Source organism: Kiloniella spongiae, from assembly GCF_001026905.1.
Classification (GTDB): Bacteria; Pseudomonadota; Alphaproteobacteria; order Kiloniellales; family Kiloniellaceae; genus Kiloniella; species Kiloniella spongiae.
The window spans coordinates 287532-344186 of sequence record NZ_LAQL01000006.1 but is presented as its reverse complement, the minus strand read 5'-3'; the positions used below and the strand labels follow the sequence as shown (position 1 = coordinate 344186).

The 56655-nt window shown below is 43.7% G+C and carries 64 protein-coding genes (2 of these 64 running past the window's edge); 29 read left to right on the top strand and 35 right to left on the bottom strand.

The annotated features are described in order from the left end of the window. The 3 genes from WH96_RS22765 to WH96_RS10595 all read left to right on the top strand — a co-directional run. Nucleotides 1-146 carry the 3' end of a GNAT family N-acetyltransferase gene (locus WH96_RS22765; RefSeq protein WP_407060098.1) on the top strand. 148 nt of this gene lie to the left of the window's left edge, so 146 of the gene's 294 nt are visible here — the last part of the coding sequence; its start codon lies beyond the left edge, outside the window; its stop codon occupies nucleotides 144-146. Between the two features lie 103 nt (nucleotides 147-249). Continuing rightward, the gene (locus WH96_RS10600) at nucleotides 250-708 is read left to right on the top strand and encodes a DUF523 domain-containing protein (RefSeq protein WP_047764273.1); all 459 of its coding nucleotides are present in this window, start codon (nucleotides 250-252) and stop codon (nucleotides 706-708) included. A gap of 101 nt (nucleotides 709-809) precedes the next feature. Continuing rightward, nucleotides 810-2333: a YifB family Mg chelatase-like AAA ATPase gene (locus WH96_RS10595; protein WP_047764106.1), complete on the top strand. Its 1524-nt coding sequence runs from the start codon at nucleotides 810-812 to the stop codon at nucleotides 2331-2333. 75 nt (nucleotides 2334-2408) lie between these two features. On the opposite strand, the gene WH96_RS10590 is transcribed toward WH96_RS10595, so the two are convergent. Beyond that, complete coding sequence (locus WH96_RS10590) at nucleotides 2409-2657, bottom strand: ParB N-terminal domain-containing protein (protein WP_047764105.1); 249 nt, start codon at nucleotides 2655-2657, stop codon at nucleotides 2409-2411. 328 nt (nucleotides 2658-2985) lie between these two features. Here WH96_RS10590 and WH96_RS21335 point away from each other — a divergent pair, with 328 nt between their 5' ends. Continuing rightward, nucleotides 2986-4527, top strand: coding sequence for a PAS domain-containing sensor histidine kinase (locus tag WH96_RS21335; RefSeq protein WP_053005835.1), 1542 nt, complete (start codon nucleotides 2986-2988; stop codon nucleotides 4525-4527). A gap of 85 nt (nucleotides 4528-4612) precedes the next feature. Here the strand turns inward: WH96_RS21335 and WH96_RS10580 are convergent, their stop codons facing one another. The 7 genes from WH96_RS10580 to hisB form a co-directional block, all read right to left on the bottom strand. After that, on the bottom strand, nucleotides 4613-4969 hold the full coding sequence (locus tag WH96_RS10580; protein WP_047764104.1) for an HIT domain-containing protein: 357 nt from the start codon (nucleotides 4967-4969) through the stop codon (nucleotides 4613-4615). 91 nt (nucleotides 4970-5060) lie between these two features. Next, complete coding sequence (locus WH96_RS10575; RefSeq protein ID WP_047764103.1) at nucleotides 5061-5399, bottom strand: phosphoribosyl-ATP diphosphatase; 339 nt, start codon at nucleotides 5397-5399, stop codon at nucleotides 5061-5063. Between the two features lie 20 nt (nucleotides 5400-5419). Continuing rightward, entirely contained in the window at nucleotides 5420-6181 is a 762-nt protein-coding gene (gene hisF, locus WH96_RS10570) for an imidazole glycerol phosphate synthase subunit HisF (RefSeq protein WP_047764102.1), read from the bottom strand. A 105-nt stretch (nucleotides 6182-6286) separates the two neighbouring features. Continuing rightward, a complete protein-coding gene (gene hisA, locus WH96_RS10565) occupies nucleotides 6287-7027 on the bottom strand; it encodes a 1-(5-phosphoribosyl)-5-[(5-phosphoribosylamino)methylideneamino]imidazole-4-carboxamide isomerase (RefSeq protein WP_047764101.1) in 741 nt (246 codons plus the stop codon). A 6-nt stretch (nucleotides 7028-7033) separates the two neighbouring features. Beyond that, the gene (locus tag WH96_RS10560; protein WP_245629475.1) at nucleotides 7034-7594 is read right to left on the bottom strand and encodes a GNAT family N-acetyltransferase; all 561 of its coding nucleotides are present in this window, start codon (nucleotides 7592-7594) and stop codon (nucleotides 7034-7036) included. Then, nucleotides 7591-8232 carry an imidazole glycerol phosphate synthase subunit HisH gene (hisH, locus tag WH96_RS10555; protein ID WP_047764100.1) on the bottom strand — a complete coding sequence of 214 codons (642 nt, stop codon included), beginning with the start codon at nucleotides 8230-8232 and terminating at the stop codon, nucleotides 7591-7593. Before hisH ends, WH96_RS10560 begins: the two co-directional genes overlap by 4 nt. A 53-nt stretch (nucleotides 8233-8285) precedes the next feature. Continuing rightward, nucleotides 8286-8873: an imidazoleglycerol-phosphate dehydratase HisB gene (gene hisB, locus WH96_RS10550; protein ID WP_047764099.1), complete on the bottom strand. Its 588-nt coding sequence runs from the start codon at nucleotides 8871-8873 to the stop codon at nucleotides 8286-8288. A gap of 405 nt (nucleotides 8874-9278) precedes the next feature. Here hisB and hslV point away from each other — a divergent pair, with 405 nt between their 5' ends. The 5 genes from hslV (at nucleotide 9279) to msrA (ending at nucleotide 12582) form a co-directional block, all read left to right on the top strand. Then, nucleotides 9279-9836 (top strand): ATP-dependent protease subunit HslV, encoded by a 558-nt coding sequence (gene hslV, locus WH96_RS10545; RefSeq protein WP_113772008.1) that lies wholly within the window; start codon nucleotides 9279-9281, stop codon nucleotides 9834-9836. Beyond that, nucleotides 9836-11170, top strand: a complete 1335-nt coding sequence (gene hslU, locus WH96_RS10540; RefSeq protein WP_047764098.1) for an ATP-dependent protease ATPase subunit HslU — start codon at nucleotides 9836-9838, stop codon at nucleotides 11168-11170. Before hslV ends, hslU begins: the two co-directional genes overlap by 1 nt. A gap of 23 nt (nucleotides 11171-11193) precedes the next feature. Beyond that, a complete protein-coding gene (locus tag WH96_RS21760; protein ID WP_082130424.1) occupies nucleotides 11194-11370 on the top strand; it encodes a DUF1737 domain-containing protein in 177 nt (58 codons plus the stop codon). Between the two features lie 258 nt (nucleotides 11371-11628). Beyond that, on the top strand, nucleotides 11629-12075 hold the full coding sequence (gene msrB / locus WH96_RS10535; protein ID WP_047764097.1) for a peptide-methionine (R)-S-oxide reductase MsrB: 447 nt from the start codon (nucleotides 11629-11631) through the stop codon (nucleotides 12073-12075). Next, the gene (msrA, locus tag WH96_RS10530) at nucleotides 12076-12582 is read left to right on the top strand and encodes a peptide-methionine (S)-S-oxide reductase MsrA (RefSeq protein WP_047764096.1); all 507 of its coding nucleotides are present in this window, start codon (nucleotides 12076-12078) and stop codon (nucleotides 12580-12582) included. It abuts the gene before it with no gap. 135 nt (nucleotides 12583-12717) lie between these two features. On the opposite strand, the gene WH96_RS10525 is transcribed toward msrA, so the two are convergent. From WH96_RS10525 to WH96_RS10510, 4 genes are all read right to left on the bottom strand, one after another. Beyond that, nucleotides 12718-13101 (bottom strand): helix-turn-helix domain-containing protein, encoded by a 384-nt coding sequence (locus WH96_RS10525; RefSeq protein ID WP_047764095.1) that lies wholly within the window; start codon nucleotides 13099-13101, stop codon nucleotides 12718-12720. A gap of 46 nt (nucleotides 13102-13147) precedes the next feature. Further along, complete coding sequence (locus tag WH96_RS21330) at nucleotides 13148-13750, bottom strand: Smr/MutS family protein (RefSeq protein WP_053005834.1); 603 nt, start codon at nucleotides 13748-13750, stop codon at nucleotides 13148-13150. Between the two features lie 185 nt (nucleotides 13751-13935). Next, nucleotides 13936-15180, bottom strand: coding sequence for a murein transglycosylase A (mltA, locus tag WH96_RS10515; protein ID WP_218045033.1), 1245 nt, complete (start codon nucleotides 15178-15180; stop codon nucleotides 13936-13938). Between the two features lie 67 nt (nucleotides 15181-15247). Next, nucleotides 15248-15982: a Tim44/TimA family putative adaptor protein gene (locus WH96_RS10510; RefSeq protein ID WP_204248171.1), complete on the bottom strand. Its 735-nt coding sequence runs from the start codon at nucleotides 15980-15982 to the stop codon at nucleotides 15248-15250. 126 nt (nucleotides 15983-16108) lie between these two features. On the opposite strand from WH96_RS10510, the gene WH96_RS10505 reads away from it, so the two are divergent. Continuing rightward, a complete protein-coding gene (locus WH96_RS10505; RefSeq protein ID WP_047764093.1) occupies nucleotides 16109-16627 on the top strand; it encodes an FxsA family protein in 519 nt (172 codons plus the stop codon). A 3-nt stretch (nucleotides 16628-16630) separates the two neighbouring features. On the opposite strand, the gene WH96_RS10500 is transcribed toward WH96_RS10505, so the two are convergent. Next, the gene (locus WH96_RS10500; protein WP_204248170.1) at nucleotides 16631-17005 is read right to left on the bottom strand and encodes a redoxin domain-containing protein; all 375 of its coding nucleotides are present in this window, start codon (nucleotides 17003-17005) and stop codon (nucleotides 16631-16633) included. Next, nucleotides 17002-17175, bottom strand: coding sequence for a redoxin domain-containing protein (locus tag WH96_RS22665; RefSeq protein ID WP_204248169.1), 174 nt, complete (start codon nucleotides 17173-17175; stop codon nucleotides 17002-17004). Before WH96_RS22665 ends, WH96_RS10500 begins: the two co-directional genes overlap by 4 nt. A gap of 168 nt (nucleotides 17176-17343) precedes the next feature. On the opposite strand from WH96_RS22665, the gene WH96_RS10495 reads away from it, so the two are divergent. Then, the gene (locus WH96_RS10495; RefSeq protein ID WP_047764092.1) at nucleotides 17344-17901 is read left to right on the top strand and encodes a histidine phosphatase family protein; all 558 of its coding nucleotides are present in this window, start codon (nucleotides 17344-17346) and stop codon (nucleotides 17899-17901) included. Nucleotides 17902-17909: 8 nt separating this feature from the next. On the opposite strand, the gene WH96_RS10490 is transcribed toward WH96_RS10495, so the two are convergent. Continuing rightward, nucleotides 17910-18824 carry a LysR family transcriptional regulator gene (locus tag WH96_RS10490; RefSeq protein ID WP_047764091.1) on the bottom strand — a complete coding sequence of 305 codons (915 nt, stop codon included), beginning with the start codon at nucleotides 18822-18824 and terminating at the stop codon, nucleotides 17910-17912. A 140-nt stretch (nucleotides 18825-18964) separates the two neighbouring features. Between WH96_RS10490 and WH96_RS10485 the strand changes: the two genes are divergently transcribed. Together WH96_RS10485 and secB are read left to right on the top strand one after the other, a co-directional pair. Then, nucleotides 18965-19618: a DUF2306 domain-containing protein gene (locus tag WH96_RS10485; protein WP_047764090.1), complete on the top strand. Its 654-nt coding sequence runs from the start codon at nucleotides 18965-18967 to the stop codon at nucleotides 19616-19618. 125 nt (nucleotides 19619-19743) lie between these two features. Continuing rightward, nucleotides 19744-20244 carry a protein-export chaperone SecB gene (gene secB / locus WH96_RS10480; protein ID WP_047764089.1) on the top strand — a complete coding sequence of 167 codons (501 nt, stop codon included), beginning with the start codon at nucleotides 19744-19746 and terminating at the stop codon, nucleotides 20242-20244. Nucleotides 20245-20337: 93 nt separating this feature from the next. Here secB and dnaQ read toward each other — a convergent pair whose 3' ends face one another. Genes dnaQ through WH96_RS10455 form a run of 5 tightly spaced genes read right to left on the bottom strand, consistent with a single transcriptional unit; the run spans nucleotide 20338 to nucleotide 24104 of the window. Then, complete coding sequence (dnaQ, locus tag WH96_RS10475) at nucleotides 20338-21036, bottom strand: DNA polymerase III subunit epsilon (protein ID WP_047764088.1); 699 nt, start codon at nucleotides 21034-21036, stop codon at nucleotides 20338-20340. Nucleotides 21037-21074: 38 nt separating this feature from the next. Further along, nucleotides 21075-21731 carry a dephospho-CoA kinase gene (gene coaE, locus WH96_RS10470; protein ID WP_047764087.1) on the bottom strand — a complete coding sequence of 219 codons (657 nt, stop codon included), beginning with the start codon at nucleotides 21729-21731 and terminating at the stop codon, nucleotides 21075-21077. Between the two features lie 56 nt (nucleotides 21732-21787). Then, nucleotides 21788-22660, bottom strand: a complete 873-nt coding sequence (locus tag WH96_RS10465; protein WP_047764086.1) for a shikimate dehydrogenase — start codon at nucleotides 22658-22660, stop codon at nucleotides 21788-21790. After that, complete coding sequence (locus WH96_RS10460; protein ID WP_047764085.1) at nucleotides 22661-23290, bottom strand: Maf family protein; 630 nt, start codon at nucleotides 23288-23290, stop codon at nucleotides 22661-22663. Continuing rightward, nucleotides 23283-24104: a pyruvate, water dikinase regulatory protein gene (locus tag WH96_RS10455; protein WP_047764084.1), complete on the bottom strand. Its 822-nt coding sequence runs from the start codon at nucleotides 24102-24104 to the stop codon at nucleotides 23283-23285. Before WH96_RS10455 ends, WH96_RS10460 begins: the two co-directional genes overlap by 8 nt. A gap of 685 nt (nucleotides 24105-24789) precedes the next feature. On the opposite strand from WH96_RS10455, the gene hemE reads away from it, so the two are divergent. From hemE to rho, 3 genes are all read left to right on the top strand, one after another. After that, nucleotides 24790-25821 carry a uroporphyrinogen decarboxylase gene (gene hemE, locus WH96_RS10450; RefSeq protein WP_047764083.1) on the top strand — a complete coding sequence of 344 codons (1032 nt, stop codon included), beginning with the start codon at nucleotides 24790-24792 and terminating at the stop codon, nucleotides 25819-25821. 24 nt (nucleotides 25822-25845) lie between these two features. After that, complete coding sequence (gene hemJ, locus WH96_RS10445) at nucleotides 25846-26289, top strand: protoporphyrinogen oxidase HemJ (protein WP_047764082.1); 444 nt, start codon at nucleotides 25846-25848, stop codon at nucleotides 26287-26289. A 240-nt stretch (nucleotides 26290-26529) separates the two neighbouring features. Further along, on the top strand, nucleotides 26530-27786 hold the full coding sequence (rho, locus tag WH96_RS10440; protein WP_047764081.1) for a transcription termination factor Rho: 1257 nt from the start codon (nucleotides 26530-26532) through the stop codon (nucleotides 27784-27786). 135 nt (nucleotides 27787-27921) lie between these two features. Here rho and WH96_RS10435 read toward each other — a convergent pair whose 3' ends face one another. Then, on the bottom strand, nucleotides 27922-28905 hold the full coding sequence (locus WH96_RS10435) for a quinone oxidoreductase family protein (protein WP_047764080.1): 984 nt from the start codon (nucleotides 28903-28905) through the stop codon (nucleotides 27922-27924). A 57-nt stretch (nucleotides 28906-28962) separates the two neighbouring features. Next, entirely contained in the window at nucleotides 28963-29457 is a 495-nt protein-coding gene (locus WH96_RS10430) for a methylated-DNA--[protein]-cysteine S-methyltransferase (RefSeq protein ID WP_047764079.1), read from the bottom strand. Between the two features lie 153 nt (nucleotides 29458-29610). Here WH96_RS10430 and WH96_RS10425 point away from each other — a divergent pair, with 153 nt between their 5' ends. The 8 genes from WH96_RS10425 (at nucleotide 29611) to WH96_RS10390 (ending at nucleotide 37017) form a co-directional block, all read left to right on the top strand. After that, nucleotides 29611-30357, top strand: a complete 747-nt coding sequence (locus WH96_RS10425) for a phosphatase PAP2 family protein (RefSeq protein ID WP_047764078.1) — start codon at nucleotides 29611-29613, stop codon at nucleotides 30355-30357. Between the two features lie 118 nt (nucleotides 30358-30475). Then, nucleotides 30476-30727: a DUF6489 family protein gene (locus WH96_RS10420; protein ID WP_047764077.1), complete on the top strand. Its 252-nt coding sequence runs from the start codon at nucleotides 30476-30478 to the stop codon at nucleotides 30725-30727. A 180-nt stretch (nucleotides 30728-30907) separates the two neighbouring features. After that, on the top strand, nucleotides 30908-32263 hold the full coding sequence (gene mnmE / locus WH96_RS10415; protein WP_047764076.1) for a tRNA uridine-5-carboxymethylaminomethyl(34) synthesis GTPase MnmE: 1356 nt from the start codon (nucleotides 30908-30910) through the stop codon (nucleotides 32261-32263). Nucleotides 32264-32431: 168 nt separating this feature from the next. Beyond that, nucleotides 32432-32620 carry a hypothetical protein gene (locus WH96_RS10410; protein WP_046505643.1) on the top strand — a complete coding sequence of 63 codons (189 nt, stop codon included), beginning with the start codon at nucleotides 32432-32434 and terminating at the stop codon, nucleotides 32618-32620. A 59-nt stretch (nucleotides 32621-32679) separates the two neighbouring features. Then, complete coding sequence (mnmG, locus tag WH96_RS10405; RefSeq protein ID WP_047764075.1) at nucleotides 32680-34548, top strand: tRNA uridine-5-carboxymethylaminomethyl(34) synthesis enzyme MnmG; 1869 nt, start codon at nucleotides 32680-32682, stop codon at nucleotides 34546-34548. Beyond that, entirely contained in the window at nucleotides 34538-35170 is a 633-nt protein-coding gene (rsmG, locus tag WH96_RS10400; protein WP_047764074.1) for a 16S rRNA (guanine(527)-N(7))-methyltransferase RsmG, read from the top strand. The genes mnmG and rsmG overlap by 11 nt, the downstream gene beginning before the upstream one ends. Before the next feature lie 16 nt (nucleotides 35171-35186). Beyond that, on the top strand, nucleotides 35187-36023 hold the full coding sequence (locus WH96_RS10395) for a ParA family protein (RefSeq protein ID WP_245629474.1): 837 nt from the start codon (nucleotides 35187-35189) through the stop codon (nucleotides 36021-36023). A 61-nt stretch (nucleotides 36024-36084) separates the two neighbouring features. Next, the gene (locus WH96_RS10390; protein ID WP_156176775.1) at nucleotides 36085-37017 is read left to right on the top strand and encodes a ParB/RepB/Spo0J family partition protein; all 933 of its coding nucleotides are present in this window, start codon (nucleotides 36085-36087) and stop codon (nucleotides 37015-37017) included. A gap of 19 nt (nucleotides 37018-37036) precedes the next feature. Here the strand turns inward: WH96_RS10390 and holA are convergent, their stop codons facing one another. From holA to WH96_RS10365, 5 genes are all read right to left on the bottom strand, one after another. Continuing rightward, entirely contained in the window at nucleotides 37037-38071 is a 1035-nt protein-coding gene (holA, locus tag WH96_RS10385) for a DNA polymerase III subunit delta (protein WP_047764267.1), read from the bottom strand. 39 nt (nucleotides 38072-38110) lie between these two features. Further along, nucleotides 38111-38632, bottom strand: a complete 522-nt coding sequence (gene lptE, locus WH96_RS10380) for an LPS assembly lipoprotein LptE (protein WP_047764072.1) — start codon at nucleotides 38630-38632, stop codon at nucleotides 38111-38113. A 22-nt stretch (nucleotides 38633-38654) separates the two neighbouring features. Beyond that, on the bottom strand, nucleotides 38655-41216 hold the full coding sequence (gene leuS / locus WH96_RS10375; protein ID WP_047764071.1) for a leucine--tRNA ligase: 2562 nt from the start codon (nucleotides 41214-41216) through the stop codon (nucleotides 38655-38657). A gap of 146 nt (nucleotides 41217-41362) precedes the next feature. Next, nucleotides 41363-41899, bottom strand: a complete 537-nt coding sequence (locus tag WH96_RS10370) for a DUF3576 domain-containing protein (RefSeq protein ID WP_047764070.1) — start codon at nucleotides 41897-41899, stop codon at nucleotides 41363-41365. 123 nt (nucleotides 41900-42022) lie between these two features. Further along, nucleotides 42023-43087, bottom strand: a complete 1065-nt coding sequence (locus tag WH96_RS10365) for a porin (RefSeq protein WP_047764069.1) — start codon at nucleotides 43085-43087, stop codon at nucleotides 42023-42025. A gap of 479 nt (nucleotides 43088-43566) precedes the next feature. Between WH96_RS10365 and WH96_RS10360 the strand changes: the two genes are divergently transcribed. Both WH96_RS10360 and WH96_RS10355 read left to right on the top strand, forming a co-directional pair. Continuing rightward, a complete protein-coding gene (locus WH96_RS10360; RefSeq protein WP_162200142.1) occupies nucleotides 43567-44331 on the top strand; it encodes a sulfotransferase domain-containing protein in 765 nt (254 codons plus the stop codon). An 11-nt stretch (nucleotides 44332-44342) separates the two neighbouring features. After that, nucleotides 44343-45011: a YggS family pyridoxal phosphate-dependent enzyme gene (locus tag WH96_RS10355; protein WP_047764067.1), complete on the top strand. Its 669-nt coding sequence runs from the start codon at nucleotides 44343-44345 to the stop codon at nucleotides 45009-45011. A 24-nt stretch (nucleotides 45012-45035) separates the two neighbouring features. On the opposite strand, the gene WH96_RS10350 is transcribed toward WH96_RS10355, so the two are convergent. The 4 genes from WH96_RS10350 to ribA all read right to left on the bottom strand — a co-directional run bounded on the left by WH96_RS10350 (nucleotide 45036) and on the right by ribA (nucleotide 48668). Continuing rightward, a complete protein-coding gene (locus WH96_RS10350; protein WP_047764066.1) occupies nucleotides 45036-45599 on the bottom strand; it encodes a hypothetical protein in 564 nt (187 codons plus the stop codon). 8 nt (nucleotides 45600-45607) lie between these two features. Next, entirely contained in the window at nucleotides 45608-46138 is a 531-nt protein-coding gene (locus WH96_RS10345) for a L,D-transpeptidase family protein (RefSeq protein ID WP_047764065.1), read from the bottom strand. A 72-nt stretch (nucleotides 46139-46210) separates the two neighbouring features. Then, complete coding sequence (locus tag WH96_RS21325; RefSeq protein WP_053005830.1) at nucleotides 46211-47293, bottom strand: hypothetical protein; 1083 nt, start codon at nucleotides 47291-47293, stop codon at nucleotides 46211-46213. 241 nt (nucleotides 47294-47534) lie between these two features. Continuing rightward, on the bottom strand, nucleotides 47535-48668 hold the full coding sequence (gene ribA, locus WH96_RS10335) for a GTP cyclohydrolase II RibA (protein ID WP_047764064.1): 1134 nt from the start codon (nucleotides 48666-48668) through the stop codon (nucleotides 47535-47537). Nucleotides 48669-49309: 641 nt separating this feature from the next. Here ribA and WH96_RS10330 point away from each other — a divergent pair. The 3 genes from WH96_RS10330 (at nucleotide 49310) to WH96_RS10320 (ending at nucleotide 52371) form a co-directional block, all read left to right on the top strand. Next, nucleotides 49310-50005: a response regulator transcription factor gene (locus WH96_RS10330; RefSeq protein ID WP_047764063.1), complete on the top strand. Its 696-nt coding sequence runs from the start codon at nucleotides 49310-49312 to the stop codon at nucleotides 50003-50005. Nucleotides 50006-50070: 65 nt separating this feature from the next. Next, nucleotides 50071-50910, top strand: coding sequence for an MBL fold metallo-hydrolase (locus WH96_RS10325; protein WP_047764062.1), 840 nt, complete (start codon nucleotides 50071-50073; stop codon nucleotides 50908-50910). Nucleotides 50911-51048: 138 nt separating this feature from the next. Then, the gene (locus WH96_RS10320; RefSeq protein ID WP_047764061.1) at nucleotides 51049-52371 is read left to right on the top strand and encodes an adenylate/guanylate cyclase domain-containing protein; all 1323 of its coding nucleotides are present in this window, start codon (nucleotides 51049-51051) and stop codon (nucleotides 52369-52371) included. 39 nt (nucleotides 52372-52410) lie between these two features. On the opposite strand, the gene WH96_RS10315 is transcribed toward WH96_RS10320, so the two are convergent. The 4 genes in view from WH96_RS10315 to WH96_RS10300 are tightly spaced (at most 57 nt apart) and all read right to left on the bottom strand, a layout consistent with a single transcriptional unit that may run on beyond the window. Beyond that, nucleotides 52411-53598, bottom strand: a complete 1188-nt coding sequence (locus WH96_RS10315; protein ID WP_047764060.1) for an ABC transporter permease — start codon at nucleotides 53596-53598, stop codon at nucleotides 52411-52413. Beyond that, nucleotides 53595-54593 (bottom strand): ABC transporter permease, encoded by a 999-nt coding sequence (locus tag WH96_RS10310; protein ID WP_047764059.1) that lies wholly within the window; start codon nucleotides 54591-54593, stop codon nucleotides 53595-53597. The genes WH96_RS10315 and WH96_RS10310 overlap by 4 nt, the downstream gene beginning before the upstream one ends. Further along, nucleotides 54593-56509: an ABC transporter ATP-binding protein gene (locus WH96_RS10305; protein ID WP_047764058.1), complete on the bottom strand. Its 1917-nt coding sequence runs from the start codon at nucleotides 56507-56509 to the stop codon at nucleotides 54593-54595. The genes WH96_RS10310 and WH96_RS10305 overlap by 1 nt, the downstream gene beginning before the upstream one ends. Nucleotides 56510-56566: 57 nt before the next feature. Beyond that, a protein-coding gene (locus WH96_RS10300) for a hypothetical protein (RefSeq protein WP_047764057.1) crosses the window boundary here: on the bottom strand, nucleotides 56567-56655 show its 3' end. 463 nt of this gene lie beyond the right edge of the window; the window shows 89 of its 552 coding nt (coding positions 464-552); the start codon falls outside the window, past its right edge; the stop codon is at nucleotides 56567-56569.

Sequence of the window (56655 nt, the reverse complement as noted above, 5' to 3'; positions counted from 1 at the left end):
TTAAATATGCTTGCAAACAATCAAAAATACTTGGGGCGAGACGCGTTGTTTTGGAAGTTGAACAAGCCAATCCTCGTGCAAAAGCTCTGTACGAACGATTGGGGTTCCAGCTTCATCCCCGTCATTTAATGTCCAAGTTTCTTTGAACAGCGAAAATCAACATAACAACGTATGAACAATAACCCCAATATAAAAACCAGTATTAAAACAGATCTTGAGATGTCTAACGCAAAAACATCGAATATTAAAATGCCTGATTCCAAAATCCTTGTAAGCGCCTGTTTAATGGGAAAACCTGTGCGATATGATGGTCGATATGCATCACAAGGTACTGAAAAACTACATCTCTTACAAAAGCAGGGACGTATGGTTTTACTTTGCCCTGAAGTAGCTGGTGGGTTGCCAACACCCAGATCGCCAGCTGAACGAATATCCGACCGCATACAAGACCAGACAGGCAAAGATTTCACCGATGCCTTTATCCGCGGTGCGGAAAAAGCACTCACTATGTGCCAGGATCACAATATAAAAATCGCCATCCTCAAAGAGGGCAGCCCCTCCTGCGGTAGTGACTTTATTTACGATGGTTCCTTTACCGGAACAAAAATCAACGGGTCAGGTATTGTCACAGATTTACTGCGTGCGAACGGTGTTTCTGTTTTCAGCGAACACAGCATCAAATATGCTCTTGATCTCGCAAACAGATAGATCAGCGTAATAAATTACACGTAGAATATAAATTTCTTCTTTTACGTGCATCAAAGAGTGTTACACTAAGTTCTCTTTTTGTTCCACCGTGGTAAAGATAGATGACTGCACAGATCAATACCGTTTCTTTTCAAGGTATAGAAGTTCGGGACATCGAAGTTCAGGTCCAGTTATCAAGCGGCTTACCCGCCTTTAACATTGTTGGTTTACCAGATAAAGCAGTCGCCGAAAGCCGTGAAAGAGTACGCGCTGCCTTAACGGCAATCGGGCTGGCTCTTCCCCCCAAGAGGATCACAGTAAACCTGGCCCCCGCCGATTTACAGAAAGAAGGCAGTCATTACGACCTTCCCATAGCCCTTGGTATTCTTGCTGCGATGGAAATTGTGCCAACCAGTGAGTTAATAACCTACCTCGTTCTTGGTGAGTTGGCGCTAGATGGAACCATCCGGGCTGTAAACGGCATTCTACCTGCTGCCTTGCAGGCGCTGGCAAATGATAAAGGTATTATTTGCCCTGAAAGTCAGGGTGCAGAAGCTGCATGGGTTAAGGGATTGGAAATCATAGCACCTTCGAACCTTTTAGCGCTTATAAATCATATTAATGGGCGTCAAATACTCTGCCCTCCGAAAACAGCTCTACCTCAACCGACGAACGACCGCCGCCATCTTCCGGATTTAAGGGATGTAAAGGGGCAAGAAACCGCTAAACGTGTGCTTGAAATCGCTGCGGCTGGTGGACACCACTTGCTTTTCAATGGTCCACCAGGGTCTGGAAAATCAATGCTTGCATCTCGATTACCTTCAATTTTACCCGAACTTCTACCCGAAGAAATTCTTGAAGTCAGCATGATTCATTCGCTTGCTGGCCTGCTGAAAAATGGCACCTTGGAAAGTTTACGCCCCTACAGAGACCCTCACCATTCTGCCTCAGCTCCCGCCATAGCTGGCGGAGGACCAAAAGCCAAACCCGGGGAAATATCATTGGCCCACAGGGGTGTTCTCTTTCTAGATGAGCTGCCCGAATTTAACCGTAATGTGCTCGAAACTTTACGCCAACCGTTAGAAACAGGCAAAATATCTATTGCCAGAGCAGAAGCTCATATTACTTATCCTGCGCGCGTTCAAATGGTTGCTGCGATGAACCCCTGTCGCTGTGGAGAAGTTGATCCTGTTACTCAGGTTTGTGCCAGAGGGCCAAGGTGTAGCACGCAATACCAAGCCCGCATTTCAGCGCCACTTTACGACCGTATTGATCTCTATCTAGATGTTCCGCCTGTCAGAGCATCCGATTTATCCCTACCGCCCCCTGAAGAAGGCAGTCACGACGTTGCCCTCAGAGTGCAAGCTGCACGTGATATCCAAACGCATAGGTATGCGGCCTATCCAAAGCAAAATCGTCCCCATTGCAATGCAGAGGCAGAAGGGGAAATTCTGGATAAAGTTGCTTCTCTAGGTCCTAAGGAGAAAGAGTTGATGCAACGCGCATCAGAAAAATTCAAGCTCTCTGCCCGGGCTTATCATCGCATCCTCAAAGTTTCACGTACCATCGCCGATCTGGACAAACAAGATACAATCCAGACAAAACATATCGCCGAAGCCCTGCGCTATAGAAAGCCTAAAAAATAGAACGCGTTAATAACAAGATCCAGTTTATAAAAACTTTTAGAAACATCGGCCTGAGATACTACACTAAACTAAAGTCTATCTTTGTTTGGCATGTAATATATGCCCTTTGATCGTCGTTTCACCTAAAGCCTTACGAGCTTCAAGCCTATGTATTCCTCGCAACAACACGTAACGGTCTTTTCCCTGACGAACACTTATGGGGTTCTGTTCTGTCTCTTCCATGATCTTGTCTGCGGTAATTTTTAACTTTTCAGGGTCAAACTCTTTCCGGCGGCCTGCTGGTACATAAATCTCGTCTATGTTTAGCGTATGAACCTTCAGCACTTTTTTCCTCCCAACCCAATCGATCTGGATAGTTTAATAATCATTTGCTTTATTGGAAATAACTTTCAGAGCAACTTGGCCTGTTAAAAAAGTCCTTCTCGAACAGAGACTCCGCAAAAACCAATGTTTTGCTTGCATTTAAAATCATGAAAATAACAACTTTTAGTTTAACAGTTTAAAATATTAAATACGTAAAATAACCCTATAACTATTTGATTTTCAATAAATAATTATTTTCACTAAAATTTTACTAAAAACAATTTCAATATGAGTCTATAATTACTCACAACTTGTGCGTTTGTTCCTTTTAATTTTAACAGGACTCGCAATGCTCGCAATAAATGAAATCAAGTCACTGCGTCCCTCAAAAATAAGTGAAGTTGGTTCGTGTGAGAGTCTGGTAAATAACTGTCCTTTTGGTATGTACCGTACAGACTTTGAAGGCTATTTTTCTGCTGTAAATCCAGCCTATGCCCGTCTTTTTGGCCTGAACACAGTCGAAGAGTTTTTTGAATATACCAGATCCCCCAACTGTCAACTCTACACCGATCTTGATCTACGTAGAGATATCTATGATCGCCTGAAAAAACAGAACCAGTTAAGCCAGATTGTATACCAGATATTCAAGGTGGATGGCACAACCCAATGGGTTAAAGAACACTGTGTCGCTGTCCGAGATCGATATGGCTCGATTATCGCTTTTGAAGGTTATGTAGAACCTCTGGAAAAGCACGATAATTCAGTTGAAACCAGCTTACTTCCCGAAGCCAGATTCAGAGCCATTTTTGATCAGATTGAAAACATTGCCGTTCAGGGCTACGACCAAAATAGACAAGTTATTTACTGGAATAATGCCAGTGCCAAGCTGTATGGATACTCACAAACTGAAACACTGGGGCAAAAGCTGGAAGATTTGATTATTCCGGAAGATATGCGCGACCATGTCATCACTGTCCATCGGCAATGGCTAGAGCAAAATCAACCAATTCCCTCTGGCGAAACTATCCTCAAAAACAAAAATGGGCATAAAATACCCGTCTATTCCAGCCATATCATGCTCTTGAATTCTTATAACGAGCACGAAATGTACTGCATAGATGTCGAGTTAACCGAAATCAAAAAAGTCGAGCGTGCCTTACGACTTGCAAAAGATCATGCAGAACGGGCCAGCATGGCAAAGACAGCTTTTCTCTCGGCAATGACTCATGAACTACGGACACCTCTGAACGCCATTATTGGTTTTTCTGAAGTTATGGAGCAAAAAATCTTTGGAGATTTGGGTCACCCGAGGTATCAGGAATATGTCAGTGATATTCACCATAGCGGCAGCCATCTCTTGGGAATCATCAATGATATTCTTGATCTTTCCATGATTGAAGCAGGTGAGTTAAATCTTGTTAAAACAAACGTTTGTTTGCGAACCGCAATTGCACACACCATTCAGATCGTACAGCGAAAAGCGATCAATACAGGCATTTCACTACAGACAAATGTTCCCAAAGATCTTCCTCGGATTCACATCGATGAAAGAAGCTTGAAACAAATTCTGCTCAACTTGCTCTCTAACGCGCTCAAATTTACAGATGACCAAGGCGTTGTTACGATGACCGTCAACTATTCAGAGCAAGACGGCTTTCAGATCCAAATTGAAGACACCGGGATTGGCATGAGCAAAACTGAAATTAAACTCGCTTTGCGCCCCTTTACCCAGGTGGATAATAGCATAGAGCGAAAATACGAAGGTACTGGCCTGGGGCTCCCTCTATCAAGATCCCTGGCGGTTATCAATGGCGGCAGCCTCAAGCTAACAAGCACTAAGGGAACAGGAACGATTGCTCTGCTTCATTTCCCTGCTGATATGGCTATATAAAATTGAAATCATAATAAAGTAGATACAAAAAACGGAGGCTAGAGAGCCTCCGTTTAAAACTGAACTATACCCGCTAAGGTATATCTTACTTAAAGCATCCACCAAGATCAGCACCGCCAAGCAAATGCACATGATAATGTGGTACTTCCTGATGCGCATGGGCGGCGTGGTTTGAAATAACACGATAGCCGGATTCAACAATGTCCTTTTCTTTCGCAATCTCACCAATTGCACGATTCAGAGCAACAATCTCATCAGCAGATGCTTTTTCCGAGAAATCAGCAAAAGAAACATAAGACCCTTTTGGAATGATCAAAATATGAACCGGGGCTTTACGAGCAATATCATTAAAAGCCAAAACATGCTCATTTTCAAAAACTTTCTCGCAAGGAATTTCGCCTCTGAGAATTTTTGCAAAGATATTATTTTGATCATAGGCCATTGTTATTATTCCTTTAAAATATAATTATCCCATAAAATAGCAGCCTGTATCATCCGTCAAGATTACCTGTAGATCCTGCCGCAATATGATATCAATATTTTATACGAGACGCTTTCTCGGCAATGCCAGAAATACCTTTACGGCCTTCCAGTGCTTCCCACACATCACTTGGCTTTACGCCACGCGCTTCCCAAAGCACCAAGAGATGATAAAGCAAATCAGCAGATTCAGCCGCAAGCTCTTCTTTTGATCCCCCCACAGCTTCAATAACGGTTTCAACCGCTTCTTCCCCAACCTTCTGGGCGATTTTGTTTACACCCTTTGAAAACAGGCGCGCCGTATGGGATTCTTCCGGATTGTCACCCTTACGGCTGACAATCACGTGGTGAAGTTCATCCAGAATATCTGCCGATAGTTTCTTTTTCGCCATTTGCCCGATCCAATATCCGTCTAGACAGTTCTGACAGGAACACCTGCCTGTGCCATGTGCTCTTTTGCTTCTGCAATGCTGTACGTGCCGAAATGGAAAATCGATGCTGCAAGAACAGCCGTTGCATGACCTTCTTTGACACCATCAACCAGATGATCAAGGTTACCTACGCCCCCGGATGCAATAACAGGGATACGCACAGCATCAGCAATCGCCCGGGTTAGGGGTAAATTATATCCCTGTTTCGTGCCGTCGCGATCCATAGAAGTGAGAAGCAGTTCACCGGCCCCATAGTGTTCCATCTTTTGAGCCCATTCAACCGCATCCAGGCCGGTTTCCTTGCGGCCACCATGAGTGAAAATTTCATACTTACCCGGCGCAACCTGTTTCGCATCAATCGCGACAACAATGCACTGAGAACCAAATTTTTCACTGGCTTCTTTGACAAATTCAGGATTGGTAACAGCCGTTGTATTAATGGAAACCTTGTCTGCGCCTGCAAGCAACAAACTTCTGATATCTTCTAGTGTCCGAATGCCGCCGCCAACCGTAAGAGGCATAAAACACTCTTCTGCCGTTTGGGAAACCACATCCAGCATAATGTCCCGCTTTTCATGGCTTGCGGTAATGTCTAGAAAACAGAGTTCGTCAGCGCCGGCCTTGTCATAAAGACGTGCCTGCTCAACCGGATCGCCAGCATCACGCAATCCAACAAAGTTCACACCCTTCACAACACGTCCGTCTTTCACATCAAGACAGGGAATAATTCTTGCCTTAAGCATTTAACAACTCCGGAACTTCTGAGGTTTTCACCCCGTAATATCACCCATAATATCAAGCGACTTGCTGTCGATGACAAATGACAGTTTGGTTATATCTCAAACAGATTAACGCGTGGCAATTGCACCAGAAGCAATAGAAAGTGCTTCTTTCGCATCAATACGCCCATCATAAATGGAACGCCCGCAGATCACCCCTTCAATTCCGGCGTCCTCAACCAGCTTTAGCTGTTTGATGTCCTCAACCGATGCAACACCACCGGATGCAATCACAGGAATTGAAATCGCTCTTGCCAGATTGGCCGTTGATTCGACATTACAGCCCTGAAGCAGACCATCACGGTCAATGTCGGTATAGACAATGGCACTAACGCCAACATCTTCAAATTTACGAGCCAGATCTGTTGCTTTGAGGTCACTGGTTTCAGCCCAGCCCTCGGTCGCAACCATGCCACCCCGCGCATCAATTCCCACAACGATTTTACCCGGAAACTTTTTACAGGCTTCCATAACCAATTCTGGATTTTTAACTGCAACAGTTCCCAAAATAACCCGCGTAACCCCGGCATCCAGCCACTGTTCAATGGTCTTGATGTCGCGAATACCACCGCCAAGTTGAGTCGGCATGGAAACTGTTTTAACGATATTTTCGACGGCTACCCGGTTCACCGGACGCCCTTCAAAGGCACCATTCAGATCAACCATATGCAGAAATTCAAATCCAGCGTCTTCAAACTCTTTTGCCTGCGCTGCAGGATTAGAATTGAAAACAGTTGCCGTATCCATTTCACCCTTCAACAAGCGAACGGCTTCCCCATCCTTCAGATCAATTGCCGGAAATACGATCATGGTTCTTTATCCTCGGGAGTTATTCAAAAGCTTGCTGTAATAGTGTCCGGCAACCCACTGGTCATCTACTTTGGCGTAGCTGTGTTGCGTTCCCCAACGTGTAAAGCCCAGTTGCTCATAGACACGAATAGCCTGCTTCTGTGTTTCTCGCACATCAAGGTTTAGAACACTCAATTGGCGTTCTTTCGCCGCAAGCTCAACTGCCTTGACCATTTGGGCTGCCAGTCCGTGACCACGGGCCCATGGTGCTAGAAAAAATGAGGACAACTGGCCGGAGTGTGCCTGTGCTTCATTGTTCCGTGGCTGGCAGTGTAATTGAGCTGACCCGCAGATTGTACCATCCAGTCGCGCCACAAAGATTTGCCGACCCGGTATCAACAGCGCCCCGCGCCAGTGATTTTCCATGGTATCGCGTTCGGGAACACGCAGCCATCCAAATCCGCCGCCATCTTCAATGGCAGCTTCAGTTGCATCACAAAGATCATAAAGATCCGGGCCGCGAAATTCTGTAAGTTCGTTCACCCCGACTGTCGGCTCACGATCGGGCATAGTTGGCGTTGCGTTCATGGTTTCCACTTTAGGAAATTGGCAAATAAGCTCAAGCCAGCAGCTTGAGATTTTTCTGGATGAAATTGAGTACCAATCAAATTATCGCGTCCAATAACAGCAACAACTTTATGACCATACTCAACTTCGGCAAAGATATGATCCCGGCTTTCAGGGATATAGTGATAGCTGTGGACAAAGTAAATATGTGTGCCGTCTTCAAGTCCATCCAAAACAGGGTTCTTTTGCTGAACACACAGCTCATTCCAACCCATATGCGGAATCTTCAGGCTTTGGTCTTCCGGGTCCATTTTGACGACTTCGCCAGGAATCCATCCCAGACCTTCGCAGTCTTTGTATTCACGACCGACAGATGCCATTAGCTGCATACCGACACAAACACCCATAAAGGGCTTGCCGCCTTGAATAACCTGTTCCTGCAGGACATCAATCATGCCATCGGCCGCGTTCAGACCGCGCCAACAATCAGCAAAGGCCCCAACACCGGGCAGTACAATACGATCCGCTTTTCGCACCTGTTCCGGATCGCTTGTCACAACAACAGGTGTCCCCAAACCAGATTCAGCAGCCGCACGCTCAAAGGCTTTGGCAGCCGAGCGTAAATTTCCAGATCCATAGTCAATGATCGCGAGCGTCATTTTCAATGCCTCTTCATGTTTACTTTGAAAAGTTTGCTATCAGCTCAGATTGATCAGAGCACACCTTTGGTCGAGGGAATTTCATCCGCCTTACGCGGATCAATCTCGATTGCTTCACGAATGGATCGTGCCAAAGCTTTGAAGCAGGCTTCGATGATATGGTGGTTGTTAAACCCGTGAATCTGATCCACGTGCAACGTCATACCCGCATTAAAGGCAAAGGCCTGAAACCACTCCCGGAAAAGTTCAGTATCCATGTCGCCAATTTTATCTCGGTCAAAAGTCACGTTCCAGACCAGATAAGGACGATTGGACAGATCCAGTGCAACCCGGCTCAGAGCTTCATCCATAGGCAAAAGGCAAGATCCATAACGGCGAATACCCTTGCGATCCCCCAAAGCCCCTTTAAAGGCCTGGCCCAATGCAATACCCACATCTTCGGCAGTGTGATGGAAGTCAATATGCAAGTCGCCCTTGGCACGCAGCGTTATATCCATCAGGGAATGTCGAGAAAGTTGCTCGATCATATGATCGAGAAATCCAACACCCGTTTCCACATCATATTTACCGGAACCATCCAGATTGATGGTTGTCGTAATTTGCGTTTCGTTGGTGTTCCGCTCGATACTTGCTTGCCGCACGGGGGTATCCTTCCCAATGACTGATCGGATGCAATGACCCAAGAGTCTAGTCCGAAAATTGTCTAAATTGTCCAAAATTGTATAGACGACTAAACAGCTTTTTCTCTAGTAAAGCCGCGGCTTTTGTAGCAGGTCAATCCCCTTCATGCCAGAGAGATTTAACCCTTCACACAGATTAAAACTGCAAAGGTCTCTTTTTGACCAAAAACATTCTTTAATAGATCAAATAAATGACCACCTCGTGTGGTTGTCATCCCTTATCATAACTTGTATTACCTATGCCCATAAAATGAGTACGAAAACAGGTTGCCGAAAAGAACACAATTTCCTTTTCCTCAGCAGAAAGATGTTTTTCTCGTACGATCATCCCTTGACGTGAAGCAGTGAATGGACCATTTCAAAACAATGTCTGAACACGATCCAATTAAATGGCGCGGCACGACAATCTTGTCTGTCCGCAAAGGTAACAAGGTTGTTATAGCCGGCGATGGCCAAGTGAGCCTGGGCAACACCGTTATCAAAGCAAATGCACGAAAAGTACGTCGACTGGGCAAAGGCGATGTTATCGCTGGTTTTGCCGGGGCGACTGCCGATGCTTTCACTCTCTTCGAACGTCTGGAAGCCAAGCTGGAAAGCTATCCAAGCCAGCTCACACGGGCTTGTGTCGAAATGGCAAAGGATTGGCGGACCGATCGCTATCTTCGCCGACTCGAAGCAATGATGGTTGTTGCAGATGCCACAACATCCTTGATTCTGACAGGTAACGGCGATGTTCTTGAACCGGAAGATGGCTTGATGGGTATTGGATCCGGTGGATCTTTTGCCCTGTCTGCAGCAAAAGCACTTATTGATATAGATGGCATGGAAGCCGAAGAGATCGCTCGAAAATCTCTTGGCATTGCCGCTGATATTTGCGTTTTCACTAACTCCAATTTGATCGTCGAAAGTATGGACGCCAAATAATGACCGAAAATAACATCCAACACGCCAGCTCTTTTAGCCCACGTGAAATTGTATCAGAGTTGGACCGCTACATCGTTGGCCAGAATGAAGCCAAACGTGCTGTTGCCATTGCCCTGCGCAACCGTTGGAGACGCCAACAGCTCAGCGACGATATGCGCGACGAAGTTCTGCCAAAAAACATTCTCATGATCGGCCCGACCGGTGTTGGTAAAACCGAAATTGCTCGTCGTTTGGCAAAACTTGCCAATGCGCCTTTCCTGAAAGTAGAAGCAACAAAGTTCACCGAGGTCGGTTATGTGGGCCGCGATGTTGAGCAAATCATTCGCGATCTGGTTGATGCTTCCATTCTTTTAACAAAAGAAAGCCAGCGTAAATCTGTTAAGGCACAGGCAGAACAGAATGCAGAAAATCGTGTTCTTGATGCCTTGGTTGGCGAAGGGGCCAGCGAAGAAACCCGGCAAAAGTTCCGGAAAATGCTGCGCGAAGGCCAACTAAACGACAAAGAGATCGAAGTCGAGGTGACTGACCACGGCGGCATGCAAATGCCAACGATGGATATTCCCGGTATGCCGGGCGCAAGCATGGGTATGCTCAATCTGGGTGATATCTTTGGCAAAGGCTTTGGTCAAAAAACCAAAAAACGCCGTCTGAAAGTCGAAGAGTCCTACGAGCTTCTCATGACGGAAGAAAGCGACAAGCTGCTGGATGAAGAAAGCCTTGTTCAGGATGCTATTCGCAATGTTGAACAGAACGGCATCGTCTTTCTGGACGAGATTGACAAAATCACCATTCGTTCAAAACGTTCCGGTGGCGATGTCAGCCGAGAAGGGGTTCAACGCGATCTTCTTCCACTGATTGAGGGAACAACTGTCAGCACAAAACACGGTGCCGTTAAAACCGACCACATTCTCTTTATCGCTTCCGGTGCATTCCATCTGTCGAAACCGTCGGATATGCTGCCTGAACTTCAGGGACGCCTACCTATTCGCGTCGAGCTGAACGCCCTGACCCGGGATGATATGAAACGCATCCTCATGGAGCCGGAAAACAGCCTGATTAAACAATACATTGCCTTGATGGGAACCGAAGAGCTAACGCTTTCCTTTGAAGATTCTGCTATTGATGCGCTTGCAGATCTTGCAGCCGAAATCAATACTTCAGTTGAAAACATCGGTGCCCGTCGTCTTCATACGGTGCTTGAAAAACTGTTGGAAGAAATCTCTTTCACCGCAACAGACAGAAGCGGCGAAAGCGTAACAATTACTGCTGATGATGTAACAGAGCAGGTATCTGGGCTTGCCAAGGATACTGATCTGTCGAAATTTATTCTCTAACGGCTAGGGATGAAGGAAAGACGATGAAGCTAGGCTACCGTTTTATCACAGGTAAAGATGACGACATCTTTTGCAAACGCATTTCGCAAGCATTGGAAGACGGATATCAACTCTATGGCTCTCCTTCTCTGACATTCAACGGCGAAGATGTCATCTGCGGACAAGCTGTTATTTGGCCAGAGGGCAAAGAGAAAGACTGAGCTTAAAGGCCAATTGAAATTATATTGATTACCCAAGCTGTCTCAATGACACGGCAAAATGCAGGTGGATATTTCACCTGCATTTTTCTTTTTCATTCAATGAATCCTGCCCTTTAAAAACCACCCAGAGTACAAAACCTTCGTAGATAGTTCTTCGTAGCTCTATCTTCACGTAAATTTTATGCTCAAGCACTTGGCATTTACGGCCCACGCGCCCCATATTCCAATAAGAAATGATGATAAAAGGATCTTGTTGCCATGAAGACCTATAAAAAAAATCAAGAGGCAATCGCACAGCTAACCCCCGAACAATACCGGGTGACGCAGGAAAATGGTACGGAACGCCCTTATACAGGCGAGTATCTGGAAAATAAGGAAGTTGGTATCTATGTGGATATTGTCTCTGGAGAACCATTATTTGCCTCTTCAGACAAATATGAAAGCCATTGTGGATGGCCAAGCTTTACCAAACCAATTGTGCCTGCGCACGTTGCTGAACTGAGGGATAGTACCCATGGAATGGAGCGTGTGGAGGTAAGATCCAAACACGGCGATAGCCACTTGGGCCATGTTTTCACCGACGGACCAGCCGATAAAGGTGGCCTGAGATACTGTATCAATTCTGCTTCACTGAAATTCATTGCCAAAAACGAAATGGAAGCAGAAGGTTATGGTGAATATACAGATCAAGTAGAGGACGTATAGATGACTGAAAAAGCTATATTGGCCGGCGGCTGTTTTTGGGGCATGCAGGATTTGATCAGAAAGCTTCCCGGTGTGGAAGAAACCCGGGTCGGTTATACAGGCGGCGATGTTGAGAATGCAACCTACCGCAATCACGGCACCCATGCCGAAGGCATCGAGATCGAGTATAATCCAGCACTGATTTCTTATCGTCAGCTTCTGGAATTCTTTTTCCAGATCCATGATCCTTCCACACCCAATCGGCAGGGAAATGATCGCGGCGAGTCCTATCGTTCAGCCATTTATTACACCAATGAAGACCAACGACAAATCGCCATTGATACCATTGCCGATGTAGATGCCAGTGGTTTATGGCCAGGCAAGGTCGTTACGGAAATTGAACCCGTCAGTGACTTCTGGGAGGCAGAGGTTGAGCATCAGGATTATCTGGAACGTGTACCAAACGGTTATACCTGCCATTTCCCACGCCCAAATTGGAAACTCCCCAAACGGGAAGTCGCTGAATAACTTCTTAATACTTAGAATTTAAAAAAGATTTCATCGCATAAAAAGGCGCTTTTGAGCGCCTTTTTTAACCTCGAGGGTGAAAATACGCAATTATTGCACATAGTAAATTTGGGTAAGGTTAAATCTAGAAGTCCGCTATTCAGAAGAAGAGTCCAGGTTGCCATCAAACTCTTCGTCCATAACTTTCATCATGGCTTCGATTTGTTCATCATCCAGCGTCGATATTTTTTCGGCAAGGCAGTTCGCAAAGTAAGTGGCTTTTGGGGATAACCCTGCCGTGTTCACCGACACTTTGGGGTCAGATCTTATCGCCAACTCTTCCAACTCTTCTGCGTCATCCCAGATAATGTTGAGATACTGACACACTCGATGCACAAAACGACGGCTTGGCTGCCCCCGATGACCATGCTCAATAGATGATAGATAGGCAGACGAAACGCTTAGGCCCTTTGCCATATCCTTGAGGGTAATATTACGCTCTGCACGAATTTCGCGCAGCTTGTGTCCAAAGGGTGTCATGTAAACATTATATAATAATTACAGCGATGTATCGAGCGAACAGTCTCTAACTTTCTCGCCGCCTTTTCAAGAGAACATATAAAGCTCCACTGCCACCATGATAATGTTTGGCATGACTAAAGGCCAGAATAGCCCTTCGATTTGGCTCTTCATTCAACCAATAGGGTACCATGGATTTCAAAACCCCCTGTGACTGTGGGCCCGATCCCTTGCCGGTGATCACAATCACATTCCGTAGATCTCGCGCACGACAATCCCTGATAAAGCGTTCCAGAGAAGTCTGCGCCTGTGCTTGCGTCTGCCCGTGCAGATCAAGCACCGCCTCCATAGGAAGTTTTCCCTTGATAAACCGCTCGGCTTGACGCCGATCCATGTTTTCAACCTGTCCATGGCTCAGGGGGCCTGGGTTTTGTTTTTTCTTGCTTGGTCTCGGGGCAGTTGGAGCACTGCGATAGGACTTGAACGGTTGGTCTTCTTTCAGATTGGGAATATCAGCTTCCAGATGGTCTGGATCAAACTCTGGCTGGGGCAACGCACGACCAAAGACAAAGTAATCTCTGTTCTCTAATGGCTTAACTGTCGTAGCAACAGAACGCCAGAGATCAGAATCCTTCGTTTTCGAAGATATATTTTTATCTTTTTTGGCCACGCAGTATCACCGGAATAATAGGGAGACTAAATCGTCTCTTTTTGCCGTCTCTTCTTGCGCCAATTATACTGTCAGTTACGCGCAACTGATGCGGAGGTAATCAAGTTACCTCAAGATTGCAAGTATCTTCTCTGTTATTCCGTTCAAAAGTAAGGTGCTTAACCTTAGCCACTTACTTGTTCCGTTTACGAAACAGTTTTTGGTAAAACAGTCTTTGGAAGCAAGAGGTAATATTGTCCCTTTTGTTTCATTTTACCTGCCTGAGCCAGAGCAGGTTCCCCAGGTCCCCAAAAGAAATCCCCTCTGACAGGTCCGCGAATAGCACTGCCAGTATCCTGAGCAACCATTAACCTCTGCAGAGGCTTCTGTGTCCCAGGCCATGTGGTATCCAGCCACAGAGGGACACCAAGGGGCATATGGCGGGGATCAACCGCGAGGGAACGCTCAGGCGTCAAGGCAACCCCCATTGCGCCAATAGGGCCATCACCTTCTATTTTCCGGAAAAAAATAAATCTATGATTTCGCTGCATAAGCTCATTGGCTTTTTCAGGGTTTTCCCTAAGCCACGTTCTGATCGACTGCATGGACATCTGATCGCGAGGGATAATCTTTTCGTCGATCAGCGCCCGACCAATGGCATAGAATTTATGCCCGTTGTTCCCTGCATAGCCAACACGAACAACCTGCCCATCAGGCATTTTCACCCGGCCAGATCCCTGTACATGAAGGAAAAATACATCCACTGGATCATCAGACCAGATCACTTCCAGATTTTTGTTCTCAAGGGCGCCGTCATCAATCTCGGTGCGGTTATGATAAGGCACCAGTCGATTGCCTTTGACCTTTCCAACTATGGTCGTTCCTTTGAGCTCTTTATCAAAGTCGCTCAAACGAACAGAGACCAGATCAGACGGGACATCATAAAGAGGGTATTTATAGGTCTCGTCTTTGGAGAAAGATCCTTTTAATTCAGCTTCGTAGTAACCAGTAAAGAGGCCTTCCGGCTCTGCATTATTCTTTACATGATAGGGTGTCAGATTTTCTTGCAGCCAAACACCAAAATCGCTGTGATTATCCGGGCTGGACATAAAAAGCTGTAGGTCATCGCACAAAGCTTTCCAGTCTGCCGCTGTGCCAGCAATGCCTTCTGGCCCTACCTTTTTAGTATCCGGCCATTTTTGATAGCGAGCACAGCTTCTTTCCAACGCCGGATAAGCTTTGAATAGTTCATCATCATGCCACCCAGGGAGAGCTTCGTATCCGACAGGGCTCAAAGTCAGGGTTTCTTCGGCTGTTACACTGGGGGCAGGGGGTTTGGCGGCCTGATCACAACTCGCTAATGAAAACGCTGTAATGGGCAGAGATATCAGAAATAATTTTCTGAAAAAACCGTGTCTCCAACTTGAATCAAACCGCGAAGAAACTTGCAAAGCCACCCCCATGGCTACTAAGTAATTTTAGTAGCCTTTCATCAAAAATTTAAACCTGCGTAAAAGTTTAATTGGGACTACGCGTTTCCACCAGTAACCAATTTGGGTCTTTGCTTCGCGTGTCACGGGTAAAGGTCCAGATATCAGTAACCTTGGTAACATGATTTGCGTCACCGGAAACTGTATTACCATCCGCGTCACGGGTCACATTCACCTGTTCTGATACAAACTTGACAGTAACAACAGCATGGCGCCCAGACATCTCGGCTTCAATGATATCCACATCATTAATACCAACCATAACGGTTTCATGTGTTTGTTTCAGAGATTCACGCTCATCAATAGCTGATTGGAAATCGTGATAAACTTCGTCATCCAGAAGGTTACGAAGGGTTCCTTTATCTCCGTCAGCAAAAGATCCAATGATCATTTCAAACGCAGATCCGGCACCTTGGACAAATTCTGCAGGATCAAAAGTGCGATCAGACATCTGAATAGCAGAAAGTCCTTCGGCTAAAGCAGAATCAGAAGGCAGAACATCTACAGCGACTTTTCCACCATGCAAGGAACCTGTACGAATTTCCTTATTTGGTGTTTCGGTAGAATCCAGAAACTGTGAATCATCACTGTGTCTATCTTCACGATTTGGTAAATTAACGACATTGTCGTTTTCGCCACGACCATGAAAGGAATCATGATCAGGCTTTTCATCAAAACCTGTGCGCTTACCAAGCGTACTGCGAAGTCTGAGGACGAGGAAAACTGCTACTGCAGCAAGAAGAATGATATCGAAGAAAGGCAAGTTGTTACCCATATATGATTTGATTCAATAAATATCGATCAGCTACTAGTGAGAAACGACATTAATCACTATATTCATAATCACTTAATATAGATTAAATAGGCAAGTGCTTAAGAAAGAGCAAGTATGGGAATTATTTTCCTTATTCTTTTTATCGGTATTCCACTGTTGGAAATCGCAGTTTTGATTCAAGTTGGCGATCAAATCGGTCTCTGGAGCACGATTGGGTTAATCATTTTAACTGCTGTTATCGGTACCGGAATGTTGCGCCATCAAGGCATTGCAACACTTACGAATGCCCAAAAACAGCTTAATCAGGGCGCTGTGCCGGCCAGAGAACTGTTTGATGGTCTATGTCTTCTTGCTGCCGGTGCTCTTTTGCTCACCCCTGGATTTGTTACAGACAGCATTGGTTTTGCCCTTCTTATCCCCCCTGTAAGAGAACTAATGCGAAATACATTGGGAAAACGAATTTCTCATGGTTTGCAAAATTCCAAATTTCAAAGCCAAGGGTTTTCTAACCATCAACACTCAGATGGGCAATCACCATTTGGCAAAGCCGGATCCTGGAATAAGAATGATGATACCGTCATTGATGGTGATTATCAGGACGTTACAGAAAGCGATAAAGATCGTTTGAAATAACCTTTACCGCCACTTTATGGAACATCCCATAGAAGCAATCTGCTCAGCAGGTCCTTGACCATTTTTAGCGACACCAAGCATAGCTTCCAGAAGTTCAGGTCTTGCATCTGGAACAATCTGAGCAGTTGATACATTCAAACGTCCACGGTATTGCAAACCATCTTTGGCGTCAAAACCGAAAAAATCCGGAGTGCATACCGCATCATAGGCCCGTGCAACATCCTGATTTTCATCCAGTAGATAGGGAAAGCTAAAACTGTTATATCTACTGAATTTCTTCATGTTTTCTGGGGAATCGTCGGGGTAGTTCAGATAATCATTGGACATAATCATAGCAACACCAATGCCCGCGTCTTGAAGTTTTTTGGCATCAGTCACCAATCACCAATGATCGCCTTTACATAAGGGCAATGGTTACAGATAAACGCGATTAACGTGCCATTTGGACCTCTTACATCATCAAGACTCATGAATTGTCCATCGAGGTTAGGCAACTTAAAGTCAGGCGCAGACCATCCAAAATCACAAATAGGCGTTTTTATAAGCATGTATGTATCCTTTGATATGATCTGTAATTTATAGAATCCTGAACCCTAAAAACGCTATTTGGTTTTCAAGATTCCAATCTCTGTATATTCTTATCCCTTATAACTGGCTATCACATTGGCCTTTTACCAGATGCAGTAAAGAGTCAGATCAAACAAACGAGATAAAAAATGTACCTTCTCAGACACGGACAATCCGAGTTTAACGTGACCTATGCAAAAACACGTATTGATCCTAACATTCCGGATCCGGAATTAACTGATGAAGGTCGATCACAAATTCATACCACTGCCCAGCATCTAAAAGATAAAGACATTAACAGAATCTTGGCAAGCCCCTATACACGTGCTCTTCAAACTGCCGAAATTGTCAGTGATATTCTAAACTTACCGATTCAAATTGAAGAGTTGGTCCGCGAGCACGCCTTTTTTTCCTGCGATATTGGATCCCCATCTTCAAAGCTATCCCGGGAATGGCCGCATCTGGATTTTCAACACCTATCGGAATGCTGGTGGCCGGACTTAGATGAAACCGAACATCAAGTGAAATTGAGATGTCAGGCATTTCAACAAAAAATGCTGTCATTTGGGGATTGGTCAAAAACACTTGTTGTTAGTCATTGGGCCTTTATTCGCGGTTTAACTGGCGAAGAAATAGACAACGGTGCCATCCTTAACATCGATCTGAGTTCTCTCTCAATTGAAACTGCTGTCTCCACAACAAAGTAACTTCTCGATCAAACATTACGGGTTATATCCTGCGTAAGTTCACGCATCCATTGATGTGCCGGATCTCTATCGTGGCGTTGGTGCCAAATCAGCTTGATATCCACATCACCGACGGGAAACGGCGGCTCAAAAACCTGTAGCCCATAACGTTTAAGAAAAGGCTGCACCAGTTCCATCGTTGTCGTCGCAATCAAATCACTGTTTGATACGATAATCGGACTAGCCATATGTGATGCAATAGTAACGGCGACATCACGCTCTACACCAAGCGGCAGAAGTATATCATCCAGGTATGAGTGCCTGTTGCCATCACTGGAATAGACAAGATGACGTGCCTTTTTATAATCAGCCAAACTAAGCATTCCCTGAATAAAGGGGTGGTCTTTTGCAGCAATCACAACATGGTGGCTTTTAAATAATTTTAGCGTCCGAAATCGTGCAGGGGGGCTATGACAAACCGTGGCCGCCATATCCAAACGATTATTTTCCATCATCTCTATAAGTTGGTGAACAGGATGAGGATACAGACTGATCGACAAATTAGGGGCCTCTTTTGCGAACCGCTCGAGAATAAGCGGTGCATAACGCGCAACAGCATGATCTGGCAGGCCAAAGTGAAAAACGCGATCAGACGTCCGAGGGCTAAAGCTTGATGGTTGCGTTATAACGCCGTTGATCTGCAAAATAGCCTGAAAAATCGGTCCCGCAATTTCGTCAGAACGTGTTGTTGGATCAACACCATTTTTAGAGCGGATAAAAAGCGGATCGTCCAACGCGTGTCTTAATCTTTGCAGCGCATGGCTGACTGCTGATTGTGACATTCCCAGATGTTCAGCTGCGCGCGAAATACTTCTTTCTGAATAGATCGCATTGAAAATTTTCAATAAATTTAGATCAATATTAGTATTATGAATTTTATGCATGTTAATTATAATAAATATGCAGTGGAATAATATCCAGGCCTATTCAAAATAATTGTCATCAATACTATCAAGCAGCACCTTCTTTTGGTGTGCGCAAAACAGATGCCATTAGAATAATTTGAAGAGACTGGATAAAAATAATGACCTTACCATCCATTGCCAAAAAAGGATTTTGGTTGTTTATCATGCTATCAGCAACTGCAATATCTCTTTTATCCCTGCGGTTTCTTCTACCAAATCCACCCCATGTCGCGCCGGAAATTCTTGAAAATTATATCAACCATAAAACAGCCTTTCTTGCCCACGTGACCGGTAGTTTGACCGCGCTTCTAATTGGCCCCTGGCAATTTGTTAGCAGATTCAGAACAAAAATTCCAAAATTACATCGCTGGACAGGACGTATTTACATAATTGCTGTCCTCATCGGCGGTATCGGTGGCTTCATCATTGCGTGGTCTTCGGAATACGGCCCGATTGCTGTAGCTGGTTTTGCGCTGCTTTCAGTCGTTTGGCTCTACGTTACCGGGAAAGGATATATCTGTGCAAGAAACCGACAATTTCAGGCGCACAGCAGATGGATGCTCAGATCCTTTGCTCTAACAGCGGCCGCGGTCACTCTTAGATTGGGTTTGCCCATCGCCCCCGCCCTCGGATACCAATTTGATACAGGTTACATTGCTCTTTCCTGGGCAAGCTGGCTTATAAATTTTGGTATCGCCGAAATCTATCTCAGACTAAACACTAATGATTTCAAAGATAAAACAAAGTCACTGCCCGCATCCCTACCCATGTGACATGCCACTCTGCTCGCGATTTTAGAACAAAATCAAATATGAATTTTTGGTATCTAACCTAATCGTTGGTTGTTCAGCCCTTCAAAGCATGCTAGCCAATCAGGCAAACATTTAGGGAGCTTTTTATGGCTGAAGAAACAACCGCCCAGCAACAGCCGCTGGTTATCAAAATGCAGTTCATCAAGGATTTGTCATTCGAAAATCCACATTCACCGATGATCTACCCAATGATGTCAGAAAAGGCACCACAGCTGGATATCAATGTTGATGTCACACCGACACAACTTTCCGACACAGCGTACGAAGTTGTTTTGAACATCCGCGGTTCTGCAACAATCGACGACAAAACTGCTTTCATGATCGAACTTGATTACGGTGGGGTTGTTACCCTTGCCGAAGGTCTTGAATCACAGATCGTTGAGCTATTGTTGATGGTCGAATCACCTCGTTATCTCTTCCCATTTGCGCGCAACATCGTTGCAGACATAACAAGAGACGGTGGTTTCCCGCCATTGATCATGAACCCGATTGATTTCCATCAGATGTTCATGCAGCGTAAAAGCGAAGCTGCTGCTGCCGAAGCAAATGCTGAAATGGCAAAAGACGAAAAAACAGCAGACGCTTAAAGTCTTCTGACATCGGTTTTTTTAAAAGGGTGGCTGCGGCTGCCCTTTTTTAGTTTCGCAAAAATTTATGAGGTCTTCTATTTTCCAGATTGGCTATTTTTTCCAGATTGGATCGCTTAGAAGTTCAAGCATTGCACTATGTGCCGCTAACTCTTCTTCTGGAACGATATGAGGTCTTGCTTCACGTACTTTCTTGCCAGTTTTGGTACGATTTATACCTTGTCTCTGGCTGCTACTATTTGCAGAAGAAGCTGCTTTTTTTGCACCGAGATCAAATCCATGTTGGCGACCGCCCCGAAGTTCCAGATACACCTCTGCAAGAAGTTCACAATCCAGTAGAGCGCCGTGGTAGGTACGCGACGAGTTATCAATTTCAAATCGACGGCACAAAGCATCCAGATTAACAGGGGACCCCGGAAAAAGTTCTCGTGCAATCACTACCGTATCAATGGGCTTGTTTTTCAGCTTTGGGCGACCTGCCCATTTGAGTTCCGAATTGAGGAACTTCATATCAAAAGGTGCATTATGGATCACCAGAGGATCTTCGCCGATAAATTCCAGAAATTCATCAACAACATTGGCAAAAAGTGGTTTATCTGCCAAGAATTCTTCGCTAATGCCGTGAACTTTAAAGGCACCTTCCGGCATATCACGTTCAGGATTTATATAAAGCTGTAATGACTTACCTGTTGGCAAGTTCTGATAAACTTCCAGACACCCAATCTCAACAATACGGTGGCCTTCTTCAGGTTTAAAACCAGTCGTTTCTGTATCCAGAATAATTTCACGCATATTGATTATCTAAATCCTAGATTACTGTTTGTATAAACTTACTGTTTGCATACCAGCGACAGATGTGGAGAAAACCTTCTATCTTGTTTACCACTTGCTCTTTTATCACTTGATCCCAGCTTTTCAACAATCTGTTGTACCTGTTGAAAAGAATATCGTCGTCCCTGATTTGATCTGATGACAAAGTCAGCCCGCGCCCTTTTTCCCATATCCGGCATCTGTTTTTTCAGTATTCCTTGATATTTTTCCACCGTCATTCCTGTGCGCGATAACACCCGCTGATCTTGTATATATTTGGGACAGGAAACAACAAGGACACTGTCACAAAACTTGTCTCCGCCTGTTTCAAAAAGTAGCGGGATATCCAAAACAACCAGCTCTCTTCTTTGTCTCGCATAGCGATCGATAAAACGATGCATTTTTTGTCGAACGAGGGGATGTAAAATGGCTTCCAGCTGTTTTAATTTTCCCGGCTGTCCAAAAACCGCATCGCCAAGCTTTTTACGGTTAATCCCGGTTGCTGTCTTGGTTTCAGGAAAAAGAGCAGAAATCTCCTGAACTGCGGCTCCATTCTTACTCATCAGTTGATGAACAACAGCATCTGCATCATGCACAGGAACTTTCAATCGCTGAAACATCTTGGCAGCGGTCGACTTTCCCATTCCAATAGAACCCGTAAGTCCAAGAACATGCATTTAAAACAATCCGTTCCCGATACAGCAAAACATAAGCAACGCCCCCAAAGCAACGATCAGGAATTATCCCTCTTGCCGAGAACAAATGTGCGCAAATCCTCTGTTACCTTTGGTTTTCCGCCAAACCAGGCCTCAAACCCAGGTCTTGCCTGATGCAATAACATACCGAGGCCATCCACGGTTTTATTTCCATTTTCCTCGGCCATACCAAGAAGGGGCGTAATCAAAGGCGCATAAACAATATCCGTTACGACACAGGATTTTGGTAATTTATCCAGTGATAGTTCCAAAGGTGGCTGGCCTGCCATGCCAAGGCTTGTCGTGTTTACCAGTAAATCACAGTCGTTAAGCACATCATTGCGATCATCCCAATCAGCAACTGTAATCATACCATCAGCACCTGATGATAAATCAGCGGCGAGGACTTCCGCGCGCTCTCTGGTTCGGTTCACGAGGATAATGTTTTGAACCCCTGCATCCTGCAAAGCGACAATCACACCACGGGATGCACCGCCAGCACCCAGAACAATTGTTTTTGCCCCAGAGAAATCAAGGGAAAAATCAATATTTTCAGTACCTTGTTTCAAATTTTCAATAAATCCGAATGCATCGGTATTAGAGCCATAAGAACGTCCGTCTTTGAAAACGATGGTATTCACAGCTCCAATTCGTTTCGCAAGCGGATCAACTTCATCGCAAAAGTTCAATGCAGCTTCTTTGTGCGGAACAGTAACATTTACACCGCTAAATCCTGAGTACATCAACCCACGCAAAGCGTCTTCAAAGTTATCAGGCTCAATGGCAAGGGGTAAATAGGCACCGTCTATTCCCATGTTTTCAAGCCAGTAACCATGCAACCGTGGGGATTTTGAATGGGATATAGGCCAACCAATTACCCCGGCCAAGCGGGCTTTCCCTGAAAGAATCATCTAAGCCAGAATCCTGTTATGTCGTAAAAATGTGAGAAGAGGGAGAAGCGGAAGCCCCAGGATTGTGAAATAATCCCCCTGAATCCTGTGGAAAAGCTGTGCGCCTATGCCTTCCAGTTGATACGCGCCAACAGAAGAAAGCGCATCATCCCCCAATTTATTCAGATAGGCGGCGATAAAATCATCATCCAAAGGACGCATGGCCAAAGAAGCCGTTTCATTATGGTGCCAGAGTCTCTCGCCATTTTTTACCACACAGACCGAGCATTCCAACTGATGGGTTTTCCCGGACAAAGCCTTTAAGTGAGCCCCGGCATGATCCAGATCGCCTGGTTTATCAAACCAGACCCCGTTGCAGTTCAGCATCTGGTCTGCGCCAATAACAAAAGAGTTCTGATTTGTCATAGAGATTTTGCGTGCCTTAAGCTCAGCAAGGGTTTCCGCAACTTGTAAAGCTGTTGCACCTTCGGCTTTTAAAGACTGTTTAACTTCATCCTCGTCAATCGCGGCGGGCAACAGATCTGCGAGCAGAACGCCGGCATTTTTTAAAAGTAGTCCACGCGCTTTGCTTGCAGATGCTAAAATAACAGGGGTTTGGTCCAGATTTTCTTGCTCAATAACCCTATTCATCGGCAATACCCATATGACGATGATAGTGTTTAATGATTGTTGCCGCTGTTTCTTCGATAGAACGACGGGTCACATCAATAATTGGCCAACGATGTTCGTTACAAAACTTCCGCGCCATTTTCACCTCTTCCTTGATGGATTCCAGGTGAACATAATCTGTTTCTTCTTCATTAGAGATCATTTTCAAACGACTGCGGCGGATCTGCATCAAGCTTGCCGGATCTTTTGTTAGGCCAACAACCAAAGGATTACTAAGGCTTTCCAGTTCTTTTGGCAAAGGACACCCCGGAACAATAGGAACATTCGCTGCCTTGTATCCCCGGTTGGCCAAATAGATACAGGTTGGCGTTTTTGATGTTCTGGAAACGCCCAACAATACAATCTCGGCATCATTCAAATTTTGTGGAAGCTGGCCGTCATCGTGATTCAAAGCAAAATTCATCGCTTCAATTCGATTGAAATATTCTGAATCCAGCGTGTGCTGCAGCCCCGGTTTACCCGACATTTCAAGATTGAAATAGCTGGCCAGCGCATGAATAACCGGATCAAGAACCGGAATAGAAGGTAATCCCAATCGCCGGCATTCGCGGATTAAAATTTCTCTAAGCTCTTGATTAACAACTGTAAATAGAACAGGTCCAGGTTTTTGTCGGATCTGAAGAAGAACCTTTTCCATTTGAACCTTGGTTCTTATCAAGCTCCAGACATGTTCAATAGGTTCTTCCACTTTGAACTGCACCATACAGGCACGAGCGACAGAATTGATCGTTTCACCTGTGGAATCTGAAACAAGGTGTAAATGGGTTTGCGACATATCTACTTCCGAACTCTTGGCTCTGCCTTTCGGCTTCCCGGCACATTATTGTGCTTCATACATACACATTAAGTATAAAACACGAAACCGTGTCTAAGAGGAAAGCGGTCTATTTTCATATTTTCGACAAGGAATAGCTAACTTTGGATCGGTAATATTCCCCCCCTTTTTAAACGCCAGAACAAACACCAAGCCAAAGAAAAACAATACCTTATTCTTCAAACAACACGACTATCCGGATCGTGCTCTCAAATGTGAACAAAGTTGGGGGTAGTGCGTAAAACTTTGTGGATAACTATAGCTATTTGTCCACATGCCCTTTTTCTACACACGCTGTCCCCAAGTCTCTCCCTCACCTTATGCGACAATTCGCTGCAATATTCACATCTGTGCAAAACTTGTAAAAGGACTCCGAAACATAAAAAAGTTATCCCCGTAATTAAGGTTATTAAGGAAAAAATAGGACTCCGAGATTCATTAACGAGTCCCCATTTTCAATCCACGATGAAATTCACAGAACAATCAGGAATCACGAAAAATTTAAATTGAAGACTTGAAGCTTGAGGACAAGTTATGAATAACTGACTAATCCTCGTGATTCACAGGGATCTACAACAACAACAAATAATTACTATTACATAGTATATTAATAGAGATAACTCTTAACGCGAGGTTCAAAGAGATCGTGAAAACCGAAAACAAACTCATGATACGCGCCCTAAAAGGCGAAAAAACAGAACGCACACCGATCTGGCTTATGAGACAAGCAGGCCGATTTTTACCAGAATATAGAAAAACAAGAGCATCTGCGAACGGCTTCCTCGATCTTTGTTACACACCGGATCTCGCAGTAGAAGTAACGCTTCAGCCCATTCGCAGATTTGGGTTTGATGCTTCAATCATGTTCAGTGATATTTTGGTTATTCCCCATGCACTTGGTCAAAAGGTATGGTTTGAAGAAGGCGTAGGCCCTAAACTGGAACCCCTTAATTCCATAGAAGATCTATCAAAGCTAAATATGGATAATCTTCATGAAATTTTAGCTCCAATGTATGAAACCCTTGGTCGCTTGAAAGAAGAACTTCCAAAAGAAACTACCTTAATCGGCTTTGCCGGGGCTCCCTGGACAGTCGCCAGCTATATGATAGAAGGCGGTTCTTCCAAAGATTATGCGAAGGCAAAAACCTGGGCCTACTCAAAACCAGAAGAGTTTGATCAAATTATCAATCTGGTCGTTGAAGCAACAACGAGATATCTAATCAAACAGATTGAAAGCGGTGCAGAAACTGTACAGATTTTTGATTCCTGGGCAGGTGTATGGCCCGAATTTGCTCTTCATCGTTGGTGTTTGGAACCCTGTAAACAGATTATAGCTGGAATCAAATCAGTTTATCCAGACGTCCCGGTTATTCTCTTTCCAAGGGGAGTAGGGGACAGCTATCCAGTTTTTGCTAAAGAAAGCGGAGCTGATGCCTTGGGTCTGGACACGACTTTATCTACATCCTGGGCCAGAGATAACATTCAAACTCATGTTACTGTCCAGGGTAATTTGGATCCGCTCGTGCTCGTAGCAGGTGGTGAAATCCTCGAAAAATCCATTGAAACAATTATGAACGATCTCAGTGATGGGCCCTTTATCTTCAATCTTGGTCATGGCATTGTGCCACAAACACCAATCGAGAATGTTGAAAAAATGCTAAGGCTCGTCAGGGGCTGAATTTAAGACAGGAATTTCTAGCTAATGGGTGGATTTTTAGGTGAGGGCTATCTCTGGATAAAAGCTCTGCATATTATCTCTGTTATCTCATGGATGGCAGGATTGCTCTATCTTCCGCGCATTTTTGTTTATCATACACAGGTTCCTGTCGGTTCCGAACGGTCAGAGATTTTTAAAGTTATGGAGCGGAAGCTTTTTCGCTTCATAATGAACCCGGCAATGATGGCCAGCTGGCTTTTTGGGATTCTTTTGGTTTTAAATATTGAAGCCTATAGCGATGGCTGGTTTCACGGCAAATTAACCCTTTTGATTGCTTTAACTGTTTTTCATGAAATCGCCGGAAAGTGGATGAAAGCTTTCCAAGTGGACAAAAACACGCGAAGTGAACGTTTTTATCGCTATGCTAATGAAATTCCGACCGTTTTAATGATTGTTATCGTTATTTTTGCAGTCGTGAAGCCATTTTAAGTCTAAAATTTAGTTTAAAAGAGAATTCTTTTACTTGACTTCCTTTTTGAGGTACTATAATTCACCCCGCTAGCAAACGTGGGCCAACTTCAACAGCCCGTTACTCCGATTTACATTGCAACAGGATATCAGGTCTTTGAGGATCGTCGCAAAAAAGACGAAGCCTTTTATAAATCTTAACTTGTTTGTTGCATCCTTATCATCTCGTTCATTATTAACTGAACCAAACTTTTCCATCATATGAACTTACAAGATCTCAAAGTAAAAAGTCCGGCAGAGCTTCTAAAGCTTGCAGAGGAACTTGAAGTAGAGAACGCCAGCACCCTGCGTAAGCAGGACATGATGTTCGCCATCCTCAAACAAATGGCTGAGAACGATGTGCCTATTTTTGGCTCGGGCGTTTTGGAAATTTTACAAGATGGGTTTGGTTTTCTCCGTGCACCGGAATCAAACTATCTGCCAGGACCTGACGACATTTATGTCAGTCCAAGTCAGGTAAGGCGTTTCGGTTTAAGAACGGGTGATACTGTCGAAGGTCAAATTCGCGCGCCAAAAGATGGTGAACGCTATTTTGCCCTTCTGAAAGTTAACCAAATTAACTTTGATCAACCGGAATCTTCACGTCACAGAATCAATTTTGATAACCTGACGCCGCTTTATCCGGACGAAAAACTCAAGCTTGAGCTTGATGATCCAACCAAAAAAGACATGACGACCCGTGTGATCGACCTGGTGACACCACTGGGTAAAGGTCAGCGTGCATTGATTGTAGCGCCGCCAAGAACCGGTAAAACCGTCTTGATGCAGAATATTGCCCAATCAATTGTGGCAAATCATCCAGAAGTTTTCCTGATTGTTCTTCTTATTGATGAACGTCCGGAAGAAGTAACTGATATGGCACGTTCTGTTAAAGGAGAAGTGGTTAGCTCTACCTTTGATGAACCAGCTCATCGCCATGTTCAGGTAACTGAAATGGTTCTCGAAAAAGCAAAACGTCTTGTTGAACACAAAAAGGATGTCGTTATCCTTCTTGATTCCATCACGCGTCTTGCCCGTGCTTACAACACAGTTGTGCCGAGTTCCGGTAAAGTTTTGACCGGTGGTGTGGATGCGAACGCGCTACAGCGTCCTAAGCGCTTCTTTGGTGCTGCACGTAACATTGAAGAGGGCGGCAGCCTGACGATCATCTCCACGGCTCTTATCGATACTGGTAGCCGCATGGACGAAGTGATCTTTGAAGAGTTTAAAGGTACAGGTAACTCTGAAATTGTCCTTGATCGCAAACTTTCTGATAAACGTACCTATCCTGCGATTGACATCAGTAAATCCGGTACACGTAAAGAAGAGCTGCTGGTCGACAAGGCAACACTGAGTAAAATGTGGGTTCTTCGCCGTATTCTTACACCAATGGGTGTGACAGATTCTGTAGAGTTTTTGGTTGATAAACTGAAAACATCCAAAAACAATGACGAATTCTTTGATTCGATGAACCAGTAATTGGTTTAATCCAGACAAGAAAAAGGGTTGCCAAAGAAAACTGGCGGCCCTTTTTTATTTTTAGATATACGATTATTAAATTGTTGGTCAGAACTAATTAACTCTTTAACTATTCAGCTCTGATCAAGCTTAGTCCTAGTGCTCAGGAACAAGAATGGTTGATCCTGTGGTTTTTCTTGCTTCCAGATCTTCATGTGCTTTACGGGCGTCATACAATGCATAGCTTTGATTGACGTCAATTTGGATTGCGCCAGAAGAGATTGCCTGGAATAAAGCATTTGCCGAAGCAGTCATTTCATCATGAGTTCCACAATAATGGGCTAAACTTGGACGGGTCAGATAGATGCCACCTTTTGCATTGAGTATAAGAGGCTCTATAGCAGGAACAGGGCCGGATGCATTGCCAAAAGTAACCATGGTACCGCGGACCTTCAGGCAATCAAGAGACCCTTCAAAAGTGTCTTTACCAACTGAGTCATAAACAACGTTTACGCCTTTGCCGTCTGTAATATCTGTCACCCGTTCGACAAAATTCTCGGTTTTGTAATTGATGATGTGGTGACAGCCTTTTGCTTTGGCTATTTCTGCTTTTTCTTCAGAGCCGACCGTACCAATAACAGTTGCGCCCAATGCGTTGAGCCATTGGATCGCAAGAGATCCGACACCACCTGCAGCAGCATGGAAAAGAACAAGGTCGCCCGGTTGAACACAATAGGTGCGTCTTATGAGATACTCAGTGGTCATTCCTTGCAGCATTACAGAGGCCGCTTCTTCATCTGAAATTCTTTCAGGAATAAGAATGACTTTATCTGCCGGGATTATTCTATGTTCTGCGTAAGAGCCTATTGGTCCAGTGCCATAGGCAACTCGGTCTCCGACATGGAGATCTGTGACGCCGGGACCAATATCTTCAATAATGCCAGCAGCTTCTAAACCTATACCCGAAGGAAGTGATGGCTGTGGGTAGAGGCCAGTCCTATGGTATACATCTATAAAGTTAAGCCCGATAGCTGTTTGTTTTAGTCTTATTTCCCCTTTTCCAGGTTTACCAGTTTCAATGTCTTCGTAATGAAGAACTTCCGGTCCGCCATATTCGTAAAATTTAATGCCCTTGTTCATGTTTCACCTGTGTTTGTATAATTATTAAAACCTGTTTTCGGTATTAGTAACCGTTACTCAAAGTCCGGGAAGATTTGGCTGGTTTTCTTCAAAGTGTTTATAACCTTCTAGAAATAAGAGTTCTTTTTTTGATTTTCCGCCTTCACCACCGGAAAAACCACCGAGTGCCTGATTTCCTGCAATGACGCGATGGCAAGGGATGATAATAGGTATAGGGTTTGCACCACAGGCACCACCGACCGCTCTTGCGACAGATTCAATCTCATGGGCAATATCACCATAGGTTTTTACCTTTCCATAAGGAATTCTGTATAAGGCTTGCCATACATTTTTTTGAAAATCTGTTCCTTTTGGTGCCAAAGGAATGTCATCAAAATTATTCCGTTCTCCGGCAAAGTATTCTTTTAGCTGTTTTTTACATTTTAGAAGCAAAGGTGTAGAGGATTGTTCATAGAGATTTTTGTCACTAATCCATTGCAATCGAACTATTTTGTTATCTTCTTCCGCGATATCCAAATAGCCTTGTGGCGAAGAAAAGGTTAAATGATACATAGAAGTTCCCGGTTGTCAGAGGCTTATAATAGGATTAGGAAAAAACGTGCGTACTGCATGATAACGTTTTTTATTGTTTTACGATATTATAACAGCATATGTGGTGATGTTTGGTAGGGAATACCAACCACTAAAATAATTAAGGGCTCAAGTGTGAATAATTCTGATCAAAACCTATCATCATGGAACATAAAGAAATTATTTCTGGGAAATGTGATTATTGGGTTGGTTGTTTATTTTTCTATAGACCAGGGTTTTAAAACACCTTGGGACGAGCAGATATTTTTCTATTTGAATGGTTCCTTGCAAGAAGGGCGTAGCCTTTGGAATAACTACTGGGCTTTCACCAATAGTAAAATTTTTGATAGTTTAAGTGGGTTATTTTTAGCGTCTATCTGTCTTTGGTATGTTTTACTGAACAGGCAAACTTCTTTTCAAGAACGCTTTGCGAGAGTTTGTCTTTTAATCATTTCCGTTGTTATAACGATGATAATAATTTCCCGGGGTTTTGAGCTTTATTATCATCAGAGTCCATCACAGGTCCTTACGCCTTTTGTAAATATAAATGACCTTGTTTCCTGGATAGAGGTTAAAACAGGAACAAGGAAATCATTCCCTAGTGATCATGCCGCTATTTCTTTTATTTCAGTTATTTTCATGTGGCGATATTTTGGAACTTCCTATGGAATTCTCGTAAGCTTTTTTGCACTTATAAATGCCAGCCCAAGACTTGTTGGGGGAGGACACTGGTTTGGCGATGTTGCTGTCGGTGGTGTTTTCCTGGCTGTTCTGGTGACAATATGGATGATTTATACACCAATGCTCAATATTACACGTTGGACTGTGAATTGGATTTTTTCAAAAGAACCGTTGGCCAGTTTTAGCCAAACTTGGAAATAAATTATTTCGCTTGAGTAATGTTTCCCGTGAAACAAAAGATAATATAAAAATTTGTAATTTTTTTCTGTAAGTAAGGTATGGTGTGTTAACCAGTCTGATCTAAATGCAGGAAACAACGATGAAAATCACTTTTGATATAGATTGTACACCTGAAGAAGCACGACAGTTTTTGGGGCTTCCTGATGTTTCTGAGCTTCAGAAAGAAGCTATGGAAGAAGTTAGAAAAAGAATGTTGGAGAGTATTCAATCAAGTGATCCTGAGGCTTTGATGAAAACCTGGATGCCAGCTTCCATGCAGGGGTTTGATCAAATGCAAAAGATGTTTTGGTCTCAGTTTTCCAAAGATGATTCATCAAAAACAACCAAGTAATTCTCTTTATTATTTATAGAGTATTCATGTTGATTTGATTCCCTTGTATCATAAAACTTCCGCAATTCTGCTATGTTATAAAGGCTTTTGACCTGCTGTTTTCCTGTGGCTAATGTGCAAATTCCACTGGTATGTGAATTCTGATGAATTGAGCACAAAACTCTTATTGGTTTAGACAAGATGACTTCCGAAACAATTTTTGCCCTATCTACCGCGCCAGGACAGGCGGGGGTCGCTGTGATCAGAATATCTGGCAGCAAAGCCAGAGTTGTTTTGCAAGAAATGTCATCTTCATTTCCAGAACCACGAGTTGCAGCACTAGTAAAATTGTTTGATCCCAAAGATAAGGCTGAACTTGATCGGTGTTTGGCGCTTTGGTTTCCAGGCCCTGGCAGTTTTACGGGGGAAGATGTTGTTGAACTACATCTTCATGGTGGGCGCGCGGTTGTTGATGGCACGATTGAAGCTTTGGCTAAACTATTTGATTTTCGACCGGCTGAAGCAGGTGAATTTACCCGACGTGCCTTTGACAATGATAAACTAGATTTAACAGAAGTAGAGGGTTTATCTGATCTCATTGCTGCTGAAACTGAAGCGCAAAGGAAACAGGCCATTCGCCAAATGGATGGGGAACTTTCCAAACTTGTCGAAGCGTGGAGAGATCGTCTTGTTCGAATGCTGGCCTATATGGAAGCTGAAATTGACTTTCCCGACGAAGAATTGGAAGAGGGAATTTCTGATCAGGTAAAACACAATATAGAGCAACTTAAAGCAGATATTAAACATCATCTGGATGATAGTCATCGGGGTGAACGATTACGAAACGGCATTAAGATAGCAATTGTCGGCCCGCCTAATGCGGGGAAATCTTCCCTCTTAAATGTTTTGGCGCGTCGCGAAGTAGCTATTGTTTCTGATGTAGCTGGCACAACGAGAGATATTATTGAAGTTCATCTCGATCTATCTGGTTATCCCGTTATCGTCTCTGATACGGCAGGTCTAAGAGAAATAGAAGAAAACACAACAGACGGTATTGAGTTTGAAGGAATAAGGCGTGCCAAGTTACATGCTGAATCTGCTGATCTATGTCTGGCAATTTTTGATATCGAAGATAGCGATAACTTGGATCAGGAAACATTAAGACTATTGAATTCAGCAAACTCTTTTGTTGCCATAAATAAATGTGACAAAAGAGAAGAGGATCAACCAATCCCTGAATCTCTTTCTGGCTTTGATATAAGTAAAATATCCACCAAGTCCGGCGAGGGGATAGATAGTTTGTTAGAAAAGCTGAATACTTGGGTTGTTGCGAATATGGGACTGTCAGGTAGCTCTTCCGGTATTACGCGGCAACGCCACAGGTTGGCGCTACAGGAATGCCTGGACTCACTTGGACGATCGCTTGAGACTGATTTGCCAGAACTTTGTGCTGAAGATCTTCGTCTTGCCACACGTTATCTGGGACGAATTACAGGAAAAGTGGACGTGGAAGAACTATTAGATGTTATTTTCCGTGATTTTTGCATTGGAAAGTAGGCTGATTTAGCTTACATAAGTGAAGTGTTTTGTGAAGATGTTTCACGTGAAACAGATCATGTTTTGATAAATATGACTGTAAAATAAGTTGAGAATGAATCTACTTATGTAATCTCGCTTATTATTATCTCATAGAAAAGTTTAAAGAGACTTCTTAGGGGAAAGAGAATGCGTTTACTATTGGCTTTGCTTATTCCATGGCTTCAATTTTTTACAATTGGAAGACCTTTTGCCGGAATCATTTGCCTTATTTTACAGATCACTTTAATTGGTTGGCCTGTGGCTGCTATTTGGTCTGTTTATGCTTTGAGCCAATATAAAACAGATCAAAAGATTAAGGATGCTCTAGGTAAATAACCTAAAAATTTATCCAGAGTATCTTTTAATAGTCTAAAAATATAGCAAAGCGATCAGCTATGAAAAACTATGATGTTATTGTTGTTGGGGGCGGACACGCTGGAACAGAAGCTGCTGCTGCTGCTGCCAGAATGGGTGCTGCAACGCTTCTCGTTACCCATAAAAAGTCAACTATCGGGGTTATGTCGTGTAACCCCGCTATAGGCGGTCTGGGTAAAGGGCATCTGGTAAGAGAAATTGATGCGCTTGATGGTTTGATGGGAAAAGCCATAGACCGTGGGGGGATTCAGTTTCGTGTTTTAAACAGAAGTAAAGGTCCCGCCGTTCGTGGACCAAGAGCACAAGCTGATCGCAAACTCTATAAAGAAGCGATTCAGAATCTTTTAGATGATCAGGAAAATCTAACAATTCTTGAAGCGCCTGTTGAAGATCTTATTCTCGATGAAAATGATGTTTGCTGTGGCGTAATCACGGCTTCCGGGGAAAAAATCTTTTCTTCCGGTGTTGTTTTGACAACGGGAACCTTTTTAAACGGTTTAATACACCTTGGTAAAAAGCAAATTCCTGCGGGGCGCGTAGGGGATGAACCTGCCATTGGCTTATCCAAGACACTTTCGCGATTTGGTTTTGAACTGGGTCGTTTAAAGACCGGTACACCGGCCCGGTTGGACACGCGTACAATTGACTATAGTAACCTGGTTGTTCAACCCGGGGATACGCCGCCTGAACCTTTTTCTTATATGACAAAGGAAATTAGCCAGGAACAGGTTGCCTGTCATATCACTTACACGAATGTCGATACGCACGGCATTATTGCTGAAAATATCGATCAATCACCGATGTATTCCGGCCAGATTGAAAGTAAAGGACCGCGCTATTGCCCATCAATTGAAGACAAGGTTGTGCGGTTTAAAGAAAAAGATCGTCATCAAATTTTTATAGAGCCTGAAGGTCTGGATGATGTAAATGTCTATCCAAATGGCATATCAACATCTCTTCCTGAAGATGTTCAAGAGGATTTTCTAAAAACAATTCCTGGACTTGAGAAGGCAAAGATCCTTCAGCATGGTTATGCGATTGAGTATGACTATGTTGATCCACGTGAACTGCGTCCAACATTGGAAACCTTGAAAGTACAGGGACTTTATTTTGCTGGTCAAATCAATGGGACAACAGGCTATGAAGAGGCGGGGGCTCAAGGTCTTATTGCCGGTGTAAACGCTGCTTTAAAATCTAAAGGTTCTGAACGTGATTTTGTATTGGACCGAGCTGATGCTTACATGGGGGTCATGATTGATGATCTCGTTAGTTTGGGTGTTACAGAGCCTTATAGAATGTTTACCAGTCGCGCAGAGTATCGTTTAAAACTTCGGGCAGATAATGCAGATCAACGCCTGACACCAATCGGCCTTAATATCGGGTGTATTAAAGAAGATAGAGCTTCTGTATTTAACAAAAAAATGACTGAACTTTCAAAAGCAAGAGCTTTTGCAAAGGAACACTCTGCAACACCAAATGAGTTGATTTCTTATAATATCAATGTGAATAAAGACGGGCAAAGAAGATCCATTTTTGATTTACTTCGATATCCAGAGGTAACGATAGAGGTTCTAACCAAAGTATGGCCAGAGCTTTCACAGTTTGATCAGGTTATTGTGGAACAGCTTGAAATTGATGCTAGCTATGCTGGCTATATCGAGCGACAGGATGCAGATATTAGAGCCTTTAGAAAAGATGAGGCACTAAAGCTGCCTGAAAACTTTAATTATGCGTCTGTACCAAGCTTGTCTAATGAAATAGTTCAAAAATTAAATCAATCAAAGCCGGAAACATTGGGTGCTGCATCTCGTATTTCTGGTGTAACACCTGCTGCATTGGTGGCACTTTTAAGATATGTAAGAAAATTAGATAAAAACTATGTTGCCTGATACTACTGGATTTGATCTTTTCAAAAAGCACATTCCTGTTTCACGTGAAACAGAGGATAAGTTAAAATGTTATGCGGATCTTCTTGTTAAGTGGAATAAAGCAATAAACTTGGTGAGTAAAAATACTTTACCAGACCTATGGATCCGTCATTTTTTAGATTCTGCTCAACTTATAAAATACCTTCCTGAGACCGAGCATAAAAAAACGATTGTTGATTTTGGTAGTGGCGCAGGTTTTCCGGCTCTTATTCTTGCTATACTCGGGGCAGGGGATATTCATGCAATGGAATCTGACCTAAAAAAATCTATGTTCCTGCGTGAAGTTTCACGTGAAACAGATGCAGGATTGACTGTTCATAATAACCGTATTGAAAAGATCAAACCTTTTGCTGTTGATGTCTTTACAGCACGTGCTTTTGCCCCACTCACTAAAATTTTAGATTTTTCACAAGCCTTCCTCGAAGTTTCCAAGTCTGAAAAGGATCCGGAATTTTTGCTTTTAAAGGGTCGAAATGTAGATGAGGAATTGACCGAAGCAGAGAAAAAGTGGACTATGAAAGTGTCGAGGTACAATTCTTTGTCTGATGATGACGCAGCAATATTGAACCTCAAACTTCTATAACTTGGGGGGATTGATCATGTCAGTACAAGATATGGATTCAATTTCAAGTAAAAAGAAACGCGAAGCAAAAGTCTGGTCCATTGCAAATCAGAAGGGCGGGGTTGGTAAAACAACAACTACTGTCAATCTGGCAACAGCTTTGGCAGCTTGCAAAAAGAAGGTTTTGATTATTGATCTGGACCCTCAGGGAAATGCCAGTACAGGATTAGGTGTTGAACCTGATGCCCGTCAGCAAAGTATTTACCAGGTTATGATCGAGGGGTTACCTATTACACGTGCTGTTAGGTCAACTGATGTTCCCCGGATGCATGTCATTTCGTCTGGTGTGGAGCTTTCGGGCGCAGAGCTTGAGCTTGTTAATCTTGCAGAGCGTGAATTTAAACTTGTGAATGCTATCGGGCCGCTTCTGGATCAATTTGATTACATTTTAATTGATTGCCCGCCAGCACTTGGTCTGTTGACCTTGAATGCTCTGGTTGCCTCTGATGCCGTTCTTGTGCCTCTGCAGACAGAGTTTTACGCCCTTGAAGGATTATCTCACCTTCTACGTACCATTGATCGTGTGAAGAGGGGACTTAATCGTCGTCTTCAAATTCAGGGTATTGTCCTTACCATGTATGACAGAAGAAACAATCTCTGTGAAATGGTCGCAGCTGATGTGCGAGATTTCCTGGGTGATAAAGTGTTTAACACAGTTATTCCGCGAAATGTCAGAGTATCTGAAGCGCCTTCGCACGGGAAACCAGTTCTTTTGTATGATGTCGCCTGTGCGGGTTCTCAAGCTTATATCAAGTTAGCTGGGGAAATTCTTAGAAATGAACAGGTTCGTGTTACAGAACCTGCTGTCGCGTAATAATTAATCGGGTTTAAACCCGGAGAGAATAGATAACAGGGTTAGTTGAGAGGGTCGATTGGTGGCTGAAGCTCAGGATAAACGGAAAAATTTAGGCCGCGGTCTTGCTGCTCTTTTTGGGGATGAGACTGAAGATTATGCTTCTTTGGATAAGGTACGATCTACAAAACAGGTACCGATTGAGCATATTCACCCTAATTCAAAACAGCCCCGTCGTCATTTTGAAGAAGAAGCCCTTGCAACGCTTGCTGATTCAATTGAACAGTCTGGATTGTTACAGCCTATTTTAGTTCGTCGTCATCCGGAATTGTCATCTGAATATGAAATTGTAGCGGGGGAAAGGCGTTGGCGTGCTTCCCAACGCGCACAATTACATGAGATTCCTGTGGTTATCCGTGAACTGAACGATGCTGAAGTTCTCCAGGTTGCTATTATTGAAAATGTTCAGCGTCAGGATCTAACACCGATCGAAGAAGCAACAAGTTACCGTCGGCTTATGGATGAATTTGGCCATAAGCAGGACGATGTTGCCAAAATCATCGGGAAAAGCCGAAGTCATATAGCAAACATGCTGCGTTTGTTATCCTTGCCGGAAGAGGTACAGGAGCTTGTTGAAAAGGGTGATTTGAGCGCTGGTCATGCGCGTGCTCTTGTTGGCGCAGAAGATGCGGTTGATCTTGCACAGGAAATTTCATCTAAAGGCCTTTCTGTGCGGGAAACAGAACGTTTGGCTAGAGCGATAAAAAATGAACTGAAAGAGCTAGAAAAAGACAAAGCACAGCTACAAAAGCCAATTTCTTCCTCTAAGATTAAACCAAGTTCCGGACCACAAAAGGATGCTGATACACTAGCATTGGAACGTGATCTATCAAATATGTTGGGCCTAAAAGTAAGTATCGATTTTCATGGCCAGGGTGGCGCCCTTAAAATTTCTTATGATACCTTGGAACAGCTTGATAATGTTTTGCACCGCTTAACCCAATCAGCTGATTAGGAGCGCTCTAAACGACAGTTTATGACCGGCGACGGGTTGGGGCGTTTGCTGTGATTTCTAGCAAAGTTCGCGCACAAAGTGTTTCTGCCGGTGCTCCCGTTTTTTTACAGTTAGCTTCTGTTTCTAAAAGCATACTGAGTGATTTGGCGAGAGCTCTTGGCGTCCATTTTCTTGCTTGGACTTTAAAAGGGTCAGCGACTTTCCAAAATAAGGGGGGGCGAAGTGTTGATACAGCTTTGTCCATGGGGACGCCTTGAGCAACCAAGCCTGCTGTTAGATGCAATCTTTGAAAATGTCTGGTGACGGCTCTTAGAATGGTGATTGCGTTTTGATTTTCTTGTTGAGCACGTAACAGATTTTTTTCAAGTTTCTGAATATTTCCTGTTCCGACAGCAATTGCTAAATCATCCAATGTTAATGTCGCAGTATCACCGATACAGGCCTGTGCATCTTCAAGTGAAATTGGGGAGGAATTTATTCCTTTATATAGGCATAATTTCTGTAATTCTCGGCGGGTTAATCGTCGATCAGTACCAAGATTTGCAACGAGGAAGCCGAGAGCGTCATTTGAAAGGGAAAATCCTTCGTTTTCAATGGTTTGGCGAATTAAACCAGGAAGGCTTTTTTCATCGTCTTTGTAGCAGGCGATCGCTGCAGCCATAATCTCCGTTTCAAAAACTTTCCTGAGTTTGGATCTTCCGGGTAAATCACCACCCTCCAAGATTATAAGGGCATCACCGACGGGGTTAGAAAAGTAATCTGAAATAACTTGGGTTAAAGCATCACTAGCAGATCGTATTCTGATAACGCGTCGACCACCCATCATGGATATTGCAGCTGCTTCATCACTGAGTAACGAAAGTTCTTTTTTTAAGGCGTCGTTATCAAGGTTAACCACGCGAAATGGATCTTGTGCATCCTCGACAACTGTATGAAGCAAATTCTGGCTTCGCTCCATTACCAATCCTTCATCGGGGCCATAAACCAGTATAGCTTTTATGCTGCTGTCAGGAGATTTTGAGAAACTATCAGCTTTGGCAGCAGGTATCTTCACTTTCATAGAGCCTTATACAGAAAAACCATCCATAGTTACTTACTGTAACTTATTGAAGTAAGCACCTAACTGTAAAGCCATATCATCTGCTACCAGTCGCAAAACGCGACTACGTGCAGTGTCCTCAGCTACGAGATTAGCGTAGGGGTCATCTAGTTTGTCAAAGCTATTGGTTGATCTTGCATTGGAAGAAAAAACAACATTATTGCTGGATAGGCTTACAAGTGAATATTCAACCAAAATAGTCAAATTTGTTCGTGACGTTGTGTTATCCAAACGTACGGCAAGATCTTTCTCTGTCTCTGTAATAATTGCTTTTAATACATAAAGTGGTTTTCTTGGTTGCCCAAGCGGGTTCATTCTGTCCCGCAACAGATTATGAAGAATTTGTCCGGGGCGATCGGGAAGGGGACTAATTCTAATTGTTTGTAAAGCCTGATGTGAAGAATAACCAGTCTCGGCATCTTTTTTATAAACCGGCTGAAATCCACAGGCAGACAGGCTGATAAGACCGAGGACAAAAGTAACAGATAGACAAAGTCTTTTGGTAATAATTGACATCATCAAGGCCTTAAAAGCTGAGTTATACAACAATATTTACGATACGGTTTTTGACAATAATGATTTTACGAATATCTTTGCCGTCAATGGCTCTTTGAACGCCGGTCTCAGACAAGGCAGTTTGTTTAATTTCATCTTCAGTAGCTTCAAGAGACAAGGAAATTGTCGCGCGCAGCTTACCGTTAACCTGGACAGGTAGTTTTACTGTTTCGTCTACTGTCAGGTTTTCATCTGAAACAGGCCAGGAAACATTGACAATAAGGTCGTTATGGCCAAGTTGATTCCAAAGTTCTTCCGAAATATGCGGCATCATTGGCGAAACAAGGCGTACGAGTATTTCAAACGCTTCTCGCAAAACCCAAAAATCGCCATCTTTTGTCGCTTTGAACTGGCCAATACTATTGGTCAATTCATATATCTTTGCGACTGCTGCGTTAAAGCGAAAACTTTCAATATTTTCGCTAATAGAGGAAATTGATTTATGAACTGTTCTTCTTAGTTCAAGCGCTTGATCATTAAATACATCTGGCTGTGCCGTATTTACAGCTGGCAGGTTATCTAATTGTGTTGTGATTAGACGCCACATACGTTGGGTAAATCGCCAAGACCCGTCAATCCCGGATTCTGTCCATTCCATATCACGGTCAGGTGGGCTGTCAGAAAGCATGAAAAATCTTGCTGTATCAGAGCCATAACTTCCAATAATATCAGCTGGATCAATAGTATTTTTCTTTGATTTACTCATTTTGATAGATGGACCGACGTTTACTGTGTCGCCGTCCAAAGTAACGAAGTTACCGCTATCATTCTTCTCTATCTCTTCCGGAGAAAGCCATTCACCTTTCCCATTTTGATAGGTTTCATGGCAAATCATGCCTTGGGTGAAAAGCCCTTTAAAGGGTTCTTTCGCAGTTACATACCCGCATTTTTCAAGACCACGGGTAAAGAACCTTGAATAGAGAAGATGAAGAACAGCGTGTTCAATACCACCGATATACTGATCAACGGGAAGCCAGTAATCGACATCCTTGCGATCAAAAGCGTTGTCATCTCTAGGGCTACAAAAACGGGCAAAATACCAGGAAGATTCCATAAATGTATCGAAGGTATCTGTTTCCCTCACGGCGGCTTTTCCGCAAGAAGGACACGCGGTATGTTTCCATGTTGGATGGTGCGCAATGGGGTTACCCGGTTTGTCGAAAGTAACGTCTTCAGGCAACTCAACGGGAAGGTTTTCTTCTTTTTCAGGGACAGGGCCACAATCATCACAATAGATAATGGGAATTGGACAGCCCCAATAGCGTTGACGTGATACACCCCAATCTCTCAGGCGGAATTGAGTTGTTCCCTTGCCATGGCCTAGATCTTCGAGATGACTGATGACTTTTTTCTTGCCAGCAGTAATATCCAAACCGTCTAAGAATTGAGAGTTAAATAACTTTCCTTCACCAGTATAGGCTTCGTTTTCGACGGAGAAAATGTTCGGATCTTCGTCTTTTGGCAAAACAACAGGTGTAACACTGAGATCGTATTTCCGGGCAAAATCGAGATCTCGCTGATCATGTGCAGGACAACCAAAGACTGCACCTGTTCCATAATCCATAAGAACGAAATTCGCGATATAAACAGGAAGCTCAATAGAAGAATCTAGGGGATGAATGACTTTTAAGCCTGTATCAAAGCCTTTTTTCTCTGCCTTTTCTATCGCTTCTTCGGATGTACCCATCTTGTTGCATTCGGCAACAAAGGTTTTGAGCTCTGAATTATCAGCTGAAAGTTGATCAGCGAGCGGATGGTTTGCAGAAATAGCGCAGAATGATGCCCCGAACAGGGTATCAGGGCGTGTGGTATAAACTTCAATTTCCTGGTCAGAGTCTTTTATTTTGAAAAAGACTCTGGCCCCTTCGGATTTACCTATCCAGTTGTGTTGCATGGTACGGACTTTATCGGGCCAACGATCCAGTGTTTCCAGGCCTTCTAACAGCTCGTCTGCAAAATCAGTAATTTTAAAGAACCATTGGCTCAACTTGCGCTTTTCTACTTCAGCACCAGAACGCCATCCTTTACCATCGATTACCTGCTCGTTGGCGAGCACTGTGTGGTCTACGGGGTCCCAGTTCACCCAGGACTCTTTACGCTCAACCAGACCCTCTTTAAGGAAGTCCAGGAACATCTTTTGTTCATGTTTATAGTACTGGGGATGGCAGGTCGCTATTTCTCGGTCCCAATCGATGGAAAGACCCATGGATTTTAGCTGCTCGCGCATGGCAGCAATGTTTTCGTAAGTCCATTTGCCTGGGTGGACGCCACGGGCCATTGCTGCATTTTCAGCTGGTAGACCAAAAGCATCCCACCCCATGGGATGAAGAACGTTAAAACCTTTAGCTTTCTTATAGCGTGATATTACATCGCCGATTGTGTAGTTCCGGACGTGTCCCATATGGATCCGACCAGAAGGATAGGGGAACATTTCCAAGACATAGTACTTGGGTTTGCTTGTATCTGTTTCGACAGAAAAACAATTGTTCTCAACCCAGGCTTTTTGCCACTTGGTTTCGGTTTCCTTGACGTTGTAACGGCTCATAATGTTCAGACTTACTAATATAATAATGGGCTTTTATAAAAAGCTGGTGATTAACAAGGATAAAAGGCCACAGATGAATGACGTTCAGCTTCTGTGGCCTTGATTACGGATTGTTCCAATTCCCTTATAAAGGGCTATATTCGGATCTATTCACTTGATGCAATACGTAACTGACGTGCGCGTGTAAGGATAGCATCTTCCAACTCTGTGCCGGTTTTAGGATCAACCTTTGCGTCAATCCAACTTCCTGTCACATCACGTTGTTGCTTGAAAATAGAAGCCCGTACACCATCGGCGCGTAGATCGCGGCCTAGAATGAATACGTTAACCTTAAAGCGCTCGGGCTTGTTTGCATCCGGACTATACCAGTCCGTAATAATTACGCCACCAAAGGGATCGGCAGAAGTAAGAGGCATAAAGGCGATAGTATCAAGTGAAGCGCGCCAGAGGAATGAATTTACACCAATTCCTGTACCACCGTCTTGTGGTTTGGAGTCATCATCACCACCAAGAAGGTTTATACCACCGTCTTTTCCACCAAGTAGAGAGCCACCAGTTTGCTTGTAATATTTATCACTTTGATTTTCTATTTTTTTATCTTGCCCTTGTAAACCACAGGCTGTGAGTAAAATAAATGAAAATAAAATAATCAGATATCGGGAAGCAAAGCTCTTGGGTGACATGAAGGTTTCTTTCGAAGTTTATTAAAACTGGCTCTATTGCTAACACAAAAAAAAGCACAAAAAAATACTGCCAGTGCTAATTTTAGCACTGGCAGTACATTTTGTTCAAATTGAAAGCTTGAATTAGAAGCTAACAAGAACACCAGACTGTACTGATGTGAATTCGTCAGAACCACCTTCGTAATCACCAGTGATTGCAGAACCGTATACAGAAAGTCCTGGAGCAACTTCGTACTGTACACCAGCAGAGATAGCTGTATTTGTGATTTCGTCAGTTGCTTCGTAATCAGTTTCTGACCAAACACCAGCTACAGCAAACTGCCATGGACCAGTTGTGTAGTTGATACCTGCATCGAAAGAGTGCTGATCATCAAAGAACTCATCACCATCTTCATAGGAGTAACCAACACCTACAGTGAAACCAGCGTAACCAACGTTGATACCAGTTTGAACACCCCATACTGTGTTTTCATCAACAGCTGAAGGAAGGTTTGTGTTATCAAGATAAGTACCACCAAAACCAGCTTCAATGCTGAAATCATTCACACTGCCACTATACGCTACAGCTGCTTCAATGATTTGCTCACCAAACTGATCTACTTCTCTTTCACTTACAGCATTACCTTGAGAACCATCAGCTGCATATGTAACACCTGCTTTAAAGCCATTAAAGTTTGGTGTGTAGTATGTGATTTTTGTTGCATCTGAAGAATCAGCAACATCAGCAGCTGTATCAGCACCAGTACCAGCAGTAACTGAACCACCGCTAACAGAGGAACCTGTTGGGTTATCAATCATACCGTACATTAGGCCAACGTCAGCACCAGTTACAAGAAGGCCGTCTTTTGCACCATCTTGATCACCAAGTTCGATACGACCAAAATCACCTTCAAGCCAGATGTAATTTTCATCAGCATTGTTTGTGGAATCTTGATCAGCTTCTAGCTCAATAACGAGACCGTATTTTAGGCCGTTGTCAGCAGTATTAGAAGCAGTCAGTTTGATTTCAGAGTTTGTGTTGAAATCGTGACCGTTATTTGTATCATCTGCATTGTTATCAGCATCTGTAGAAGAAGCGTGGAACTGTGTGAATACTGACAGGTTGATTTTTCCATCTTCAGCAAATGCCGGAGCGGAAACTGCAGTAGCTGCAACCATTGCAGAGCTAGCAAGCAGGAATTTTTTCATTTTTCGATCTCCAAAAGAAAACTCATGAAGAGGACACCCCCCTCAAATTAAGTGTGCTCAGATAACACCCTTTTTTTCAGGAACTCAAGCCTTGTTGACGGATATGCATTGTTTTTAAGTATCACTGTGGCATTGATGCAACAATAACCTTTGGATAAGGCGTATTTGTTAATGAAAATAGGCGTTTCGTTAATGAATTAGGTACTTCAAAGCTGTGAATCAATAAAATCGGAGGCTACTTATTCACCATAATTAAGTTATTAAGCCCCTAACATAATAGAGGGCTTAAAGAAAATGAGGACTCCATCACTTATTGCTATACATAGGGTGAAACTGTTAGATGTATCTTGTTTTACCAAGTTATGACTGAAGCATCATATTTCTGATGTCACGATGTTATGCTATGTCTTATGGAGTAATATTTTACGATGCCCGGAATTTTGTGGCTCGCGTCTTATCCAAAATCTGGAAATACGTGGATGCGTACTTTTTTAGCGAATTTAATTTCTGATTCAAAAGAACCGTTACCTGTTAATAAAATTAGCGAGATATGCTCAGGCGAAGCTAATGTCCTTTGGTACAAAAATGCTTTTAACAAACCATTGGAAGAGGCCAGTGAAAGTGATCTAGCTAATATTCGTGCAGACGTGCAACGAGAAATATCCAGGCGTAGTAAAAATATTTTAATTCTTAAAACCCATAACTTTCTTGGTGAATACCTTGGGAAGCCTCTTGTTGCTATGGATGCAACTGGTGCGGCTATCTATATAGTAAGAGATCCTAGGGATGTGGTGATTTCTGCAGCGGATCATTTTGGCGTTTCTATAGATGAATCTATTGAAATTATGGCGAAAGAAACATCGAAATCCGATAAAGTATTGTATGAAGTTTATAATAGTTGGTCTAACCATGTGAAATCATGGACTCAGATTCCGCATAAAACGCTTTTGGTTCATAAATATGAAGATATGTTGGAAAAGCCTACGGAAATTTTTGGGTCGATTACCAAGAAACTGGGTATCACTAAAGATGACGACAGAATCCAGCGGGCTATAAAGCATTCTTCCTTTAAAACACTTCAGGAACTCGAACAGAAGCAAGGTTTTACTGAAAAATCAAAGAACAGTGAGCGCTTTTTCCGGTCGGGGAAATCTGAACAATGGAAAACGGTGTTGACGAATAAACAGATCAAACAGATTGAAAAAGATCACGGTCAACAGATGAAACGTTTTGGCTATCTTTAGGGGAATTGGGCGTGTCTCTTATTGCTGAAAATTTACTCTCTATAAGAGAGAAGATCGAAACTGCTGCTAAAACATCCCTTATGAATCAGGGTGATGTTAATTTGATTGCTGTTAGTAAAACAAAACCGTTAGAGGCTGTAGAAGAAGCTTATGCGGCAGGGCAGAAAGTTTTTGGTGAAAATAAGGTCCAGGAAGCCCTAACCAAGTTTCGTGATCTGAAAGATCAACACAGTGATATTGAAGTACATCTTATTGGTCCCTTGCAAACCAATAAGGCCAAGGAAGCTGTTTCTCTGTTCGATGTTATCGAGTCTGTAGATAGACCCAAGCTTGTGACCGCGCTTATCAAGGAAATGAAAAAACAGGACCGCTGGCCGGACTGTTTTATTCAGGTGAATACCGGAGAGGAAGATCAAAAAGCCGGCGTCTTACCAAAAGAGTTGGAGAGTTTGATTGATTTTTCAAAAGAACAGGGGCTGCCCGTTATCGGATTAATGTGTATTCCACCTGTTGATGAAGAAGCGGCAACACACTTCTCCTTCCTTTACGAATTGGCTAAAAAACACAATCTATCGTGCGTTTCTATGGGAATGAGTGCTGATTTTGAAAAAGCAATTCGATTTGGCGCGACGGATGTTCGTGTTGGGTCCAGTATTTTTGGGCAACGGAATAAAATTTGATTTTATTCTCACGTTATAAGAACTTTATAGGCATTCTTCTATTGTTCTACAGTTTTCAATACGATCCGGATTCCTGATCGGCATCAACTTACGCCCCATATAGCCGACTGTTTTTCTGAATTTATCCGTATTTAGATCTTCAATGATGGTTGCGCGAATACTGGAAAGAAATGTTGATTTTCGGCAAAATGCAGCTAGCAAAGTATGTGTTGGTTCTTTGGATATTTCCAATGAGTTGCCATAATCATCATCGCAAAGGCGATCTTCGTTTGCATTGATCGGCGCATTATAAATCCAGCGCAATTCATACCCTTGCGTATTATGATCCGCGACTGTCGAGCTGTATGTAGCTCTGAACCATTTTGGACCATATTGTTCCATTGCGGACGTAATTGCTGCACCAGGTTCTGGAGAAGAAACACTTTCTTGCAGGACGATCTTTATGGGGGAGTGATTAGCAGCAAGAACGGCATCACCAGATGTATAGGCCCCATAAGTCGCTGTTCTGACCAGGGTAAGATCACCGGAACTTATGCAAGAAGCAGTAAAAAGTGCAAATACAAGTGGCGATATGAATCTCTTTAACATCTACAGAATTAACCCTGTATGGTGATTTTTGTTTGTTGCTTCATAAGTGATAGTAGCTCTAAGAGGTTATCGAGTTCAAGGGCAACACACCCTTCTGTTGGTAATAAATCAGGCTTTGCGACATGAAGAAATATTGCAGAGCCCCGTCCTGGAATTACTGGATCAGAATTATGGCTCAGCAGTCCGATGAGATCATAGGTGTTTTCTTGATCTTTCCATAGTGTTTCATAACGCGATGTATAGGGGACAATAACGGCTTGATTGTAGTATGGGTCTTCTGGTTCATCGCACCAGCCATCTCTCTGGCATAGGGGCGCTATTTCAATGGCCTTGCCGATTTCTTTTCTTTGCTCAAGAGATATGCGATCTGCTCGGTATAGGATTTTGGCTAAATCCCAGCTTCCTATCGGTGTCTTCCCATCGCCTTCAACCTTTTCTTTGGCGGCTACAACGCCATTTTTACCAATGGCACAGGGCCAAATCCTGTCGCCGAAAGAAGCCTGCCACTTGCCATTAATAGATTGAACGATGATATCCATGTCTGTACCCGAAATCAGTCCTTAAAGATAAGCTGGGCCAAACATACATATTCAATCTAAATTGTCGAGGCTTCAATTATTGGTTTTTAGCTGTTGGTATTTATCAAGTCCGTTTAACAGATTTTGTGCAAAATCACTTTCGATAGAGGCAATGGTTTCCTCAGCTGATGGTGTGTTGTTAGGGGCAGAAGTTGTTACTGTAGATGTTGCTGGTTTGGGTGATGTGGTTGGGGGAATATTTGATGTTTGTGCAATCAACACATTGCTGCCCGAAAGGGGAAACCATTTACCGGGTCTTGATACGGGCAGCGGCGCTGGAGATCCTTGCTGAACATTCAAACTTGCGTTTGATGCCTTAGTTTCCTGTGAAACAGATTCTGTTGCTGCTGGTTTTGCTAAGTCATTATAAAGGGCTGCGAGGGCAGCTTTTCCCTCTAGCGGTGATGCTGAACCGGGGGTATTAGATGCTACAGCATTTTCAAACTTTGGCTGCTGAACTGGCGCAGGTGGAATGATGGGGGATAATTGTGAGAATAGGGGGGGTGTTGCTTTTTCAGATGAAACCTCTAATGCAGCAGTTTGAATAGGACTTTGATCATCTTCATCAGAACCAAGAAAAGCTTCTAATATGTTTTCGCCAATATCTTTACCGGTGGTTTCTTTTGAAACTGAATTTGCAATAGCAGTAATAAAGCCAGTTGGACCACCAAAAATCATACCGCCAGCAACCCGTGCAGCAGGTTGAATTTCGTCACCAGTGATTTCCCTATACAGGGTTGAAATAACAGGGATGTGCTGAAGAGGATTGATGACATCCAGAAAATCAAAGAAACCGAATGTTTGTTCTTTTTGTTCGGGTGAGGGCTGTTCGGGTGTTTTCTCTTTAACAGACCAGTCTGTTGGTTCTCTTAAATTTGTAGAGGCTGAATTAGTTTTTGACAGTTCATTTCCGAATTGGCTTTTTTGGGCTGGTTTAGCGGCAGAAGGGGTCTTGATCCTGGTATTGTTTTCTTTTTGGGAAGACTCGGGAGTTATTGCCGTTTTTGTAAGCGCAACTTTATTTGAGTCCAAATCCGTGGAATTGGAACCATTATGAATAGCAGGACGGGTTTGTCCTTTTGAGGTAATTTGTTGCGAATAGAGCTGATCCAACATAAGCCTGATAATACCTGATCGTTAATGCAGGTGAACCAATGCAATGATTGTGCCAATTTTTTTAGGGCTGATTCGGATGGTTTTTCTTCATAACTAAAGATTGAGGGGAATACTTTTCCTGGAATAGGGAAAAGCTTGCCCATATCTGAATTTATGTTCTCTAAACTCTAATATTTCCCAAGATTAATATTTTGTGGATCTGGGTTTCAGGGATTTGGATTTCTCTTGGTACTTATTTTTCTCAGAGCTTATGCCCAAAGCGCGTGGCCTTGGTTTTCAGATAAAACTCATTGTGCCCGTTGGAAGGGAAATAATGTGGAACCATTTCAATGACTTCTATACCACATTCTATGAGGGAACTGGCTTTTTCCGGGTTGTTTGTCAAAAGTCTGACTTCATCATACCCCAACTGACGGAGCATTTCTGCGGCAGGAATATACACTCTCTCATCAGGGTCAAAACCCACGAGTTCATTGGCATCGGACGTATCTGCGCCTCTATCCTGCAACTCATAAGCTCGAAGCTTGTTCATCAGGCCTATGCCACGCCCTTCTTGCGAAAGATAAAGAAGAATACCACCACCCTGTTTTTCCATCAAACTTATGGCTCCACGAAGTTGATCGCCACAATCACACCGCAAACTACCAAGAAGATCGCCGGTAAAGCATTCTGAATGCAAGCGTATCAGTGTTGGTTGATTGGGATCAGGATCTCCGATAATGAGTGCAAGATGTTCCGTACCACCGTCTTTAGGCCGGAAGGCTACAACGGTTGTTTTTTCGGCCACCTCAAGTGGAACTTGTGCTGAGGCAACTTTTTTCAGGCTATAGGCTGCTGTACTGCGGTAGCTGGAAATGTCATCAGCTGAAACAACGAGAAGATTATGTTTTTCTGCGAGTTCTGTGTCCGTACCGTCAGGCAGATTCACGAATAGAGCCGCAGGAAGCAGACAAGCCAATTTTGTCAAAAGGACAGCGTTACGTGCGAGTATTTCCGGTACTTCTGTGGTCAGAAAGTTGTCATGCCGGAGATTAATACCCAAGGGATCGTGCACTGGGTCAGCAAGGTACGCAGCGGCCTCTGGAGACATTCCATCCAACGCAAAAGCGATAACTTCTGTTGTATTAATAAGGGGTTCTGCTTCGTTGATACCAATTGCTGCTGCACGCCGTGCAGTTAAGAGAAGACAGGGTTCCGCACAACTGATATCCCGCAGTTTATCAAGACTTTCATCCGATGAGGTTTCAGAAGCTTGAATTAGTGCAGACTGTCCGCCCGGGCGCTGTACAATAACGGCTGCTCCACGGCGCAATTCTGCAATAGCTCGCTCAACTGCAGGGAGGATCCTTGCGGCATTTTCTTCTAGCGCTGGCACTGATCTGCTCTTTCGTCCGGCTTGGTTGCATTCGATAATCGTAGCTACTGGTAATGTATATCATCTTAAAAACAATGATCCGCCCCTTATTTAGGAATCACTGTTCTGACATTCCAGATAAATGTCTAAAAACCATTGCTCAATTATAGCAAAGTACTGTGGTTGGAAAGAGTGAAAATACGAAGCGCGAAGAAGGGTTTGCGACAAAAAAGAGAATCTTGTATTTGGTTTTAATGGTGATGGAGCGCTAATTCCTTTTTTATTATTTATTTTAGTTTTTGGGTAATTCAAAAATATCCATAAATCACATTGGTTTAGCTTTTATTAAAGACCTACACGGATTATTTACCAACCACCATTTGAAATATACAAAAAATTTCCCGATATATGTATGAACGAGATTAAAGCGGATAGATAAAGTGTAACTTTCTTTGTTTATAGCTTCTGCTACGAAGTTCTGTTTTACTGATTTTTTGGGTGAGCTTGAATGTCGATAGTGCGAGTGTTATCTAAATAGGTGTTATTTTTCGATAAAAGCTGATTACTTAATAGCTGTGGGAATAATACAATCGGATCAGAAAATCCGGCAGCGATATAAAAGCTGTGAAATAAAACAGGGAAACAGATAAGGGGCCTATGGGATGACGACTTCAAACGGCCGTAGAATATTGCTTGTTGATGATGATGATGCACTGCGTTCATCACTAAGAGAGCAACTACATCTACACGAAGAGTTTGAAACAACAGAAGCTGTAAATGGTATGGAAGGCCTGGATAAGGCCAAAGACGATTACTATGATGCAATTTTGCTGGATGTTGGTCTTCCTGATATGGACGGGCGTGAAGTTTGTCGTCTGATGAGACGGGCAGGTGTTAAAAGCCCGATTATCATGTTAACGGCGGCTGAATCAGATGCCGATACCATTCTCGGTCTGGATGCTGGTGCTAACGATTATATCACCAAGCCGTTTCGTTTGGGGGTACTTCTGGCGCGATTACGTGCCCAGCTCCGCCAACATGAACAGAGCGAAGATGCTGTTTTCACCATTGGGCCCTATACTTTTCAGCCCAGTGGTAAAATTCTTATCGAAGGCGAAACACAAAAGAAAATTCGCCTGACAGAAAAAGAAACATCTATCCTTAAGTATTTGTATCGTAAGGGATCTCAGGTTGTTGGACGAGATACTTTACTCAATGAAGTTTGGGGATATAACGCCGGTGTAACCACCCATACACTGGAAACTCATGTCTATAGATTGCGACAAAAGATTGAAATCGACCCATCGAATGCAAAGTTATTAGTAACAGAGACTGGTGGTTATCGTTTGGTACCTTAGAGGTGCTTCAGTAAGGATCTGTGAATTTTGCATTTGGCTATCTAGTGGCCGGGAGATTATGAAACGTGTCGGCAACGAGTGATTTTACAGTAAAATTCTGGGGAGTAAGAGGATCAATACCTTGCCCGGAAAATAGCCACAGACGTTATGGCGGGAATACGTCATGCGTAGAGGTTCGCTGTGGAGATCACCATTTTATTTTCGATGCAGGAACGGGTATTAGATCTTTGGGACAAAATATCTGTTCTGCGAGTGATAAACAGCAGATTGATATTCTTTTCTCCCATACCCATCACGACCACATTATGGGAATGCCGTTTTTTGGTCCAAACTTTTACCCTAAAAACAAAGTGCGTTTGTGGGCAGGGCATTTGTTGGAACAGCAAAGTAATTTGCACGAAATTTTGTGCCGTTACATGGCTGAACCTTTGTTTCCGGTACCCCCAAAAATATTTTCTGCGAACGTGACATTTCATGATTTTCATAGCGGCGAAACGTTAGAGCCCTATCCCGGCCTCAAAATACGTACGACTCCTTTGAATCATCCTAATGGCGCGACGGGATACCGCCTTGAATACAAAGGCAAGTCCTTTTGTTACATAACTGATACGGAACATACCCCCGGTGTCCCGGACCGCCAAATAATTGAACTTGTTCAAGACGCTGACTGCATGGTCTATGACAGTAGTTATACGGATGAAGAATTTCCTAAATTCAAGGACTGGGGACATTCAACCTGGCAAGAAGGGGTACGGTTGTGTGATTTGGCAGATGTGAAACAGTTAATTGCTTTCCATCATGACCCTTGTCATAACGATGATTTCCTGGATATTGAGGCTGAAAAGGCTGATAAAGCTCGTCCGGGTACGCTGTTTGCAAAAGAAGGTCTTGTTCTAGATTTATAATCGATTCTGCTCTGATCACGGAATTCTGACCACGGCTTGATCAAAGTATCTGTAGAATTAAAGCCTGCAAAAGCTTATTTAGGCTGTAACACGCGGGTAGATCGCAGTGTGATTTAGAGGCATCTCGGGATTATAAAAATGAAATGGTTTAGCTCGGTTAATGAAACAGCTTTGCCAGAGCGGGTACTTAACGCCATTCATGAACAGGAAGATAAAACGGAACGGCTAATCGGCTGGATTCAGCTCGCTGTTGTTTCTATTTTCGGTTCTCTCTATCTTATATCGCCAAAAACTTTTAACGAAGATGTGACTTTTGCGCCAGTTCCCTGGGCTTTGAGCATTTATTTGGTGCTGACACTGATACGTATCGTCTGGGCTTATAATTTCCATATGCCGGACTGGTCGCTCGCCTTTTCTGCGCTTTTTGATATGACGCTTTTGATGGTTCTGATCTGGAGCTTTCATGTGCAATATAATCAACCCCCAAGTTTTTATCTGAAAGTTCCAACCCTTCTGTATGTTTTTATCTTCATAGCTATCAGAGCTTTGAGATTTGAAGCCAAGTTCGTTGTCATTGCCGGATTATTTGCTGCCCTCGGGTGGGGAGTGATGATTATGTATGTCGTTTCCTTTGATTCCATGGACAGCATGATTACCAGGGATTATGTGCACTACATGACCTCAAATTCTATTCTTCTCGGGGCAGAGTTTGACAAGATAATCTCTATTTTGGTTGTGACACTTATTTTGGCTGTTGCATTGGTGCGTGCTCGGGCTTTATTGATCAATTCAGTTTCGGAACGACAGGCGGCGCAAGAACTTTCGCGCTTCTTTTCGCCTGAAGTAGCTAAAAAGATTGCTGATTCAAAAGATAAAATAACGGTGGGAAGTGCTGAAAGGCGTGAAGCCGCAATTATGAATTTGGATATGCGCGGGTTCACAAAGTTAGCCGCGGTAGAATCAGCAGAGATTGTGATGGGCACTTTGGCAGAATATCAGCAACTTTGTGTTCCGATTATCCAAAAGCATGGCGGATCAATTGATAAGTTTATGGGGGATGGCATCATGGCAACCTTTGGGGCTTCTGTCCCTTCGGAAACCTATGCTGCAGATGCTTTAAGGGCCATGGATGAGCTAATGAAGGTAACAGCGGCATGGCAAAGGGATAATGGTGAAGAAGCGCCACTGGTTAATGGATCAGTTGCTGTTGGGCCTGTTCTCTTTGGGGCTGTTGGTGATGATACGCGTCTGGAATACACCGTAATTGGTGACGCGGTTAATCTCTCGGCGAAGCTTGAAAAGCATAATAAAGATGTTGGTGTGCGTGCTCTTGCTGATCAAACGACATACAAAAGAGCCGTTGAACAAGGGTATCATCCCTTGTTGGAGCGAAAAGTGCTTGTCCAGAGTCAGGTCACGGGTGTTTCTGACGCCATGGATCTTGTCGTGATTGCAGATTAATTTAAGATGAGAAGAAACAGTCTTCTCATCTCAGCGAATTTATTTATAGGGGTCTGCGGCATCACGCAGCCCGTCACCCAAGAAGTTATAGCAAAGTACAACCAGTATCACGGGTTGAACGGGTAAGAGCAGCCATGGGTATAGAACCACGGCGCTAATATTCTGAGCTTCGTTGAGTAGTACACCCCATGATGTGATTGGTGCTCTTAGCCCTAGACCAAGGAAAGACAAGCTGGTCTCGCCCAGTATCATCATAGGTATGGCCAAGGTTGCAGAGGCAATAAGATGACTACTGAACGAAGGTAAAAGGTGCTTGCCAATAATCCTTGCGTGCGAAGCACCCATTAACTGTGCTGCTGTGGTGAAATCTTCTTCGCGAAGGCTTAATAGTTTCGACCTGACAGCACGAGCTAATCCCGGCCAATCCAAGAAGCCTTGAATTATCGATATACCAAAAAAGACGCCCAGGGGACTCCAGGTAACGGGCAAGAGAGCGGAAAGAGTCATAAAAAGTGGCAGGCTTGGGAAAGATTTGAGTATTTCGATGGCTCGCAGAATGAAATTATCGACCAGACCACCAAAATATCCTGCAAGGCCACCAAAGAAGGTACCGAGTACAAAGCTAATGGCAACACCTATTAAACCAATGGTCAGAGAGATCCTTGAACCGTAAATAATACGACTAAAGACATCACGCCCCAAACGATCAGTCCCCCAGATAAAGAGGGTTCCGTTTTCTGCGGGGCAGACAAAATGGAAGTCTCCACTGATCAGACCGAGGTAATCATATTCCTGATCACTTCGGCAAAAAAAGCTCAGCTTTTGAACATCTGCGGTATTAGGGGTGTATTCCCGCTTGAGGTTGTCCATATTGAGATTGTAATCAAAGCCATAGACGAAGGGGCCTACGAACTCGTCTTGATGGAAAAAATGAATGGCCTGTGGCGGGGCGTAGATAAATTTTGTTTCCCGATTGTGTAAATTATAGGGGGCAACTAGTTCCGCCAGAATAGCAACAATATACATGCAGAGCAGGATAATGCCGGAATAAACCGCAAGTTTGTGCTTTTTGAACTTCCACCACATGATCTGCCATTGCGATGCAGTGAAATAGCGTTCTTGCTGTGGCGTCAGTTTCGTTACTGACTGTGGATCAAAAGAGGCAGGGTTGACGTAATGCTTCATTGGCTGATTTGGGGGTTGGTGATCTGTTGTGTTTTTACTCATTTTTCAGCTCCCCCGCCGAGGCGAATTCTTGGATCTATCGAGGCAAGAATCAGATCTGAAATAAAGACGCCGATAACAACCAGTGATGCTTCGATGATAAGGAATGATCCCGCGAGATACATGTCCTGACTCAACAGAGAATCGACCAACATCGGCCCTGTTGTTTCCAGTCCCATGACGACAGCGACCAGTACAGAGCCGGAAAGCAAATCAGGCAGAATAGATCCAATATCCGCGATAAATGGATTTATTGCCAAACGAAGTGGGTATTTCAATAGGATTTTAAGTGGTGTCTGACCTTTTGCTTTGGCTGTAATGACGTATTGCTTTGATAGTTCATCCAGCATGTTCGCACGTAGTCGTCTGATCATACCAGCGGTACCAGACGTACCAATTACAACGACAGGCACCCATAGGTGCTCAAGTACAGAGAGTGCTTTATCCATACTCCAGGGCTTGCCGATAAACTCGTCATCCATCAAGCCGCCAATAGAAGTGCCGAACCAGACGTTGGCAAAATAAAGCAAAACCAGAGCCAGCAAAAAGTTAGGGGTCGCGAGACCAATAAAGCCGACAAAACTGAAAACATAGTCACCGACAGAGTATTGTTTGACGGCGGTATAGATACCTATTGGAAAGGAGAGAACATAAGTAAAAAGTGTTGCTGCAAGGGCGAGTATGATGGTCAGTGTGATGCGATCACCAATAACTTCGGTTACTGGTAACTCATGTTCGAATGAGTAACCAAGATCACCCTGTAAAAGCCCCAAAACCCAGTCAAAATATTGTACGTACATGGGCTTGTCCAAACCATATTCGGTACGGAGATAATCAATTTTTTCCTGATCGACGTTTTCGCCCTGTGCCTGCATTTCGGCAATCTGTGTTTCAAGGTAATCGCCGGGCGGTAACTGAATCAGAGTAAAGATAATTGCTGAAATGATAAGCAACGTCGGCACCATGGCCAAAATACGATTGACGATATAGCCCAACATTATGCGTTCTCCCTCATGTCTGGTTGAGGGATTGCAGTGCTATCAGTGCCTTTATGGACGCGTACATAGTGTCCGCCACCTAAAGCAACCATGGTCATCTCGTGCTGATCATTTACGGTGAAAGGCGCTGGCCAGTTTTCCGGCACAGAGGCTTTGCCTTCCAGTAGATCCTTTAAGTCAAGTGGATGGTCAAGGTCGGGGTCTGGGACTGCAGATACTAGTGCGCGGGTATAGGGATGAACGGGGTTTTTAAAGAGTAATTCTTTCGGGGCAGATTCAACCAGTCGTCCTCTGCACATGACGATAATCCGATCTGCAATATAATCAATAACCGCCAGATTGTGACTGATGAAGATATAGGTCAGACCCAAAGCTGCTTTCAAATCTTTCAGAAGATTAAGAACCTGAGCCTGAATAGAGACATCTAATGCTGATACAGGCTCGTCACAGATCAAAAGGTCCGGCTGCAGGGCCAATGCCCTCGCAATGCCGATACGTTGACGCTGCCCTCCTGAAAATGAATGTGGGTAACGATTTATATGCATTGGTGCCAATCCAACGACATCCATCAGGCTTTCAACGTACCTTCGCCGCTCTTTAGGGTCTTTCATGCCATGTATGAGCAGTGGTTCACCAATTAACTCCTGCACAGTCATACGTGGGTTGAGCGAACTATAGGGATCCTGGAACATGAACTGTACACGTTCACGAAAATCAAAGAGATTCTTTTTCTCCAACGCTAAAACATCTGTCGGATTATTCTCTTGATCCCTGAAAATAATTGACCCTTGATCGGGCTTCAGGGCGCGCATGATGATCTTTGACAGTGTGGTTTTACCGCAGCCACTTTCTCCGACAAGGCCTAGGCATTCCCCGCGATTGACAAAAAAGCTGATATCATCAACGGCCAATGCCTTTTCCGTTGATTTTTGAGAGAAAAACCCACCTTTTCTGATCGTAAAAGATTTTGAGATATTATTTACCTCAAGCAAAGGGGGATCATCTTCACAGATTATTCGTCGTTGTCTCTTTGCTTTGAGAATAGGGTTGTCCGGATGATGCTCAATTTCCCGAATTGGCTTGAGCCGTTCATCCGGTTTCATATCAAAACGGGGAACCGCATGAAGTAAGGCCTTGAGGTAGGGGTGTTCGGCTCTTCTGAAAATATCCTCCAGTGTACCGCTCTCCATTACCTCTCCGTGATACATAACCACAACTTCATCAGCCATGTTGGCTACAACGCCAAGGTCGTGTGTGATCATCAGAACGGACATGTCCAGTTCGCTCTGCAAGTCTTTGATTAGTTTCAGAATTTGCGCCTGAATGGTGACATCCAGCGCAGTGGTGGGTTCATCGGCTATGAGTAGCGCAGGGTGACACACCAAGGCCATGGCTATAACAGCGCGCTGTCGCAACCCACCTGAGAGTTCAAATGGATAGGTACGCATGGCTCTGATTGGGTCGGGGAACCCCACCATACGTAACATGTCGGTTGCAAGTTCCAGTGCTTGAGCAGCGGAAATGGCGCGGTGTAACTCCAGAGCTTCACAGATCTGGTTTCCAACCGTATGTACTGGTGAAAGCGAGGTCATTGGCTCCTGAAAAACCATGGAGATTCTACCGCCGCGTATTTGTCGCATCTGCTTGCTGTCGGGGTGTATTCTGGCGAGGTCAAGGACTTCGCCGTGCTTTACTGGATCAGAAAAAAGAATTTCACCACCTGCAATTTCGGCAACTTTTGGTAAAATGCCCATGATTGCCTGACTGACAACGGACTTTCCTGATCCTGATTCACCAACTAGAGAAACAGTTTTCCCTCTAGGGATGCGAAAGGATACACCTTTGACGGCGTTCAAAGTTCCTTCTGGAAGCTTAAATGCGACACGGAGGTCTTTGACCTGTAACAGATCGTTCACGATGATACTCTGGCCCCGTTGTTAAACCCTGTTGGCTTGATCTTCTTCTATCTTTTTTTAAATTCCCGACATTTTTGGATCCGGCATTTCACTGCTGCCTTCTGGATCAAGTCCGATATCTAGCATATTGCCAATGGTACCAGGGT

Bases quoted from the DNA above. Each gene is read 5' to 3' on its own strand.
- WH96_RS10600 (WP_047764273.1), top strand. From the start codon at position 250: ATGCCTGATTCCAAAATCCTTGTAAGCGCCTGTTTAATGGGAAAACCT.
- WH96_RS10595 (WP_047764106.1), top strand. From the start codon at position 810: ATGACTGCACAGATCAATACCGTTTCTTTTCAAGGTATAGAAGTTCGG.
- WH96_RS21335 (WP_053005835.1), top strand. From the start codon at position 2,986: ATGCTCGCAATAAATGAAATCAAGTCACTGCGTCCCTCAAAAATAAGT.
- WH96_RS10580 (WP_047764104.1), bottom strand. From the start codon at position 4,969: ATGGCCTATGATCAAAATAATATCTTTGCAAAAATTCTCAGAGGCGAA.
- WH96_RS10575 (WP_047764103.1), bottom strand. From the start codon at position 5,399: ATGGCGAAAAAGAAACTATCGGCAGATATTCTGGATGAACTTCACCAC.
- hisF (WP_047764102.1), bottom strand. From the start codon at position 6,181: ATGCTTAAGGCAAGAATTATTCCCTGTCTTGATGTGAAAGACGGACGT.
- hisA (WP_047764101.1), bottom strand. From the start codon at position 7,027: ATGATCGTATTTCCGGCAATTGATCTGAAGGATGGGGAAGCCGTTCGC.
- WH96_RS10560 (WP_245629475.1), bottom strand. From the start codon at position 7,594: ATGAACGCAACGCCAACTATGCCCGATCGTGAGCCGACAGTCGGGGTG.
- hisH (WP_047764100.1), bottom strand. From the start codon at position 8,232: ATGACGCTCGCGATCATTGACTATGGATCTGGAAATTTACGCTCGGCT.
- hslV (WP_113772008.1), top strand. From the start codon at position 9,279: ATGTCTGAACACGATCCAATTAAATGGCGCGGCACGACAATCTTGTCT.
- hslU (WP_047764098.1), top strand. From the start codon at position 9,836: ATGACCGAAAATAACATCCAACACGCCAGCTCTTTTAGCCCACGTGAA.
- WH96_RS21760 (WP_082130424.1), top strand. From the start codon at position 11,194: ATGAAGCTAGGCTACCGTTTTATCACAGGTAAAGATGACGACATCTTT.
- msrB (WP_047764097.1), top strand. From the start codon at position 11,629: ATGAAGACCTATAAAAAAAATCAAGAGGCAATCGCACAGCTAACCCCC.
- msrA (WP_047764096.1), top strand. From the start codon at position 12,076: ATGACTGAAAAAGCTATATTGGCCGGCGGCTGTTTTTGGGGCATGCAG.
- WH96_RS10525 (WP_047764095.1), bottom strand. From the start codon at position 13,101: ATGACACCCTTTGGACACAAGCTGCGCGAAATTCGTGCAGAGCGTAAT.
- WH96_RS10505 (WP_047764093.1), top strand. From the start codon at position 16,109: ATGGGAATTATTTTCCTTATTCTTTTTATCGGTATTCCACTGTTGGAA.
- WH96_RS22665 (WP_204248169.1), bottom strand. From the start codon at position 17,175: ATGCTTATAAAAACGCCTATTTGTGATTTTGGATGGTCTGCGCCTGAC.
- WH96_RS10495 (WP_047764092.1), top strand. From the start codon at position 17,344: ATGTACCTTCTCAGACACGGACAATCCGAGTTTAACGTGACCTATGCA.
- WH96_RS10490 (WP_047764091.1), bottom strand. From the start codon at position 18,824: ATGCATAAAATTCATAATACTAATATTGATCTAAATTTATTGAAAATT.
- WH96_RS10485 (WP_047764090.1), top strand. From the start codon at position 18,965: ATGACCTTACCATCCATTGCCAAAAAAGGATTTTGGTTGTTTATCATG.
- secB (WP_047764089.1), top strand. From the start codon at position 19,744: ATGGCTGAAGAAACAACCGCCCAGCAACAGCCGCTGGTTATCAAAATG.
- dnaQ (WP_047764088.1), bottom strand. From the start codon at position 21,036: ATGCGTGAAATTATTCTGGATACAGAAACGACTGGTTTTAAACCTGAA.
- coaE (WP_047764087.1), bottom strand. From the start codon at position 21,731: ATGCATGTTCTTGGACTTACGGGTTCTATTGGAATGGGAAAGTCGACC.
- WH96_RS10465 (WP_047764086.1), bottom strand. From the start codon at position 22,660: ATGATTCTTTCAGGGAAAGCCCGCTTGGCCGGGGTAATTGGTTGGCCT.
- WH96_RS10460 (WP_047764085.1), bottom strand. From the start codon at position 23,290: ATGAATAGGGTTATTGAGCAAGAAAATCTGGACCAAACCCCTGTTATT.
- WH96_RS10455 (WP_047764084.1), bottom strand. From the start codon at position 24,104: ATGTCGCAAACCCATTTACACCTTGTTTCAGATTCCACAGGTGAAACG.
- hemJ (WP_047764082.1), top strand. From the start codon at position 25,846: ATGGGTGGATTTTTAGGTGAGGGCTATCTCTGGATAAAAGCTCTGCAT.
- rho (WP_047764081.1), top strand. From the start codon at position 26,530: ATGAACTTACAAGATCTCAAAGTAAAAAGTCCGGCAGAGCTTCTAAAG.
- WH96_RS10435 (WP_047764080.1), bottom strand. From the start codon at position 28,905: ATGAACAAGGGCATTAAATTTTACGAATATGGCGGACCGGAAGTTCTT.
- WH96_RS10430 (WP_047764079.1), bottom strand. From the start codon at position 29,457: ATGTATCATTTAACCTTTTCTTCGCCACAAGGCTATTTGGATATCGCG.
- WH96_RS10420 (WP_047764077.1), top strand. From the start codon at position 30,476: ATGAAAATCACTTTTGATATAGATTGTACACCTGAAGAAGCACGACAG.
- mnmE (WP_047764076.1), top strand. From the start codon at position 30,908: ATGACTTCCGAAACAATTTTTGCCCTATCTACCGCGCCAGGACAGGCG.
- WH96_RS10410 (WP_046505643.1), top strand. From the start codon at position 32,432: ATGCGTTTACTATTGGCTTTGCTTATTCCATGGCTTCAATTTTTTACA.
- mnmG (WP_047764075.1), top strand. From the start codon at position 32,680: ATGAAAAACTATGATGTTATTGTTGTTGGGGGCGGACACGCTGGAACA.
- rsmG (WP_047764074.1), top strand. From the start codon at position 34,538: ATGTTGCCTGATACTACTGGATTTGATCTTTTCAAAAAGCACATTCCT.
- WH96_RS10395 (WP_245629474.1), top strand. From the start codon at position 35,187: ATGTCAGTACAAGATATGGATTCAATTTCAAGTAAAAAGAAACGCGAA.
- lptE (WP_047764072.1), bottom strand. From the start codon at position 38,632: ATGTCAATTATTACCAAAAGACTTTGTCTATCTGTTACTTTTGTCCTC.
- leuS (WP_047764071.1), bottom strand. From the start codon at position 41,216: ATGAGCCGTTACAACGTCAAGGAAACCGAAACCAAGTGGCAAAAAGCC.
- WH96_RS10370 (WP_047764070.1), bottom strand. From the start codon at position 41,899: ATGTCACCCAAGAGCTTTGCTTCCCGATATCTGATTATTTTATTTTCA.
- WH96_RS10365 (WP_047764069.1), bottom strand. From the start codon at position 43,087: ATGAAAAAATTCCTGCTTGCTAGCTCTGCAATGGTTGCAGCTACTGCA.
- WH96_RS10360 (WP_162200142.1), top strand. From the start codon at position 43,567: ATGCGTACTTTTTTAGCGAATTTAATTTCTGATTCAAAAGAACCGTTA.
- WH96_RS10350 (WP_047764066.1), bottom strand. From the start codon at position 45,599: ATGTTAAAGAGATTCATATCGCCACTTGTATTTGCACTTTTTACTGCT.
- WH96_RS10345 (WP_047764065.1), bottom strand. From the start codon at position 46,138: ATGGATATCATCGTTCAATCTATTAATGGCAAGTGGCAGGCTTCTTTC.
- WH96_RS21325 (WP_053005830.1), bottom strand. From the start codon at position 47,293: ATGTTGGATCAGCTCTATTCGCAACAAATTACCTCAAAAGGACAAACC.
- WH96_RS10330 (WP_047764063.1), top strand. From the start codon at position 49,310: ATGACGACTTCAAACGGCCGTAGAATATTGCTTGTTGATGATGATGAT.
- WH96_RS10320 (WP_047764061.1), top strand. From the start codon at position 51,049: ATGAAATGGTTTAGCTCGGTTAATGAAACAGCTTTGCCAGAGCGGGTA.
- WH96_RS10315 (WP_047764060.1), bottom strand. From the start codon at position 53,598: ATGAGTAAAAACACAACAGATCACCAACCCCCAAATCAGCCAATGAAG.
- WH96_RS10310 (WP_047764059.1), bottom strand. From the start codon at position 54,593: ATGTTGGGCTATATCGTCAATCGTATTTTGGCCATGGTGCCGACGTTG.